At 71.2% G+C, this 57,671-nt stretch carries 47 protein-coding genes, 1 tRNA gene and 1 pseudogene (1 of these 49 running past the window's edge); 23 read left to right on the forward strand and 26 right to left on the reverse strand.

Annotation, left to right across the window (positions count from 1 at the left end; all coding sequences use genetic code 11):
* The first annotated feature begins 120 nt into the window (after positions 1-120).
* Positions 121-636, forward strand: a complete 516-nt coding sequence (locus tag I8N67_RS22775; protein ID WP_200305031.1) for a hypothetical protein — start codon at positions 121-123, stop codon at positions 634-636.
* Between the two features lie 798 nt (positions 637-1,434).
* On the opposite strand, the gene I8N67_RS22780 is transcribed toward I8N67_RS22775, so the two are convergent.
* The 3 genes from I8N67_RS22780 to I8N67_RS22790 form a co-directional block, all read right to left on the reverse strand.
* On the reverse strand, positions 1,435-1,752 hold the full coding sequence (locus I8N67_RS22780; RefSeq protein WP_200305032.1) for a chaplin: 318 nt from the start codon (positions 1,750-1,752) through the stop codon (positions 1,435-1,437).
* 282 nt (positions 1,753-2,034) lie between these two features.
* Positions 2,035-3,000, reverse strand: a complete 966-nt coding sequence (locus I8N67_RS22785) for a D-2-hydroxyacid dehydrogenase family protein (RefSeq protein ID WP_200305033.1) — start codon at positions 2,998-3,000, stop codon at positions 2,035-2,037.
* 522 nt (positions 3,001-3,522) lie between these two features.
* Positions 3,523-3,595 (reverse strand) — tRNA-Arg (locus I8N67_RS22790).
* A gap of 310 nt (positions 3,596-3,905) precedes the next feature.
* On the opposite strand from I8N67_RS22790, the gene I8N67_RS22795 reads away from it, so the two are divergent.
* The 7 genes from I8N67_RS22795 (at position 3,906) to I8N67_RS22825 (ending at position 13,218) form a co-directional block, all read left to right on the forward strand.
* The gene (locus tag I8N67_RS22795; RefSeq protein WP_200305034.1) at positions 3,906-5,525 is read left to right on the forward strand and encodes a dynamin family protein; all 1,620 of its coding nucleotides are present in this window, start codon (positions 3,906-3,908) and stop codon (positions 5,523-5,525) included.
* Between the two features lie 5 nt (positions 5,526-5,530).
* Positions 5,531-7,738 carry a YfjP family GTPase gene (locus I8N67_RS22800; RefSeq protein WP_200305035.1) on the forward strand — a complete coding sequence of 736 codons (2,208 nt, stop codon included), beginning with the start codon at positions 5,531-5,533 and terminating at the stop codon, positions 7,736-7,738.
* 317 nt (positions 7,739-8,055) lie between these two features.
* Positions 8,056-8,541 (forward strand): single-stranded DNA-binding protein, encoded by a 486-nt coding sequence (locus I8N67_RS22805; protein WP_200305036.1) that lies wholly within the window; start codon positions 8,056-8,058, stop codon positions 8,539-8,541.
* 264 nt (positions 8,542-8,805) lie between these two features.
* Complete coding sequence (locus tag I8N67_RS22810; RefSeq protein ID WP_307835324.1) at positions 8,806-10,221, forward strand: TQXA domain-containing protein; 1,416 nt, start codon at positions 8,806-8,808, stop codon at positions 10,219-10,221.
* A 235-nt stretch (positions 10,222-10,456) separates the two neighbouring features.
* Positions 10,457-12,121, forward strand: a complete 1,665-nt coding sequence (ettA, locus tag I8N67_RS22815) for an energy-dependent translational throttle protein EttA (RefSeq protein WP_200305038.1) — start codon at positions 10,457-10,459, stop codon at positions 12,119-12,121.
* A gap of 6 nt (positions 12,122-12,127) precedes the next feature.
* Positions 12,128-12,538: an acyl-CoA thioesterase gene (locus I8N67_RS22820; RefSeq protein ID WP_200305039.1), complete on the forward strand. Its 411-nt coding sequence runs from the start codon at positions 12,128-12,130 to the stop codon at positions 12,536-12,538.
* Positions 12,535-13,218 (forward strand): DUF8010 domain-containing protein, encoded by a 684-nt coding sequence (locus I8N67_RS22825; RefSeq protein ID WP_200305040.1) that lies wholly within the window; start codon positions 12,535-12,537, stop codon positions 13,216-13,218. The genes I8N67_RS22820 and I8N67_RS22825 overlap by 4 nt, the downstream gene beginning before the upstream one ends.
* Before the next feature lie 21 nt (positions 13,219-13,239).
* Here the strand turns inward: I8N67_RS22825 and I8N67_RS22830 are convergent, their stop codons facing one another.
* The gene (locus I8N67_RS22830) at positions 13,240-13,653 is read right to left on the reverse strand and encodes a globin (RefSeq protein ID WP_200305041.1); all 414 of its coding nucleotides are present in this window, start codon (positions 13,651-13,653) and stop codon (positions 13,240-13,242) included.
* 134 nt (positions 13,654-13,787) lie between these two features.
* On the opposite strand from I8N67_RS22830, the gene I8N67_RS22835 reads away from it, so the two are divergent.
* Entirely contained in the window at positions 13,788-14,771 is a 984-nt protein-coding gene (locus I8N67_RS22835; protein ID WP_200305042.1) for a methyltransferase domain-containing protein, read from the forward strand.
* 76 nt (positions 14,772-14,847) lie between these two features.
* Here I8N67_RS22835 and I8N67_RS22840 read toward each other — a convergent pair whose 3' ends face one another.
* The 11 genes from I8N67_RS22840 to I8N67_RS22890 form a co-directional block, all read right to left on the reverse strand.
* Positions 14,848-16,545 carry an FHA domain-containing protein gene (locus I8N67_RS22840; protein WP_200305043.1) on the reverse strand — a complete coding sequence of 566 codons (1,698 nt, stop codon included), beginning with the start codon at positions 16,543-16,545 and terminating at the stop codon, positions 14,848-14,850.
* A gap of 165 nt (positions 16,546-16,710) precedes the next feature.
* A complete protein-coding gene (locus I8N67_RS22845) occupies positions 16,711-18,057 on the reverse strand; it encodes a vWA domain-containing protein (RefSeq protein WP_200305044.1) in 1,347 nt (448 codons plus the stop codon).
* Positions 18,058-18,199: 142 nt separating this feature from the next.
* The gene (locus tag I8N67_RS22850; RefSeq protein WP_200305045.1) at positions 18,200-19,516 is read right to left on the reverse strand and encodes a PP2C family protein-serine/threonine phosphatase; all 1,317 of its coding nucleotides are present in this window, start codon (positions 19,514-19,516) and stop codon (positions 18,200-18,202) included.
* Positions 19,517-19,519: 3 nt separating this feature from the next.
* The gene (locus I8N67_RS22855) at positions 19,520-22,180 is read right to left on the reverse strand and encodes a serine/threonine-protein kinase (protein WP_200305046.1); all 2,661 of its coding nucleotides are present in this window, start codon (positions 22,178-22,180) and stop codon (positions 19,520-19,522) included.
* Positions 22,177-23,502, reverse strand: coding sequence for a hypothetical protein (locus tag I8N67_RS22860; RefSeq protein ID WP_200305047.1), 1,326 nt, complete (start codon positions 23,500-23,502; stop codon positions 22,177-22,179). Before I8N67_RS22860 ends, I8N67_RS22855 begins: the two co-directional genes overlap by 4 nt.
* Before the next feature lie 53 nt (positions 23,503-23,555).
* Complete coding sequence (locus I8N67_RS22865) at positions 23,556-24,590, reverse strand: glutamate ABC transporter substrate-binding protein (protein WP_234046128.1); 1,035 nt, start codon at positions 24,588-24,590, stop codon at positions 23,556-23,558.
* Between the two features lie 35 nt (positions 24,591-24,625).
* Entirely contained in the window at positions 24,626-26,110 is a 1,485-nt protein-coding gene (locus I8N67_RS22870) for a CHASE3 domain-containing protein (RefSeq protein ID WP_200305049.1), read from the reverse strand.
* A 277-nt stretch (positions 26,111-26,387) separates the two neighbouring features.
* Positions 26,388-27,380: an N-acetylglucosamine kinase gene (locus I8N67_RS22875; RefSeq protein WP_307835325.1), complete on the reverse strand. Its 993-nt coding sequence runs from the start codon at positions 27,378-27,380 to the stop codon at positions 26,388-26,390.
* The gene (locus I8N67_RS22880) at positions 27,377-28,642 is read right to left on the reverse strand and encodes a 6-phospho-beta-glucosidase (protein ID WP_200305050.1); all 1,266 of its coding nucleotides are present in this window, start codon (positions 28,640-28,642) and stop codon (positions 27,377-27,379) included. Before I8N67_RS22880 ends, I8N67_RS22875 begins: the two co-directional genes overlap by 4 nt.
* Positions 28,643-28,649: 7 nt before the next feature.
* Positions 28,650-29,471, reverse strand: a complete 822-nt coding sequence (locus I8N67_RS22885; protein WP_372443782.1) for a carbohydrate ABC transporter permease — start codon at positions 29,469-29,471, stop codon at positions 28,650-28,652.
* 59 nt (positions 29,472-29,530) lie between these two features.
* On the reverse strand, positions 29,531-29,677 hold the full coding sequence (locus I8N67_RS22890; protein WP_200305051.1) for an Arc family DNA-binding protein: 147 nt from the start codon (positions 29,675-29,677) through the stop codon (positions 29,531-29,533).
* A 28-nt stretch (positions 29,678-29,705) separates the two neighbouring features.
* Between I8N67_RS22890 and I8N67_RS22895 the strand changes: the two genes are divergently transcribed.
* Positions 29,706-31,007 carry an RNA-guided endonuclease InsQ/TnpB family protein gene (locus I8N67_RS22895; protein WP_200305052.1) on the forward strand — a complete coding sequence of 434 codons (1,302 nt, stop codon included), beginning with the start codon at positions 29,706-29,708 and terminating at the stop codon, positions 31,005-31,007.
* Between the two features lie 39 nt (positions 31,008-31,046).
* On the opposite strand, the pseudogene I8N67_RS22900 reads toward I8N67_RS22895, so the two are convergent.
* The 3 genes and pseudogenes from I8N67_RS22900 to I8N67_RS22910 form a co-directional block, all read right to left on the reverse strand.
* Positions 31,047-31,546, reverse strand: a pseudogene (locus I8N67_RS22900) (helix-turn-helix transcriptional regulator); the annotation flags it as partial.
* A gap of 189 nt (positions 31,547-31,735) precedes the next feature.
* The gene (locus tag I8N67_RS22905; protein ID WP_200305053.1) at positions 31,736-32,572 is read right to left on the reverse strand and encodes a hypothetical protein; all 837 of its coding nucleotides are present in this window, start codon (positions 32,570-32,572) and stop codon (positions 31,736-31,738) included.
* Between the two features lie 266 nt (positions 32,573-32,838).
* A complete protein-coding gene (locus I8N67_RS22910) occupies positions 32,839-33,375 on the reverse strand; it encodes an HNH endonuclease (protein ID WP_200305054.1) in 537 nt (178 codons plus the stop codon).
* A gap of 316 nt (positions 33,376-33,691) precedes the next feature.
* On the opposite strand from I8N67_RS22910, the gene I8N67_RS22915 reads away from it, so the two are divergent.
* Both I8N67_RS22915 and I8N67_RS22920 read left to right on the forward strand, forming a co-directional pair.
* Positions 33,692-34,789 (forward strand): mechanosensitive ion channel family protein, encoded by a 1,098-nt coding sequence (locus I8N67_RS22915; RefSeq protein WP_200305055.1) that lies wholly within the window; start codon positions 33,692-33,694, stop codon positions 34,787-34,789.
* A gap of 201 nt (positions 34,790-34,990) precedes the next feature.
* Complete coding sequence (locus I8N67_RS22920) at positions 34,991-35,605, forward strand: Uma2 family endonuclease (protein ID WP_200305056.1); 615 nt, start codon at positions 34,991-34,993, stop codon at positions 35,603-35,605.
* A gap of 55 nt (positions 35,606-35,660) precedes the next feature.
* Here the strand turns inward: I8N67_RS22920 and I8N67_RS22925 are convergent, their stop codons facing one another.
* From I8N67_RS22925 to I8N67_RS22935, 3 genes are read right to left on the reverse strand one after another with little or no spacing between them, the layout of a single operon-like run.
* Positions 35,661-37,013: an ABC transporter permease gene (locus I8N67_RS22925; protein WP_234046129.1), complete on the reverse strand. Its 1,353-nt coding sequence runs from the start codon at positions 37,011-37,013 to the stop codon at positions 35,661-35,663.
* Positions 37,014-37,018: 5 nt separating this feature from the next.
* The gene (locus I8N67_RS22930) at positions 37,019-37,741 is read right to left on the reverse strand and encodes an ABC transporter ATP-binding protein (protein WP_200305058.1); all 723 of its coding nucleotides are present in this window, start codon (positions 37,739-37,741) and stop codon (positions 37,019-37,021) included.
* The gene (locus I8N67_RS22935; protein ID WP_200305059.1) at positions 37,738-38,271 is read right to left on the reverse strand and encodes a PadR family transcriptional regulator; all 534 of its coding nucleotides are present in this window, start codon (positions 38,269-38,271) and stop codon (positions 37,738-37,740) included. Before I8N67_RS22935 ends, I8N67_RS22930 begins: the two co-directional genes overlap by 4 nt.
* Positions 38,272-38,472: 201 nt before the next feature.
* On the opposite strand from I8N67_RS22935, the gene I8N67_RS22940 reads away from it, so the two are divergent.
* The 3 genes from I8N67_RS22940 to I8N67_RS22950 all read left to right on the forward strand — a co-directional run bounded on the left by I8N67_RS22940 (position 38,473) and on the right by I8N67_RS22950 (position 41,373).
* Entirely contained in the window at positions 38,473-38,709 is a 237-nt protein-coding gene (locus I8N67_RS22940) for a hypothetical protein (RefSeq protein WP_200305060.1), read from the forward strand.
* Positions 38,710-40,812, forward strand: coding sequence for a 4-alpha-glucanotransferase (gene malQ / locus I8N67_RS22945; protein WP_200305061.1), 2,103 nt, complete (start codon positions 38,710-38,712; stop codon positions 40,810-40,812). It begins immediately after the preceding gene.
* Between the two features lie 309 nt (positions 40,813-41,121).
* The gene (locus I8N67_RS22950) at positions 41,122-41,373 is read left to right on the forward strand and encodes a hypothetical protein (RefSeq protein WP_200305062.1); all 252 of its coding nucleotides are present in this window, start codon (positions 41,122-41,124) and stop codon (positions 41,371-41,373) included.
* A gap of 87 nt (positions 41,374-41,460) precedes the next feature.
* Here the strand turns inward: I8N67_RS22950 and I8N67_RS22955 are convergent, their stop codons facing one another.
* A complete protein-coding gene (locus I8N67_RS22955) occupies positions 41,461-42,051 on the reverse strand; it encodes a TetR/AcrR family transcriptional regulator (protein WP_200305063.1) in 591 nt (196 codons plus the stop codon).
* Positions 42,052-42,159: 108 nt separating this feature from the next.
* Between I8N67_RS22955 and I8N67_RS22960 the strand changes: the two genes are divergently transcribed.
* The gene (locus tag I8N67_RS22960) at positions 42,160-43,674 is read left to right on the forward strand and encodes an FAD-dependent monooxygenase (protein WP_200305064.1); all 1,515 of its coding nucleotides are present in this window, start codon (positions 42,160-42,162) and stop codon (positions 43,672-43,674) included.
* A gap of 7 nt (positions 43,675-43,681) precedes the next feature.
* Here the strand turns inward: I8N67_RS22960 and I8N67_RS22965 are convergent, their stop codons facing one another.
* Positions 43,682-44,182, reverse strand: a complete 501-nt coding sequence (locus I8N67_RS22965) for a MarR family winged helix-turn-helix transcriptional regulator (protein WP_200305065.1) — start codon at positions 44,180-44,182, stop codon at positions 43,682-43,684.
* Between the two features lie 173 nt (positions 44,183-44,355).
* On the opposite strand from I8N67_RS22965, the gene I8N67_RS22970 reads away from it, so the two are divergent.
* Positions 44,356-45,282 (forward strand): EamA family transporter, encoded by a 927-nt coding sequence (locus I8N67_RS22970; protein WP_200305066.1) that lies wholly within the window; start codon positions 44,356-44,358, stop codon positions 45,280-45,282.
* Between the two features lie 51 nt (positions 45,283-45,333).
* On the opposite strand, the gene pepN is transcribed toward I8N67_RS22970, so the two are convergent.
* Complete coding sequence (gene pepN, locus I8N67_RS22975) at positions 45,334-47,913, reverse strand: aminopeptidase N (RefSeq protein ID WP_200305067.1); 2,580 nt, start codon at positions 47,911-47,913, stop codon at positions 45,334-45,336.
* Between the two features lie 100 nt (positions 47,914-48,013).
* Between pepN and I8N67_RS22980 the strand changes: the two genes are divergently transcribed.
* The gene (locus tag I8N67_RS22980; RefSeq protein ID WP_200305068.1) at positions 48,014-48,244 is read left to right on the forward strand and encodes a ribbon-helix-helix domain-containing protein; all 231 of its coding nucleotides are present in this window, start codon (positions 48,014-48,016) and stop codon (positions 48,242-48,244) included.
* Positions 48,231-48,578: a type II toxin-antitoxin system PemK/MazF family toxin gene (locus I8N67_RS22985; protein ID WP_307835326.1), complete on the forward strand. Its 348-nt coding sequence runs from the start codon at positions 48,231-48,233 to the stop codon at positions 48,576-48,578. The genes I8N67_RS22980 and I8N67_RS22985 overlap by 14 nt, the downstream gene beginning before the upstream one ends.
* Positions 48,579-48,634: 56 nt before the next feature.
* Here the strand turns inward: I8N67_RS22985 and I8N67_RS22990 are convergent, their stop codons facing one another.
* The gene (locus I8N67_RS22990; protein WP_200305069.1) at positions 48,635-49,654 is read right to left on the reverse strand and encodes an aspartate-semialdehyde dehydrogenase; all 1,020 of its coding nucleotides are present in this window, start codon (positions 49,652-49,654) and stop codon (positions 48,635-48,637) included.
* A gap of 362 nt (positions 49,655-50,016) precedes the next feature.
* Between I8N67_RS22990 and I8N67_RS22995 the strand changes: the two genes are divergently transcribed.
* Entirely contained in the window at positions 50,017-50,592 is a 576-nt protein-coding gene (locus tag I8N67_RS22995; protein ID WP_372443783.1) for an RNA polymerase sigma factor, read from the forward strand.
* Position 50,593: 1 nt separating this feature from the next.
* The gene (locus I8N67_RS23000; RefSeq protein WP_200305070.1) at positions 50,594-51,598 is read left to right on the forward strand and encodes a hypothetical protein; all 1,005 of its coding nucleotides are present in this window, start codon (positions 50,594-50,596) and stop codon (positions 51,596-51,598) included.
* Positions 51,599-51,718: 120 nt separating this feature from the next.
* Here I8N67_RS23000 and I8N67_RS23005 read toward each other — a convergent pair whose 3' ends face one another.
* Positions 51,719-55,042 (reverse strand): S8 family serine peptidase, encoded by a 3,324-nt coding sequence (locus tag I8N67_RS23005; protein WP_200305071.1) that lies wholly within the window; start codon positions 55,040-55,042, stop codon positions 51,719-51,721.
* Positions 55,043-55,349: 307 nt separating this feature from the next.
* On the opposite strand from I8N67_RS23005, the gene I8N67_RS23010 reads away from it, so the two are divergent.
* Both I8N67_RS23010 and I8N67_RS23015 read left to right on the forward strand, forming a co-directional pair.
* A complete protein-coding gene (locus tag I8N67_RS23010) occupies positions 55,350-55,811 on the forward strand; it encodes an NUDIX hydrolase (protein ID WP_200305072.1) in 462 nt (153 codons plus the stop codon).
* Positions 55,812-56,363: 552 nt separating this feature from the next.
* Positions 56,364-57,671, forward strand: partial view of a TIGR03767 family metallophosphoesterase gene (locus I8N67_RS23015; RefSeq protein ID WP_200305073.1) — the 5' portion only. 486 nt of this gene lie beyond the right edge of the window; only the first 1,308 of its 1,794 coding nucleotides appear in the window; the start codon lies at positions 56,364-56,366; its stop codon lies beyond the right edge, outside the window.

Genomic DNA, 57,671 nt, shown 5'->3' on the forward strand with positions numbered 1-57,671 from the left:
ATGGGTCGGTCGGGGGAATCTCGCCTCGATTGCGACTGACATTGAATCCGACCTCGTTATCCCGTACGGACATTGAGCTTTGGAATCCGACTCCCGATCCTTGAAAGGGACTGTGTCGAAATGAAGTCGACCCCACGAGGAACCCTTGTCATCGCCGTCACGGGCGTGGTGGCCGCGTTGGGTGCCGGTGCCGCGACCCCCGCTGTCGCGGCCGAGTCGGTTCCCATCCTTGTGCCCCTGGACGGTGTCGAGAAGTCACACAACGTGAAACTGCCCGAGATCGGCGGGGAAGTGCCGCTGCCCAAGCAGGGGCGGCCGGACATGCCCCGGTACGTCGAGGGCCGGCTGATCCCGGAGAACACCCTGCCGCAGGTGCCGCTGGAGACCCCCCTGCCCGGCCTGTCGGCCGAGACCCCGGTGCCACGGGTCGTCGGCAAGGGTTCCGAGCGCGCCGCGGTCGACGCGCCCGCGGCCGACCTGAAGACGCTGACGCCCGGACTGTCCTTGGATGCCCCGCTGACCGCGCCCAAGCCCGAGGCCTCCGAACTCGGGACGCTCAAGAGTCCCCAGGCCGCCCTGCGTACACCGCTGCTGCGCACAGCACCGACCGCCGACGTGGGCCTCGGTCAGGCGTAGAGATACGCAACGGGAGGGGCCCCGGCGCCAGGGGGCACCCTCCCCTGGCCGGGACGGGGCAGCCGGGCAGTTCGGGGACCTGAGGGTTCGATGGGCTCGGGAAGGCCGGGAAGTCCGGCTGATCCCGGGCCTTCGGCGCGCCCTGGGGCGCCGCACGGGCTCGTGCGGCCGGTGGCTTCCTTACGCAGGCGGCGGTATGTCGTACGCGGGCTGCTCGCTTCGGCCGTCGCCGCCTCGCGGGCCAGGCGGCCGGCGCTCCCCGAGGAAGTCGCGTTCGACGACATGTACCTCGGCCACCGGTTGCGCCGTGCCGTCGCCCGACGCGAACTTGGCGGTCGAGAGCCTGCGATGGCGACGGCGATGGCACGTCGGTCTGGATGGGCGGCCGCTGCGCCTGATGCGGCTCGCGCGGACAGCACGCATCTGAGCGGTCGGCCAACACTGCTCGTGTCCCACCGCGCTCGACGCGATACGCGCGGCCACAGATGAACTGGGGCACGACCCAGCAGCCGCGGCCTCGGGGCGACCGTGAGGGAGAGCTACTCGATCCGGAGCAGTCATGCGGACGGGCGAGACGGGCGGGGTGCGGACCACCGGGTGATGACCGGGCCCTTCGCGGGGCGGGTGGCGGCATGCCACGAGGAGGTGCCGCCATCGAGTCTGACGCCGGGGCAGATGGACGACGTCGGCGAGATCTGCCGTTACGTGTGAGTCGGTGCGAGTACGGCTGAGCCCCCGGCGGTCGACACCGTCGGAGGCTCAGCCGTGTGCTGCCTGCTTGTCGGCGCCGACCCGAGGTCAGCGGCCGTGGTGCTTCTTGTGGCCCTTGCCGTCGTCCTTCTTGTCGTCCTTCTTGTCGTCCTTGTGCTCGTCGTGGTCGTCGTTGACGCACGTGTTACCGAAGGCAGGGTTCAGCAAGCCGATGATGTTCACGGTGTTCCCGCAGATGTTGATCGGCACGTGAATGGGGACCTGGACGACGTTGCCCGACAGGACGCCGGGCGAACCGATGGCCGCGCCGCGGGCATCCGAGTCCGCCGAGGCCAGCCCGGCCCCGCTGAGGACCAGGGCGGACGTACCCAGAGTGACGGTGGCCACCTTCACCATGCGAGACATCACGTTCTCCTTCAATTCGATGAACACGGCCGCACTTACGCGACCGGACGCCCCTTCAACGCGCCCGCGCACCATGGGTCACGGTGTTCATCCTGGAATCACCCTTTTTGAACAGGGAGTTCCGTTGTGTTGGCTTCTCATGCACCCGGACGCCTCGCGCGGCGGCCGGATTGTCCCCGAAGGACACCGCCATGGCGGTGTCCACGCCGAACGCACCGCGCCCTGGCAGAGGGGAGCGAGTGGGTGAGGTTGCGGGGTCGCGAGGCTGTGGCGCTGCGGGCTTCAGCTGAGGAGCCGTACCGGGGAACCCGCAAGGTAGGCCTGGATGTCCTCGACCGCCTGGCCGTAGTACGTGGCGTAGTTGGCGTGTGAGACGTAGCCGAGGTGAGGGGTGGCGAGGAGGCGGGGGGCCTTACGCATCGGGTGGTCGGCGGGGAGGGGCTCGATGTCGAAGACGTCGACGCCGGCTCCGGCGATACGGCCTTCGTGCAGGGCGGCGAGCAGCGCGTCCTGGTCGACGATGGCGGCGCGGGAGGTGTTGACCAGGTAGGCGGTCGGCTTGAGGAGGGCGAGTTCGGGAGTGCCGAGCAGCCCTCGGGTGCGGTCGCTCAAGGCCAGGTGGACGGAGACGAAGTCGCTGCCCGCGAGCAGGTCCTCCTTGGACGCGGCCAGATGGACGCCCACCTCGTCGGCGTACTCCTTGGTGAGGTTCTGGCTCCATGCCGTCACACGCATGCCGAAGGCGAGGCCCACGCGGGCCACCCGGCTGCCGATCTTGCCGAGACCGAGCAGCCCGAGCCGGGCGCCGTGCAGGTCGGCGCCGACCGTGCTCTGCCAGGGGCCGCCCTCGCGCAGGCCGTTGTTCTCGGTGACCAGGCCCCGGGCGAGGCCGAGCAGCAGGGCCCAGGTCAGCTCGACCGGTGGGGTGGAGGAGCTGGCCGTACCGCAGACCGTCACGCCGTGTGTCTCGGCGGCCGCGTAGTCGATCATCGAGTTGCGCATGCCGGAGGCGATCAGGAGCTTCAGACGGGGCAGGCGGGCGAGGAGCGAGCCGGGGAAGGGGACACGTTCGCGCAGGGTGACGACGATGTCGTACTCCGCGAGCGCCGCCGCGACGGCCTCCTCATCCGCGAAGTGCTCGGCGAAGCTCACGACATCGACGTCGTCCGCGACCGGGGACCAGTCGGTGACCTCGGTCGCGACGGACTGGTAGTCGTCGAGTACGGCGCAGCGAAGTCGCGGTCGCATGGCGAATGCCTTCCGGTCAAGCCCGTCGGGTGCCTGCCGGCCAGGACCCTCGGGGGTGCGTGGTTCGGGAGCGGGATACGCGAGTCTGGGGGGACTCTACCCAGGGTTGATCTCTGTGACCTGGGTGGCGGGAAGGCATGACGAGGGGGCGGCGCAGCGGACCCGCCCCACGGGCGACGGCGGATTCAGCAGCGCCGCCTTCCGCGGCGAAGCCGGTCGTCGGTCGGCGGGGCCAACCGGTCGAGGGTGGCGTCGCGGAGGATCCGTCCGCCCCGTGATCCGGCACGCCTGGCCGATTTCCGTCCCGGGTGACCGGCACCCTGATGGGCGACTTGCGTAGCTATTAGTCAGGTGCGGTGTCTGTCGGGTGGTGGGCCGGCGGCTGTGCCCGGAGGCGTTCCAGGGCGTCGGTCGTGGGGGCGGGCCGGAGGTTGACCACGAGCCGCGCGCGATGGCTCCGCAGTCGGCGAGGCCACGCTCTGACCAGCAAAAAGCCCTCCCGGAGGGAGGGTGGGGAGTAGGCGCCCCCGGCAGGACTCGAACCTGCGGCCAAGCGCTTAGAAGGCGCCTGCTCTATCCACTGAGCTACGGGGGCCGGATGTGGTGGCCTCGGTCTTGGTGCCCGGGTGTGGGCTGATCCGTGACGTTGCCGGGGACAAGGATAGGGCTCCCGAGTCCTTGTCCCTGTTGCTTCGCCTCCGTGGCTCAATGTGGAGGTTCGGTGAAGCGATCCTGATAATCGCAGGCAGGTGCGAATCGTGCACCTCTTTTGGCGTCTCGCGCCCCGGGTGTTGTGCACTCGTTATGCCTGCGCCCCTCTCGTCCCCTCCGTCCCATGTGCCCTGTCGGCGCGCAGGCGTACTTATATGCTTCAGAAAGTCCACAAAATTGGGCATTCTTCGCATGTGGTGACCTTGGACGTACGGCCTCAGCTGCTCGACGCGCTCTCCGCCCTGCGCGACCGTGTCGCCGCCGCGCGCTTTCCGCTGCCCCTGGCAGGGACCCCGCGCGCGCGTGCCAACCGCGACGAACTGCTCGCGCAACTCGACGACTACTTGGTGCCCCGGTTGCGGCAACCCGAAGCGCCGTTGCTCGCCGTTGTCGGGGGGTCGACCGGAGCCGGCAAGTCCACTCTCGTCAACTCCCTGGTGGGGCGGAGGGTCAGTGAGGCCGGCGTGCTGCGGCCCACGACCCGTACACCCGTATTGGTGTGTCATCCCGAGGACCATCATTGGTTCAGCGGCATGCGCGTGCTGCCCAACCTCACCCGCGCGTGGGTGCCCCAGCGGGAGCCCGGTCAGGATCCCGGCGACGAACCATTCTCCCCGGGCCGCGACGGCGAGCGCGTGCTGCGCATCGAGACCGCCGAGAGCCTTCCCCCCGGTCTCGCCCTCCTCGACGCCCCCGACATCGATTCCCTCGTCGCCGACAACCGCGTACTCGCCGCCGAACTCGTCTGTGCCGCCGACATCTGGGTGATGGTCACGACGGCCGCCCGCTACGCCGACGCCGTGCCCTGGCACCTGCTGCGCACCGCCAAGGACCACCGGGTGACCCTCGTCACCGTGCTTGACCGGGTGCCCCACCAGGTGGTTTCCGAGGTCTCCCGGCAGTACGGCGCCCTGCTGACCAAGGCCGGGCTCGGCGACGTACCCCGGTTCACCGTGCCCGAACTGCCTGAGTCCGCCTGGGGCGGCGGGCTGCTGCCGACCACCGCCGTCGCGCCGCTGCGGGCCTGGCTCACCGAGCAGGTGACCGACCCCGGTGCCCGGCACCAGGCCATGGCCCGCACCGCACACGGCATCCTGGACTCGCTGAGGTCCCGGATGCCCGAGCTGGCCGGCGCGGCGGCCCAGCAGTACTCCGCCGCCCTCCGCCTCACCACGGCCGTCGACACGGCGTACGACAGCGAGCACGCGCGCGTGAAGGGTCGTCTGCAGTCCGGTGCCGTGCTTGCCGGCGACGCCCTCAAACGATGGCGCAGTTATCCCCTCGACTGCACCGCCGGTGAACTGCTCGACGCCCTCGTCGAAAGCCTCGGCACACTGCTGTTGTGCGCCGTCACCGCCGCCGACGAGCGGATCGGCGAGGCCTGGCGCCGCGAACCGGCCGCCGTGGCCGCCGGGCTGACCGAACGCGACGCCACGCGCGAGAGCGTCGAACACCGGATCGGGATGACCGTACGACGCTGGCGCCGCGTTCTTGAGGAGTACGCCGAGGAAGAGGTGCGCGACCTCGACCGGAGCGTCGCGCCGGACGCCGAGGTCGTCGCCGCCCTGGTCGCCACGGCCCTGCTGGGCGGTCGCCGGGCCCGGTCCGCCGGGGAGGGCCTCGCCGAGCGCATCGGGGCGCACGGCGCGCTACGGCTGCGCGACCGCGGCGGGCGGCTGCTCACCGAGTACCTCGACCGCGCCCTCGACATCGAACGCGATCGCCGCCTCGCCCCCCTCGACGCACTCGACGTCCACCCCGAACCACAGGCCGAACTCATCGCCGCCCTGTCCGTACTGCAGAAGGAGAGGTGACCGCCGTGACTGCCGTCACTGACCACGCGGACCAGACCGGAGACGGCGTCCCCGAGAAGGGCGACGAAGGCATGAAGAGCGAAGAGGAGAAGGGAGGAGAGACGAAGGTCGAGGAGAAGACGGCAGAGGAGAAGAAGGCCGAGACGACAGCCGAGACGAAGGTCGAGACGAAGGCCGAGGAGAAGACGGGCGACGAGAAGACGGGCGACGAGAAGACGGGCGACGAGAAGACGGGCGACGAGAAGGCGGGCTCCGGCAAGGATGAAGCGGCAGCCGATGAGCGTGTGAGTCGCGAGAAGCAGGAGAAGCCGAAGAAGCCGAAGAAGCAGGAGAAGCAGGAGAAGCCTGAGCGGCGGGAGAGGCAGGAGCGGCGGGAGAGGTCAGAGAAGCGCGGCAAGGAGGAAAGCCACGTCCATCGCGTGCCTCTCAAGAACGTGCCCTCTGCCCCGCCTCCCAGCGCCTCTTCCGGCGACGCGACCGGCCGTACCGAATCCGGCGATGGCGGTGATGCCGGTGATCCCTGGGGCGACGGGCTGATCGCCCGGCGGGTGTCCGAGACGAGTGGGGTCGAGCGGGTGCCGGTCGTGGAGACGAGGGCTCCGGCGCCGCAGACGGCCACCCCGCTCGCGTACGACGGGGCCCTGCGGTCGCGGCTCGACGCGTTGCGGGAGCTGGTCGGACTGTCCCGTACGCGGCTGGACAGCAGGACGCTGGCGGAGGCGGGGCGGGTCCTGGACGAGGCGGCGGCGCGGCGCAGGCTCTCGGGGCAGCACACGGTCGTCGCCATCGCGGGCGCCACCGGCAGCGGCAAGTCGGCGCTGTTCAACGCGCTCGCGGGGGTCGCGATCTCGGAGACGGGGGTGCGCAGGCCCACCACGGCCGCGCCCATCGCGTGCAGTTGGAGCGACGGCGCGGCGAGCCTCATCGACCGGCTCGGCATTCCGGGACGGCTGCGCCGGCGGCCGCTGCAGAGCCCGGAGGCGGAGGCGCAGCTGCGGGGGCTCGTCCTGGTGGACCTGCCCGACCACGACTCGGCGGCGGTGCAGCACCGGGAGCAGGTCGACCGGATCCTGGCGCTGGTGGACGCGGTCATCTGGGTCGTCGACCCGGAGAAGTACGCCGATGCCGTCCTCCACGAGCGCTATCTGCGGCCCCTCGCGGGCCACGCGGAGGTCATGTTCGTCGTCCTCAACCAGGTGGACCGGCTGCCCGGGGAGGCCGCCCACCAGGTGCTCGACGATCTGCGGCGGCTGCTCGACGAGGACGGGATCGCGTTGGGGGAGTACGGCGAACCGGGCGCCACCGTCCTCGCGCTGTCCGCGCTCACCGGCGACGGGGTGGGGGAACTGCGCGAGTCTCTGGGGCAGTTCGTGGCCGAGCGGGGCGCGCCGGCCCGCCGGGTCAGGGCCGATCTGGACGCCGCCGCGGCGCGGCTGTGGCCGGTGTACGCCAATCAGCGGCGCGCGGGGCTCAGCGAGCGGTCCCGGGACGAGTTCGCCGCGCGGCTCGCGGACGCCGTCGGCGCCACCGCGGCGGGCGAGGCCGCCGAGCGCGCCTGGCTGCGCAACGCCAACCGCGCGTGCGGAACGCCCTGGCTACGGCTGTGGCGGTGGTACCAGGACCGTAGCGAGCCCCCGACGGGGCGGCTGGCCCTGACGACGCCCGTGGACGAGGAGGCCACCGCGCGACAGCGGGTCGAACAGGCCGTACGCAACCTGTCCGACCGTGCCGCGACGGGGCTGCCCGCGCCCTGGGCCCAGGCGGTGCGCGAGGCGGCCGTACGGGGGGCGCAGGGGCTGCCCGAGGCGTTGGACGAGCTGGCGGCGCGGGCCGGGGCGCCTGTGGGGCGGCCGCCGCGGCCGGGCTGGTGGCCGGTCGCGGTGCTTGTGCAGGCGTCCATGACCCTCCTTCAAGTGATCGGCGGACTCTGGCTGTTGGGGCAGATCTCCGGCTTCATGGCGCCGAACATCGGGGTACCGGTGCTGTTGATGGTGATCGGCATCGTCGGTGGTCCGGCCGTCGAGTGGAGCTGCAGACTGGCGGCACGCGGCCCGGCACGGCGCTACGGCTACGAAGCGGAGCGGCGGCTGCGGGAGGCGGCCGCCGGGTGCGGCCGTGCCCGGGTGCTCGACCCGGTCGCGGCCGAGTTGCTGCGGTACCGGGAGGTGCGGGAGCAGTACGGGCGGGTGCTGGGGGCGGCGCCGGTGGGTTGAGGGGCGGCGGTGGTGGATTGAGGCGCGGCGCTGTGGGGTGAGGCGCGGTTCTTGGATGAACAGTTCACCCCGTCGGGTGACGGAGTTGTCCACAACCGGCGGGTAGTACACAGCGCTCAGCGGGCTCGGCCCGACGGCGGCAGTCTGAACACGCGGCGATCACAGCACATCGGTCCACACCGCACCACATCGCATGGTGTGGCGCGGCGGGGCTTGGTGCGATCACCGCGACGGACGCAGCAGCCGTACGGGACGGGCCCGTACGCGTGTCCGGTCGGCACCGGGGTCGGTGCCGGCGTGAAGGAGGGGTTCGCGAGATGAACGAGACGATCGTGTGTGTGGTGGGGAACGTGGCGACCCAGCCGGTCTGCCGGGAGTTGTCGACGGGGTCGTCGGCCCGGTTCCGGCTGGCGGTGACCTCGCGGTACTGGGACCGGGAGAAGAACGAGTGGACCGACGGCCACACCAACTTCTTCACGGTGTGGGCGAGGCGCACCCTCGCCGCGAACGTGGCGTCGTCCGTGTCGGTGGGCGATCCGGTCGTGGTGCAGGGACGGTTGAAGGTACGCACCGAACAACGGGACGGGCAGAGCTGGGTTTCGGCGGACGTCGACGCGGTGGCGATCGGCCACGACCTGTCGCGGGGCACGGCCGCGTTCCGGCGGACGCCCAGGGGAGAGACTGCGGTGCCGGCCCAGCCCCGGTCCCGGCAGCCGGAGCCGAACTGGGAGACACCCCCGCCAGGCAACCCGCTCGACGTCGGCGCGTCCGAACTCGGCCTGGAGACAGCTGGTGTGACGTGACATCAGGTCGCAGGCCGAACTGCGGCTTATCGGCGAATGCGTTGCGATCGGTCCTCGTGCACATCTCATCGATTTGTCGATAAGTGCTGTTCGCGAGCTGTGCAGGCGATAACGATTCCGATTCGGATCGCTTGTCCGACGATACGACTGGGAAGAGTGGTGCGCCGCATCCCTAGGATGCCCGGCATAGCCCACGGGGCTTCTGATTCTGCTGGTGGGACCACAACCCCCCACGTCAACGGGTCCTGCTCGAAGGGAAATTCTGTGGTTTCTTCGTTCTCGGCGTCGTTCGCCACGTGGTCCGCGCGCAGGCGATGGCAGGCCCGCCTCGCGGCCGTGTCCCTCGCGTCCGGACTCGTCGTCGCGGGTGCGATCGTCGCCGCGGGCCCGGCCACCGCCGACGAGGCGGTGCGGAGCTCGGGCGGAGCGACCGCGACCATAGGCGGCCTGAAGACGTACGGGACGGCCGTGCTCCGGACCGACGGTCAGGAACAGCAGCTCCCGGCAGGCCTGTTCGAGATGTTCGTCGACGGCGGCGGCACCCTGCAGACCTACTGCGTCGACGTCCAGAACCCGACGCAGAAGGACGCCAAGTACCAGGAGACCCCCTGGAGCGGCACCTCGCTCAACGCCAACAAGGACGCCGGCAAGATCCGCTGGATCCTGCGGAACTCCTACCCGCAGGTGAACGACCTCGCGGCACTCGCTGCCAAGGCCGGTGCCAAGGGCCTCACCGAGGAGGACGCGGCGGCCGGCACGCAGGTGGCGATCTGGCGCTACTCGGACGGGGCCGAGGTGACGGCCCTGGACCCGCAGGCCGAGAAGCTCGCCGACTACCTGGAGAAGAGCGCACGGAACCTCGCGGAACCCGCCGCCTCGCTGACACTCGATCCGCCGGCGCTCTCCGGGCGGGCGGGTGAGCGGCTCGGCCCGGTCACCGTGCACACCAATGCGGACGGTGTGACCGTGACCCCGCCCTCGGAGACGGACGGGGCGAAGGTCGTCGACGCGGACGGCGAGGCCGTCACCTCGGCAGGCGACGGCACCGAGCTGTACTTCGAGGTGCCCGAGGACACCGCGGACGGCTCGGCCGAGCTGACCGTGCAGGCCTCGACCACCGTGCCGGTCGGCCGCGCTTTCGCCTCCCAGACCCGCAGCCAGACCCAGATCCTCGCGGGCTCCAGCGAGTCCACGGTCTCCGCGACGGCCACCGCGCACTGGGGCGAGAAGGGCGCGATACCCGCACTGTCCGCTGAGAAGAACTGCGCCGAGGGCGGCCTCGACATCACGGCCGCCAACGAGGGCGACGAGGCCTTTGTCTTCGACCTGATGGGGATCACCTACACCATCGAGGCGGGCGAGACCCGGACGGTGACGATCCCGCTGCAGGAGGACCAGGCGTACGACTTCACGATCAAGGGGCCGAACGGCTTCGCGAAGCAGTTCCGGGGCGTCTTCGACTGCCGGACGGAGACCGAGGCCGGTGCGGGCGGTGACTCCGTCCAGACGCTGAGTGAGCCGAGCCCGGCGACTGTGGGCGGGAACACGGTCTCCGACTCCGGCACCGACCTCGCCGAGACCGGCAGCTCCGGTGCGACCCCGGTGATCGGGGGCGTCGCGATCTCCCTGCTCGTGATCGGCGGCGCGGTGATGATCGTCCTGCGCAAGCGGGAGCAGTAGGCAGCCGTGGGAGCGGTGAGCAACAGGCCGACGGGCAGAGATCCTTGGCAACTCAACAGTGAGTGACCGCGCGGTGACACGTGCGTGTGACGCGGCCCCGGTACGCCCCCCCCAGGCGCCGGGGCCGTGTCGCTCGTCCGGGGGGTTCACCATCCGGTTTCCGTCAAAGGCTGGCCGTGCGGCAAGATGGGTGGTACTGCCCACTGCCAGATCTCAAACTGCCGGACGGTTTCTCTTGGCTGAGTACATCTACACGATGCGCAAGACGCGCAAGGCGCACGGCGACAAGGTGATCCTTGACGACGTCACGCTGAGCTTCCTGCCCGGCGCGAAGATCGGTGTGGTCGGCCCGAACGGTGCCGGTAAGTCCACCGTTCTCAAGATCATGGCGGGCCTTGAGCAGCCCTCCAACGGTGACGCGTTCCTGTCGCCCGGCTACACCGTCGGCATGCTGCTGCAGGAACCGCCGCTGGACGAGTCCAAGACGGTTCTTCAGAACGTGCAGGACGGCGCCGCCGAGATCATGGGCAAGCTCAGGCGCTTCAACGAGGTCGCGGAGCTCATGGCGACCGACTACTCCGACGCGCTCCTCGACGAGATGGGCAAGCTCCAGGAGGACCTGGACCACGCGAACGCGTGGGACCTGGACACCCAGCTGGAGCAGGCCATGGACGCCCTGGGCTGCCCGCCCGGCGACTGGTCCGTCACCAACCTGTCCGGTGGTGAGCGCCGCCGCGTCGCGCTGTGCAAGCTGCTGCTCGAAGCCCCCGACCTGCTGCTCCTCGACGAGCCCACCAACCACCTGGACGCCGAGTCCGTCCAGTGGCTGGAGCAGCACCTCGCGAAGTACCCCGGCACCGTCGTCGCCGTCACCCACGACCGGTACTTCCTCGACAACGTCGCGGGCTGGATCCTGGAGCTCGACCGCGGCCGCGCCATCGGCTACGAGGGCAACTACTCCACGTACCTGGAGAGCAAGCAGTCCCGCCTCAAGGTCGAGGGCCAGAAGGATGCCAAGCGCGCCAAGCGGCTCAAGGAAGAGCTGGAGTGGGTCCGCTCCAACGCCAAGGGCCGCCAGGCCAAGTCCAAGGCCCGCCTCGCCCGCTACGAGGAGATGGCGGCCGAGGCCGACAAGATGCGGAAGCTGGACTTCGAGGAGATCCAGATCCCGCCGGGCCCGCGCCTGGGCAGCGTGGTCGTCGAGGTCAACAACCTCAGCAAGGCCTTCGGCGAGAAGGTCCTGATCGACGACCTCTCCTTCACGCTGCCGCGCAACGGCATCGTGGGCATCATCGGCCCGAACGGCGCCGGCAAGACCACCCTGTTCAAGATGATCCAGGGGCTGGAGACGGCGGACTCCGGTTCGATCAAGGTCGGCGACACGGTCAAGATCTCCTACGTCGACCAGAGCCGCGAGAACATCGACCCCAAGAAGACGCTGTGGGCCGTCGTCTCCGACGAGCTTGACTACATCAACGTCGGCCAGGTCGAGATGCCCTCCCGCGCGTACGTCTCCGCGTTCGGCTTCAAGGGCCCGGACCAGCAGAAGCCGGCCGGGGTGCTCTCCGGCGGTGAGCGCAACCGTCTGAACCTGGCGCTGACCCTGAAGCTGGGCGGCAACCTGCTGCTCCTCGACGAGCCGACCAACGACCTCGACGTCGAGACCCTGTCGTCGCTGGAGAACGCGCTGCTGGAGTTCCCGGGCTGCGCCGTGGTCGTCTCCCACGACCGCTGGTTCCTGGACCGAGTGGCGACACACATCCTCGCGTACGAGGGTGAGTCCAAGTGGTTCTGGTTCGAGGGCAACTTCGAGTCGTACGAGAAGAACAAGATCGAGCGACTGGGTGCGGACGCCGCCCGTCCGCACCGCGCCACCTACAAGAAGCTGACCCGGGGCTGATCGATCTTGCGGCATATCTACCGCTGCCCACTGCGCTGGGCGGACATGGACGCGTACGGCCACGTCAACAACGTGGTCTTCCTCCGCTACCTGGAGGAAGCCCGTATCGACTTCCTGTTCCGCCCGGAGAAGGACTTCAAGCAGGGGTCCGTGGTGGCACGCCATGAGATCGACTACAAGCGGCAGTTGGTGCACCGGCATCAGCCGGTGGACATCGAGCTGTGGGTCACGGAAATAAGAGCGGCGTCGTTCACGATCACCTACGAGGTGAAGGACCCGGACCAGGTCTACGTCCGGGCCTCGACGGTGATAGTGCCGTTCGACTTCGCGACCCAGCGGCCCCGCCGGATCACCTCCGACGAACGCGAGTTCCTGGAGGAGTACCGGGACGACACGGCGGAGGCCGTCGCCGCATGACGGTGCTCCACCTCGCCGACGAGGGGGAGGCGGCGGATCTCGCGGCCTTCCTCTCCCGGCTGCTCCGCTACGACCGTGGGGCCGCGGTGCGCCTCCAGGCAGCCGGCACCGCACTGGCCGTCTTCGGCCGGCCGCCCTCCTTCGAGGTCCTCGCGATCCGCGCGGTACGGCTCGCCAAGCCGTACGAGAACGGGCTCGACGTCACGTTCGACATGACGGTGTCGGCCGGTGAACTCCTGGAGTCCATTGACGAGCCGGCCGGCACGGCCGTCGTTCCGGAGGCCGTGACCGGGCCGCCGTGGGCCGGAGTGCTTCCTCCGCGCGGTGGCTGGCGGCCGGAGGCGGGGCTGCCCGCGCCGGACGCGTTGCGGGCGATGGTCTCCGCGGCGGTGCGGGAATTCCGGTCCCGCACCGAGGAGTTGACGCCCGAGCGGCGTACCCGGGCCGAACTCGACCGGGTCGGGCGGGAGATCTGGTCCCGGCCGATCGGCGACACCGCCCTGCCGGTACGGGCCGTGCACGCGGCACAGTCGCTGGGCTTCCTGCGGCCACCGGGCGGCCCCGCGGCGGGAGAGCCGGTCCTGTTCTCGTCGGGCGCGTGGCTCAGGCTGCGCACGCCGTACGGGTCGATCGCCGTACGCAGGGCGGGGCTCGGGGCGTTCGACGTCAGCGTTCGCTGAGTCCGGCCGGCCGCGCGCCGGTCAGCTCGGGGAGTTCACCATCGAGGCCGCCGCGTAGGTGAGGTAGTTCCACAGCGTGTGCTCGTGTTCCTCGGAGAGGTTCAGTTCGTCGACGGCGACGCGCATGTGCTTCAGCCAGGCGTCGTGGGCGGCGCGGTCGACGGCGAAAGGGGCGTGGCGCATCCGGAGGCGGGGGTGGCCGCGGTTCTCGCTGTACGTGGTGGGGCCGCCCCAGTACTGGATCAGGAACAGCGCGAAGCGGTCCTCGGCCGGGCCGAGGTCCTCCTCGGGGTACATGGGCCGCAGGATCGGGTCCTCGGCGACACCCTCGTAGAAACGGCGCACGAGCCGCCGGAAGGTCTCCTCGCCACCGACCTGCTCGTAGAAGGTCTGCTCCTGAAGCGTGCCGCGCCGAATCTCTTTCACGTCTCCCATGGTCTCAGACGGGGAGACGGAGGACTCAAGGCTTAGGACCACCGAAAATCCGGGCTCAAGGTGCGGACCGGTCGATTCCGGACCGGGCCGTCGTGGTGCTCGCGTCTGGCGGCGTCGCGCAGCACAGTGGAGGTATGGGCACGCACGCTGTCGACCACGACCTGGAACGCCTCGCCGCCGAGGCCCGCGCGGCGCTGGTGCGCGAGATCGAGGCGAGCGGGGCGTGGGACGCCGATCCCGTGTGGCGGAAGGCGTTCGAGACGGTTCCGCGGCACCTCTTCGTCCCTTACTACTACGTCGGCGTCATGGGTGGCTTCGAACGGCTGTGGGGTGAGGAACGTGACCCCCGGAGGCGGGAACGCTGGGTGCGGGGCGCGTACGCCGACGCCCCGCTCGCCACCCGGATGCGCGACGGGGAGCTGATCTCCTCCAGCAGCCAGCCCTCGCTGATGGCGAAGATGCTGGCCGAACTGGAGGTGGAGGACGGCGACCGGGTGCTGGAGATCGGCGCCGGGCCCGGTTACAACGCCGCCCTGCTCTGCTACCGGCTGGGCGACGACCGGGTCACCACCGTCGACCTGGACGCCGACATCACCGAGGCCGCGCGCCGCCATCTGGACGCCGCCGGGTACCACCCGACCGTCGTCACCGGGGACGGAGCGCGCGGGGTGCCCGAGCGGGCGCCGTACGAGCGGATCATCGCGACCTGCACCCTGCACTCGATCCCGCAGGCCTGGCTCGCGCAGTGCGCCCCCGGCGGCCGCATCCTGACGCCGCTGGCCACGGGGCTGGTGCGGCTGCGGGTCGACGACGCCGAGCACGCCGAGGGGCGCTTCCTGCACACGTCCGCGTACTTCGTGCCGCTGCGCGGGGGCGGCGAGCCGGAGGCGGTGCACCCGCATCTGGGCGGGCTGCCGCGCAACGCCAGGGAGCACGAGCTCTTCCGGTTCCTGCTGGCCCTGACGGCGGGCAGTCTCGACCCGCACGAGGCGCTCGCCCTCTGGCAGCGCGAGGACATGCCGTCCCGGGAGCGCTACGGCATCACCGTCCGCGGCGACCACGCCTGGGCCTGGCTGGACGACCCGGAGGGGCCCTATGCCTGGCCCCTGCCGACCTGAGCGCACTGACCGGGCCCACAGGTCAGGGCCGACCGAACCGGCCGGCCGGCCCTGATCCTTTCGTTCGTCCGGCGGGTCAGCCCCGGCGGATCGTGATCGTCGTCCAGGCGCCCACGTGTACCCGGTCCCCGTCCTGAAGGGGGATCGGCACGAAGGGCTGGATGGGCTCCTCGGAGCCGTTGACCGTGGTTCCGTTGGTGGAGTTCTGGTCGACGACCGCCCAGCTGCCGTCCGGCTGCTGCACCAGCACCGCGTGCTGGTGGGAGACGCCCGGATCCTCCGGCGGCACCGAGAGATCGATGTCGGGGACGTCGCCGGTGGAGTGGCGGCGGCGGCCGATGGTGATCTGGTTGCCGGTGAGGGCGCGCTGCTGCTCGGGGGAGTACGCGGGCAGGTTCAGGCCGGCGGCCTCGGGGCCCGAGCGGTGCATCATCGCCATGAAGTAGTCGCGGTCGGGGCCGATGGTCGCGCTCCAGGACATCGGCGCCTGCGGGTACGAGGGGCCGGGCGGGGCCTGGGTCGTGCCGGGCTGCGGATAGCCGTAGCCGCCGCCGGGGCGAGACCCCGGACCGCCGGGACCGGAAGGCCCACCGGGACCACCGGAGCCGCCGGGACCGGACGACGGCGGGGAGATCACCCAGTCGTCGTCACCACCGAAGGACGGGCCGCCGGACTGCGGACCGCCGGGTCCACCACGACCACCCGGTCCACCGAAACCACCGGGTCCACCCGGTCCACCGGGACCGCCAGGACCTCCGTGCTGCGGTCGCCCGGTCTCCTGCGGGAAGGCGGGCGGCGCCGACTGCTGGAACGCCTGCGGCGCGCCGCCGGGACCCTGACCACCGCCATGACCTTGACCATTGCCGGGTCCCTGACCACCGGGACGACCCGGTCCGCCGGGCCCACCGGGGCCGCCAGGTTCGCCGAACACATCCGGTCCGCCGAACGCACCCGGCCCACCGAATCCACCGGGGCCGCCCGGCGTAGGGCCGGGCGGCGGAACCGGACGTGAGGGATCGCCGCCGAAGCCCGAGGGGCCGGGGCGCGAAGGATCGCCACCGAACGCGGACGAGCCGGGCTGACCGGGCCCGGGCTGACCGGGCTGGCCCGAAGGCCCGCCACCGAACCCGGAAGGACCACCCGGCCCCGACGGGCCACCCGGATGACCGGGACCACCGGGACCACCCCGTCCCGACGGATCCCCGCCGAACGGCGGCGGCCCGGGCGGGCCCGGCGGAATCGGTTCGGCGGGACGGTTCATCTGCGAGGGGCGTGAGCCCTGGTAGTCGTACCCGTCACCGTCACCGCCGCCGCCGCCGAACGACGGCGGCGGCTGCTGGAAGCGGAGTGCCGGGTTCCCGCCCGGACCGGAACCGCCGCCGGGACCAGGGCCTTGACCGGGTCCCTGGCCGGGTCCGGGGCCAGGACCGCCCGGTCCCGCGCCGGGCGACGGCGCCGCGGGTCGCGGCGCGGCAGGCATGTACGTCGTAGCCGTGTTGGTCAGGAAGTTCCACCGGCACTCCTCGCAGAAGGGCGCGCCGCCCTCGCGGGGCGTGCGGCACTGCGGGCAGAGTTCCGGTGCGGCGAGGTGCGGGCGTCCGCCGGGGCCGCCCGCGCCCGGAGGCGGGGGAGGCGAGCCGGGCGGCGGGTATCCGTAACCGGCGCCCGGAGGCGGCGGTGGTGGCGGCGGGGGTACGGCACCGGCCATACGGTGACCGCAGACCTCGCACCAGTCGTCGGAACCCGACTGGTGTCCGTTCGGGCAGGTCGGCATGTCGGCGCTTCCCCCTCTCCTTTCCGGCCTCTCGGCCGGGTCCGGTGACCCACTGAGGGCCGTGGCGGCCGCTTCGGGCCGGTACAGCCGTTTCTGCCCGGATTCCCCAGGGGAAATGCCGGGCTCGCCAGTGGTTCTGTTTCTGGCTCGCTCTGCTTGCTTCGCTTACTTCTTTACACGAACAGTCTTTGTCGACCGAGTCTCGAGAGTCATCTCGTCGGCCTCCGTGACCTTCGCCTTCAGTCGCACAGTACCTGTCGCCGCGTCGACGACGTCCACCACCTTCGCAAGCAGTTTCGCAGTATCCGCGTTCCCCGACGCGCTGGCGAGCTGAACGGCCCGTCCCAGCTTGGCCGTTGCTCCGTCCATATCGCCCGCTTTACGGGCATCAAGGCCCTGTTGGATGACTTGCGCCAGTTCGGCCTGACCTGTGTAGTGCGCGACCTGGGGGTTGATCGAGGTGGAGGCGACCATGTCGTCGGTCCAGACGGCCTTCACCAGACCCTGGGCGCCGAGGTTCTGCGCGGATCCGTCGGGCTGCGGGATGACCAGGGACACGCGGGCGGCCAGCATCTCCTGGCCGAGGGCCGCGGACGGGACCTCGACGCAGACGTGGTAGTCACGGGACTCGTCTCCCCAGGAGCCGGTCGGGTAGTCCCCGGCGCGCGGTCCGGACTCGGTGCGACGGGCCGTCAACTCCTCGACAGTGGGCGCCACTTGCTTCACGAACTTGATCTGCGTGCCGACCGGTGTCCACAGCCGCAGCGCGACGTCCGCGACCTCCTTGCCCATGGCCGACTCCATCATCTGTGTGAAGTCGGCGGCGAGGGCGGCCGGGTCCGCGACGATGTCGGCGGTGCCGAGCAGCGCGGAGGCGATCTGGGTGACCTCCTTGACCTCCCAGTCGGTGCCCACTCCACGCGCGTCACACGTGAACCGTCCGGCACAGGCGTCCAGCGCGGCCTTCAGATCCTCCGGCGACTCGTGTTCGTTGCGGCCGTCGGTGAGCAGGATGCCGTGGCGTATGGCGACGTCGGCCGAGGCGAGCAGCCGGTCGGCGAGCTTCAGCCAGGTGCCGATCGCGGTGCCGCCGCCCGCGCTGAGCTTGCGCAGCGCCTGCCTGGCCTGGTCCCGGGTGGCGGAGTCGGCGACCGCGAGCCGGCCGCCGCCGGGGTAGACCTCGCGGGCCACATGGGTGCCGTCGATCACCGCGAAGTGGACGCCGTCCCGCAGGGTGTCGATCGCGGCGGCCGTGGCGTCGCGGGCGTTGCGCATCTTGGTCGGCGGGTAGTCCATCGACCCCGAGCAGTCGACCATGATCGCCACGGCGGCGGACGGGCCCTGGCCAGGCGAGTAGAGATGCGGCGCGGCGACCGCGCTGCCGATGGTGCCGCCGCCGGTCGCGCTGACCGTCACGATGGCGTTGACCTCGCGGCCGCCTTCGGGCAGGTACTCGTTCTGGTACACCTCGACCGAGAACTGCGGCACGTTCGACTTCGAGAAATTGGCCATGCCTACTCTGATCCCCCTAGCGGCCCCACAGCACGTGGGGTGATGACTGTGCGTGCCTGTGCCCGGACCGGTCCCCTCCGGTCCGTCGGCCGTTCCCGTCCGGCCGCCGAGGTGCCCGCGGGCATCCCGCCCGCGAGCATCCTCAGGCCGATCCTGCCCCCTGAGGAGGGGCCGGGAACGGCAGGACGGCCACTGTTACGTTGTCGTGGCCACCGCCGTCGAGGGCTCGGCCGACCAGAACCTGGGCGCAGTGCAGTGGTCGCAGGGCCGCGTCCAGGGGCACGGCCTCGGCCATGTCCTCCGCCGCCTCCGCGTAGTTCCACAGTCCGTCGGTGCACACCACCACTACACCCGGCCGGTCCGGTTTGAAGGAAGCGGTGTGCGGCTCCAGTTCGTACGCGTCCGCGCCGAGCCAGCCGGTGATCGCGTGGGCGCGCTGGTCGGCGTACGCCTCCGCCTCGCTCATCAGTCCCGCGGACACCATCTGTGCCGCCCACGAGTCGTCCTCGGTGAGCCGGGCCGGAGGGGCGCTGCGGTCCACCGGGACCCAGTAGGCGCGGCTGTCGCCGACCCAGCCGACGACGAGCAGGCTGGGAGTGACGACGGAGCCGACGATGGTGCACGCCGGCGCGTTCTGGTGCGGGGCGTGCTCCGCGGCCGTCTCCGGCTCCTCCGCCAGGGCGTTGACCGCGGTGGAGGCGGCGACGATCGCGTCGTGCATCGCCTGCTGCGGGTGGGTGCCGCGCGGCAGGGATTCCAGCAGCGTCTCGCCCGCGGCGCGGGCGGCGGCCAGCGAGGCGTCGTCGGGCCGGGTCGCGGAGGACACGCCGTCGCAGACGATCGCGACGACCGCCGGGGAGCCGTCGGGCAGCGCGGTCGAGGAGATGGCGAACGCGTCCTCGTTGCGGTGGTGGCGCAGGCCCCGGTCGCTGACCGCGGCGACCGCGCCCAACTCCAGCTCCATGTGGTCGCGTTCGCGTGGCTGGGCGTGTCCGCAGTTCTCGCAGTAGCCGTCGCGGTCGACCCGGCCCGCGCGGCAGGCCACGCACACCTTCGTGCCGGCCGGCGGTGTGGCCGGCTCGGCGGTGCGCGGATCCGGCGGCAGGGGCGCGGCCAGCGGGTACTCGTCGGGCTCGGGGTGCCGGTCGAACCGTACGCCCCGCCCTGGACCCGGCAGATCGCCGCCGCCCGAGTCGGTGCCAGGGATGTCGGCGGGCCGCACCAGCGGCGCGGGGGTGTCCGTGCTCGGTTCGGAGGCGACGGGCCAGTCCACGGGCGTGGCTTCGTCCGGCGCGTCACCTGCCGTCCCGTTCATGGTGATGGTCGGCTGGTCCGCCGGCGGTGCGGGCACCGCCGACAGGTCATGGCCGCACGCACCGCAGAAGCGGTCGTCCGAGGCGAGGGGCCACTCGCAGATCGGGCACTTCGTCAGCGCGGTCGGCTGGGGCATCTGCGACATGAACTACACCCACGTCCGGGGGCGGTAACGGTTGGCTCGTTCCACCAGGTCGATCCTCTCCTCGCCGCCTTGCGCGAGCCGGGCCAGTGTGCGGTACGACCGCTCCAGTCCGAAGCGGAGGCCGCGCTCGTCCAGCGCGCTGCCGAGCAGCACCCGACCGCCGGCCGGGGGCGCGGCACCCTGGCCCCCGGAGAGTACCCAGTCCAGGGCGCAGCCAAGGACCTCTGTGGACAACTGCTCACGGCGCACCGCGTCCAGACCGTATCCGTCGAGCGCCTCGACCTGGCCCGCGGCGGCGGTCAGATCGTCCAGGAACGACGCGTCCTGGGACGGCACGGCCATGGCCGCCGCCGTCCCGGACCCGAGCGCCGCGTCGGTACGGTGTCTGAGCCGCGCCCGTACGGCGGCGACCCGGGCGGCGGTGTAGTGGATGGACGCCTCCGGTACGGACTCCAGGGTGCCTACGGCGTTCTGCCGGTCCCCGGCGGTCAGCCGCACCCGGGCGAGCCCGAACGCGGCGCTGACGAAGCTGGGGTCGGTCGTCCACACCAGGCGGTAGTACTCGGCCGCGTTGTCCAGTTGCCCCAGCACCTCGGCGCACAGGCCGAGGGCCAGCTTGGGGGCCGGTTCGCCCGGGAAGGCGTCGTAGATCGCGTCGAAGGACAGCGCGGCGTTCTCGTGGTCGCCGGTGGCGAGCGCGGTCACGCCCCGGTACCAGACCACCCGCCAGTCGTCGGGGTGGTCCCGCTCCAGGGCGTCCAGCGTGGTCATCGCGATGGTGAACTCGCCCATTTCGAGGCGGGCCCGCAGCTCCCGCAGCCGCAGCTCCAGCGAGCCGCTGGGCGCCGCGTGCAGCGCCGTGATCAGCTCGGCGGGCGCGGAGGCGATGAGGCCCGCCAGGAACCCGGCGTTCGGGTCCCCAGGGTCCACGCGCGGGACGGGCAGCGCGAGCGCGGCGGCGGCGGTGTCCAGCCGCTTGGTGAGCCGGGCGGCGGAAGGCACGGCCTCCGCGCCGCCGGCCGACGGGGCGGGCGTACCGGGAAGCGAACCGGAAGACGTACCGGAGGACGAACCGGAAGGCGAGCCGCCGTTCTTGGCGGACGCCTTCTCGCGCCGCGTCCCCAGCAGGGACGTCGGCACCACCCGCGTCCCCAGCCGGGACACCTCCCCGGCCGGCTCCGCGAACAACTCCGTGTCCGTGACCTTCACTTCCGGCCCGAAGATCGTGGACAGGGCGGGCCGCGCCCGGCCCGTCTGCAGCGAGACGACCTCCCGCAGCACACCCGTCAACTGCTCCGACATCTCCTGCGCGGAGCCGAACCGGCGGGCCGGGTCGGGGTCGGTGGCGCGTACCAGCAGGCGGTAGAAGGACTCGTACTGGCGGAAGACCTCGATGTTGTCGGGGTCGGGCAGGGAGTCCACGAAGACGTTCGTGTAGCCCTGGAAGTCGAAGGTCAGGACCCCGAGGGTACGGGCGACCGTGTACAGGTCGGAGGCGACCGACGGGCCGGCGTCGGCGACTTCGGGGGCCTGGTAGCCGACCGTGCCGTAGATGGCCGACTCGTCGTCGTCCATCCTGCGCACCGCGCCCATGTCGATCAGCTTGAGCTGGTCCTCGGTCTGGATCGCGTTGTCGACCTTGAAGTCGCAGTACAGCAGGTTGCGGCTGTGCAGATGGCCGAGGGCCTCCAGCGCCTCGATGCCGTACGCGCAGGCCTGCTCGACCGGCAGCGGATCGCGGCGGCCGTCCGTCGTGCGGCGGTCGTTGGCGATCTCCTTGAGGGACTTGCCGCCGACGTACTCCATGACGATGTACCCGTCGAGGGAGCCGGTGCGCTGGTCGAGGTGCTCGACGAAGTTGTAGATGCGGACGATGTTGGAGTGCTCGATCTCGGCGAGGAAGCGGCGCTCGGAGATCGCGGCGGCCATCGCGTCCTGGTCGCCGGTGTCGAGGAGGCCCTTCAGCACCACCCACCGGTCCGAGACGGCCCGGTCTATGGCCAGGTAGATCCAGCCGAGGCCGCCGTGCGCGAGACAGCCCACGACCTCGTACTGGCCGCGCACGATGTCGCCCGAGTGCAGCTTCGGCACGAACGAGTACGGGTGGCCGCACTTGGTGCAGAAGCCCTCCGTGCGCCCCGGCCGTTCACCGCGCGCCCGGCCGACCGGCGCACCGCAGTCGGAGCGGGAGCAAAACCGCTTCCGCTCGGGCACCTCGGCGGTCTCCAGGACCATCGAACGCGGGTCCGGGCGCGGTACGTCCGGGACCTGGACGAGGCCGACGCCGAGCCGGGCCCGCCCCGAAGTACCGGAGGTCTTGCCGGAGCTGCGCACCGACACCGAGCGGCCCGTCGACTTGCCCGACAGGGCGCGGGAGAGCCGGCCGGAGACCGAGCGCCGGGACTGCGAGGAGCGCGTCGACGACCGGGAGGAGCGCGAGCTGCCGCTGGAACCGGAGCCGCGCGAGCCCCTGTTGCCGGTGATACCGGTGGGCGGGGAGGTGACCATGCCGCTCGCCGAGACGACCGGCGCCAGACCGCACATGTCGCAGTACAGCTCGCCGCCGCCCACGTCCTCGTACGATCCCGAGCAACCGGGCCGCTGACACGACTGCTGCCCGCCCTCTTCGCCCGCCTCGTTCACTTCCTCTTCCGTCTGACTCACGATTCCTCCTCCCTCCGGTCCTGAGGCTCACGCCGGGCCGGCACCGACTGGCCCAGCAGCTCGACGGCCGCGTGCTGGTAGCGCAGCACCGCCTGCTCGGCGACGCGCAGGTCGCAGGGGGCGCTCCACAGCATGCGGCGCGCCGCGTCGTACCGCTCGACGAGCAGCGAGTCCTCCGCGAAGCCGTGCCGGGCGACCTTCGCCTTGTACGCGTCGAGCCGGCCGCGCAGCTCCGCGCGGATCGCCAGCGGCGCGGTGACCGCCGTCAACGACTCGCGGGCGCGCAGCAGTTCGTCGTCGGCCTTCTGCTCCAGGGACTCCAGGAGCGGGGAGAGCCGGTGCCACTGCGCGTGTCTGCGGTAGTCCGCCGCCATCGCCAGCTGTTCCTGCAGCACGGTCGGCGGACCGCCCACCACGGGCACCTCGGTCGCGGCGATCTTCGCCAGCACCTCACCGCGCGCGCTGCGCGCCTCGGCGAGCGTACGGTCCGCGCGGCTGAGCACGTCCCGCAGCTTCACCAGCCGCGACTCCGCGTCCTGCCGGACCGTCAACACGGCGTCGATCTCCCGCCGCACGTCCTCCAGCGCGCGCGCCTCGCGGTCGTACGTCGAGGTGTCCGGGCGGCCCCCGCCGGGCGCGGAACTGCCCGGTGCGCGGACCCAGAAGGCCAGCGGGTCGGAGATGACCTGCTCGCGGAGCCGGGTCAGGGTATGGGTGATCCGCTCCAGGTCGTCGCCGGCCGGGTGCTCACCGGGGCGTACGCCGACGGAGTGCGCGAGCTGGCGGACGCGCTGGAGCTCGGCGGCGAGCAGATCGATGCGGGCGGGCAGCGCGGACCACACGGCGTCGGCGGCGACGACCATGTCGAGCGAGGACGCGTACAGGTCGTTCATCCGGTCCACGAGCGTGACCAGCGAGAACTGTTCACTGAGGCGGCTCGCACCCTGCAACGTCGGCGCGTTGGCCATCGCCGTGGCCGAGCCGGCGACCGTGACGGCCTCGCCGCGCAGCAGCTCCGTCAGCTCCACCAGGTCCTCACGGCTGGACCAGCGGCGCCGCGAACGGATCTCGCGGGCGGAGCGCAGCGCGTCCGCGTACGCGTCGAAGTACGCCCACAGCAGCGTGATCGACGCGTCCGCCGACGTCCAGCGCTCCTTGGTGACGCCGGTCAGCGCGGCGCCTTCGAGCAGCCTGCGGCCCGCGTGGTCCTGGAGGGCGAGCAGCGAGGTCTCGATGGCCTCGTGCTCCGCGCCGAGCCGCGCGAGCGCACGGTCCACCTCGTCCCGGTCCATCACCGGCCCGGTGGATCCCGCGACGCCCATCGATCACCTCTCGCTGCTGTCGGTGTGGGTCATTGGAGTTCGGTCGGTCGCCTTCAGTCGCTGTACTTCTGGGGGGTCGGCGGCCGGGAGTTCGTCGAGCTCTTGCCGAGGGTCGGCGAGAGCCACTTGTCGTACGAGGTCTGCCAGCCGTCCTTGAGGTAGTCCACCAGCACCTGATTGACCTGGCGTACCAGATCGTCCGCCTCCAGATTCATCGCCACGCCGTAGTACTCGGTGGTGAACGGCTCACCCGTCAGCTCGACCGTCGGGTCCTGTGCCGCCTGGCTCGCGGCGAGCGCGCCGTCGGTGATCACGGCATCGGCCTCGCCGAGCTGGAGCCGTACCAGACAGTCGAGTTGGTTGGGGACCTTGACTATGTCGGCGGGGGTGACGAACGCCTTGCCCGCGTCCTCATCGTCCTCGAGGCGGCCCAAGGCGGTGGAACCCGAGGCCACACAGACCTTCTTGCCGGTCAGCGTCTTGTCGTAGCCCTTGACCGTCGAGGACTTGGGCGCCAGGACCTGCTGTCCGGTCTCGAAGTACGGCTGGGAGAAGGCGACCTGCTCCATACGGTCGCAGCTGATCGTCATGGTGCGGACCACCATGTCGACCTTCCCGTCCTGGAGGGCGGGAATGCGCTGGATCGTGGGAACCGCCTTGAAGCGCACCTTCTTCGGGTCACCGAGGATCTTCTCCGCGATGCGGTGCGCTATGTCGATGTCGAAGCCCTCCAGCTCGGCCTTCTCGTCCGTGTTGTTCGGGTCGCGGTAGCCCCACCGGTAGCTGTTCTGGTCGACGCCGATGGTGATGAAGTCGTTCTTCCTGATCCGCTCGATCGCGTCGCCGGTCGCGCTGCCGGAAGGGCTGAGGCTCTGGTCCTGGGGGGCGCCCTCGGTCTCGCAGGCGTCCGTCCGCGCCTGGGTGCCCCGGGCGACGCCCTGGCCGCCGGTGCCCGTGGAGCCCTCGCCGCGTGTCCCGCTCACCGGCAGCACCAGGGCGAAGATCACGGTCAGCGCGCAGAGGACCGCCATCGCGCCGACGCCGCCCCAGCCCCTGAGACCGGCTCGCAGGCGTCGCACCGCACTCATCGCTCCGCCTTCCACCGTGTCCCCTTCCGCCGCCGTCACCGGTACTCCGAAAGCCTGCGCCCGATGCCCAGCACCGCGCCGGCCGCGCCCAGCACCGCCAGTACGGCGGCGCCCACCGGGAGCCCGGTCATCGCGTCACGGCCGCCCTGGGCCGCCTGCGTGAACTCCCTCTTCTCGTGCTGGAGAGCGATGTCCAGGTTGTCGTCGACATTTTTGAAGCAGTCGCCCGTCGGCTTGTCGCCCGCTTCGCATTCGGACGTCGACCTGCCGCCGATCACCTGACTGAGCGCGCACTGATAGTCGCCCAACTCGTCGGCGGCGCGGGCGCTCTCGTGCCGGTCCAGCCACTCCTCCATGTTGGCGACGGCGGCCTTCACGGGCTTCGCGCCGCTGTCGTCGTCGGCGAGACTCTGGGCGGCTGCCAACTGCTTCGTGAGGTCGTTCATGTCGGCGTCGAAGCTGTGGTCGAACGTGTCCACGTCCTTCTCGTCGCCGTCGATCACGACCTTCTCCGTCTGCGCGCCCCGGCTGATCAGCGTCAGGTTCTCGTTGCCGCGGGCTTTGAGGGAGGCGATGCGGGCGTCGTTCAGCACGGTGAGGGACCGTACGCCGTTGTCGTAGGAGTCGTTGAGTCCCGAGCGGGCGAGGGTGTGGCCGGCGACCAGCCACAGCAGGACGATCGTGGAGGCGGCCGTCGCCGCGACCAGGCCGTGGTTCAACACCCGGTTCGTCCGGCGGTAGTTGCGGTGCTGGGCCCAGACGAGGCCGCCGAGGGCGAGGACGCCGAGAGCGATCGCGGCCCACGGGTACGACGTGGCGTCCGCGTAGTCGTCGCGCAGCCGCTCGTTCTCGTTGTCGTAGATCTCCTTGGCCTTGAGGAGCATGTCCTGCTGCATCTTGTCGTTCGCGTAACGCAGGTAGGCGCCGCCCAGGGGGTAGCCCAGCCGGTTGTTGACGCGGGCCCGCTCGACCAGGCCCTTGTACTCCGGCAGCAGTTCGTTCAGCTCGCGGACGCGCTGCCCGGACTCGGAGTCGGGGTCGGAGGCCGAGGCGGCGGTGGCCAGGTTCTCGGCGGCCTCCTCGATCTCCTGCTCGTACTTCGCACGCGACTCCGGGGTCTCCTGGCCGCCCGCGAGGAAGCCGCTGGAGGCGGCCGTGTTGGCGTCGGCGAGGGAGCTGTAGATGTTGGCCGCCGCGGAGCTGAGGGGCTGGCTGCCGTGCAGCACGTCGTCGGCGGCGCTCGCGCGGTCGTTCATCTGCCAGGCGGTGACGGAGCCGAACGCGACGACCAGGAGGGCGAGGACGGCGCCGATGATGCGCAGCCGCCCCGGCTCGGTCGTCGCGGCGGCGCGCAGCTGGTCGACGCCCTCCGCGAACGCCGTCCGGCGGGGCGGGCCGCCGTCCGGGGCCGGGGGCGCGACGGGTGACCGGGACGCGTGCGTGGCCTGCGGTGGCACGGCCGGTACCGGGCCCGCGGGTGGTGCCGACGGCGGCGCGCTGCCCTTCGGCGTGTATGTCACCTGACCTCCCCCTGGTCATCCGTCCATCGCTTCCGCCCCGTCATGCGGGCGGAGGTGCACGGCCGCAAGTATCGCCGCCGGGACTGACAACGCACAGGCCTTGACTCGATCTTGTGCCCCGATCGTGTCCGTACGTCGTGTGGTTGTCGAATTCCGGCGCGGCAGAAGGCTTCCCGCACCACCCCCTTCCCATGAATACGCGCTCAGGTTCGGTTCGGTTCCCTGGGGTTCGAACGCGTTCGAGGGGGAGTTTCCAGAGGTGGCGCGGGCCGTCGGGTCACCCTCCTTCGTAATGCGCCCGCACGCGCGCGTGCACCGCGCCCAGGGCGCCCACGTGGTCGAGGCCGAGCAGTGCCGCGCCCAGCACCGGGGCGGCCGTGACCACTTGGGGGACGGCCTTGGGCGCCGCGGCCGCCAGCGCCTCGCGCACGCGCGCGTCGAGAAGGGGATGGCGGGCGGCGAGGACACCGCCGCCGAGGAGGACGGGCGTCTCCTCACCGAGGAGGTCCAGGCGGGTCAGGGCGACGGCCGCCATGGCCACCACCTCCTCGGCCATACGGTCGACCAGCGCGCGGGCCACCGGGTCGCCCGCGGTCGCCGTGGCGAAGAGGACCGGGGTGAGTTCGTGGCGCCGGGCGTTCGGGATGTGCTCCAGATGCAGGGCCTCGATCAGGGCGTCCATGGAGTCCAGGCCGAAGTGCGCGGGCAGCGCGCGGGCCAGGTCGGTCGGGCCGCCCCGCCCGTCCTCGGCGCGTGCCGCGTGCCACATCGCCTCCTCCGCGAGGCCCCAACCGCCGCCCCAGTCGCCGGAGATGCGCCCGAGCGCCGGGAAGCGCGCGGTGCGACCGTCGGGGCGCATGCCGACGCAGTTGACGCCGGCGCCGCAGACCACGGCCACGCCCCTCGGCTCGGCCACACCCGCCCGCAGGATCGCGAAGGTGTCGTTGCGGACCTCCACGGTCGTGCCCCACGCGCGCGCGTGCAGCGCGGTCGCCAGCCGCTCCTCCTCGACGGGGAAGTCGGCGTTGGCCAGGCACGCCGAGACGTGGTCGACCGAGCCGATCCCGGCCTCGGCGAAAGCCTGCCGTACGACGGCCGCGAGGTCGTCCACGGCCTTCGCCACGCCCACCGCCGGCGGGCGGAAACCGCCACCGCGTGCCGCGCCCACCACCTGTCCGTCCGGCGCGATCACGGCGACGTCGGTCTTGCTGTTGCCCGCGTCGACGGCGAGCACGCTTGCGCGCCCGCCGTCGCGCACGGTATCGCTCACGCCCACGCGAGGTGCTCCCGGTTGTGTGCGATCAGCCGGTCGGTGAGGGCCTCGGCGTACTCGTACTGCCCGATCAGGGGATGGGCGAGGAGTGCCTTGAACACCCGGTCCCGGCCGCCGCGCAGGGCCGCGTCGAGGGCCAGGTCCTCGTACGCGGTCACGTTCGCCATCAGGCCCGCGTACAGCGGGTCCACGGCCGGCACCGGCAGCGGGGTCGCACCCTGCCTGCTCACGGCGGCCTGCACCTCGATCACCGCGTCGGCGGGGAGGAAGGGCAGGGTGCCCTGGTTGAGGGTGTTCACCACCTGGTAGGCACTGCCCCCGTCCCCCAGCAGCGACGCGGCCAGGTCGACGGCCGCCTCCGAGTAGAAGGCCCCGCCCCTCCTGGCCAGCAGCGCGGGTTTCTCGTCGAGCGCCGGGTCGGCGTACATGTCCAGCAACTGCCGCTCCATCGCGGCGACCTCGGCCGCCCTCGACGGCTTCGTACTTAGCTCTCGTACGACCTCGTCGTGGGCGTAGTAGTAGCGCAGGTAGTAGGAGGGGACCACGCCGAGGCGGTCCAGGACGGGGCGGGGCAGGCGCAGGTCGGCGGCGATGGTGTCGCCGTGGTCGGCCAGCAGCTTCGGCAGGACGTCCGCGCCGGACGGGCCGCCGAGGCGGACACCGGTCTCCCAGGTGAGGTGGTTGAGGCCGACATGGTCCAGGTGCACCTCGGCCGGCATCACCCCGAGACGCGCGGCGAACTTGCGTTGCAGTCCGATCGCCACGTTGCACAGTCCGACCGCTTTGTGGCCGGCCTTGAGCAGGGCGCGGGTCACGATCCCCACCGGGTTGGTGAAGTCGATGATCCAGGCGTCCGGGTTCGTACGGCGGACCCGCTCGGCGATGTCCAGGACGACCGGGACCGTGCGCAGCGCCTTGGCCAGGCCGCCCGCGCCGGTCGTCTCCTGCCCGACGCAGCCGCACTCCAGCGGCCACGTCTCGTCCTGCTCGCGGGCGGCCTGGCCGCCGACGCGGAGCTGCAGGAGGACGGCGTCGGCGCCCTCGACGCCCCGGTCCAGGTCACTCGTGGTGACGATCCGGCCGGGGTGCCCCTGACGGGCGAAGATACGGCGGGCCAGGCCGCCGACCAGCTCCAGTCGGCCGGCGGCCGGATCGACGAGCACCAGCTCCTCGACCGGCAGGGTGTCCCTGAGCCTGGCGAATCCGTCGACGAGTTCGGGGGTGTAGGTCGATCCTCCGCCGACCACGGTGAGTTTCATACCAGTATCAACCCTTAACTCCGGTCAGGGTGACGCCTTCGATGAACGCCTTCTGAGCGAAGAAGAACACGAGGATCACGGGGGCCATGACCAGCACGGTCGCGGCCATGGTCAGGTTCCAGTCGGTGTGGTGCGCGCCCTTGAAGGACTCCAGGCCGTAACTGAGCGTCCAGGCGGCGGAGTTCTCCGAGGCGTAGATCTGCGGGCCGAAGTAGTCGTTCCAGGCGTAGAAGAACTGGAAGAGCGCGACGGCCGCGATGCCCGGCTTGGCCATCGGCAGGACGACCCGGAGCAGGGTGCGCAGCTCGCCGCAGCCGTCGACCCGGGCCGCGTCCAGGTACTCGTTCGGGATGGTCGTCAGGAACTGCCGGAGGAGGAAGATCGAGAACGCGTCGCCGAACGCCATCGGGATGATCAGCGGCCACAGCGTGCCCGACAGGTCGAGCTGCTTCGCCCAGAACAGGTACATCGGGATGACGACCACCTGAGGCGGCAGCATCATCATCGAGATGACCAGCATCAACGACAGATTGCGGCCCCGGAAGCGGAACTTGGCGAGCGCGTACGCCACCGGGATCGACGACACCACGGTCAGGACGGTGCCGAGGCCCGCGTAGATCAGGGTGTTCTTCCACCAGGTCAGGAAGCCCGGGGTGTCGAGGACCTGGCGGTAGTTGCTCCACTCCCAGGTGTCCGGGACCAGGTCACGGGTGAGCGCCTGCTGGCCGCTCATCAGCGAGGTCAGCAGTGCTCCTTCGGTACGTCGAGCAGCGCGGCCATGAAGGTGACCATCAGGTCGCCCACGCCCCACAGCGCGAGCGCGGTGCATATCAGGGCTGGGGCGAATGCCCGCTCCCGCGTAGCGGGGCAGAGGCGTCCGAATCGCCTTCAGGGCGATTCGGCGGGGCCGCCTGACTCGACGGCGCGTCGCACGAGGTGCAGCAACTCGGAGTTGACGGAGCGTTCTTCGGACGAGGCAAGGCTTTTGAGTTTGGCGTACAGGTCGTCAGGGATGCGGAAGTTGAAAATTGCCATGGGGTCACGGTAGCCCTAGCGTGGGGTCATGGCCAGATTCCGGATGTACCCAACGAGCGAGCAGGCAGAGCAGATGCTGCTGCACTGCGCGCACGCCCGGTACGTCTGGAACCTGGCTGTCGAGCAGCACACGCACTGGAAGCCGGGCCGCAGGTCCGCGCCCGGCTTCGCGGAGCAGTGCCGTCAGCTCACCGAAGCCCGGCGTGAGAACGAGTGGCTGGCAGCCGGGAACGCCGACGTGCAGCAGCAGGCCCTGAAGGACTTCGCCAAGGCCAAGAACGCCCGCTTCACCTCCGGCTTCGGTGAGCCGACCTGGCGCACGAAGTACGTGCATGAGGGCTTCCGCGTCATCGGCACCGACCGCGTACCCGAGTACGGGCCGGACGGCAGCCCGAAGCTGAATGCGAAGACCGGCAAGCAGGTCATGGGCCGCTCGGTGGTGGTGCAGAAGCTCAACCGGCGGTGGGCGCGGGTCAAGGTGCCCGGCTGCGGCTGGGTCCGCTTCCGTCCCAGCGCCAAAGGCAAGGGCGCGAAGCTCCCGGCTGCGAAGACGTTCCGCGTCACCTACCGCAACGGCCAGTGGCACGCGGCATTCGCGGTCATCCCCGAGGAGACTCCCGCACCCGGCACGGGCGAGGTCGTCGGCATCGACCGGGGCGTGACCATCACGGCAGCCCTGTCGGACGGGCGGAAGCTGAACTGCCCGCAGCTCACGGTCAAGGAGCGGGCACAGATCCGCAAGCATGAGCGGCGCGCAGCGCGGGCCTCGAAGGGCAGCGAACAGAAAACCGCCGAGTACGCGAAGGTCGCCAGGCTCAAGGCCCGTGAGGCGAACCGGCGCAAGGACTGGTGCGAGAAGACCTCGACGATGCTCGCCTCCAGCTTCGACCTGATCCGGTTCGAGAAGCTGAACATCCAGAACATGACCCGCTCCGCGAAGGGAACCGTGGAGCAGCCCGGCAAGAACGTTCGGCAGAAGTCCGGGCTGAACCGGAGCATCCTCGCCCAGGGCTGGGGCCTGCTGCGCCAACGCACCGAGCACAAGGCCCCCGGCCGGGTCGAGGACGTTCCCGCCCCCTACACGAGTCTGCGGTGCAGCGCCTGCGGCTGGATCGAGAAGAAGTCGCGCAAGAGCCAAGCCGACTTCGTCTGCGTATCCTGCGGGTTCACCTGCAACGCCGACGAGAACGCAGCAACCAACGTCGCGGCAGGACAGGGCGGGATCCCCCGCCCCCGGCGCTCAGCCGGTGCCGGAGGGGTGACAACGGCCACCGGCCGTTCGAACGCCCGTGAACCTCAACCCACCTGGGTTGGAATCCCCCTCTTTTAAGCGGGGGAGGATGTCAAAGCAGTACGAAGTCGTCGTGCGGGCGTGGCGCAGCCGCCTGGTGTTGGGGTCGAAGGCGCCGGGGTCCCGATGACCAGTCGGCGCACGTCGTGCCGGGTGAGGCCGGCGGCCTTGACCGCTCCGTCGAGGGCGGCGGTGACCTGCCGTGGTACGGGTTCGGCGGGGCGTCGTCCGGGGGTGGGGACGGCGTGCTCGCCCACCGTGCGGCCGGTGATGTCGGCGACGGCGGCGAGGACGCGTTCGGGGGTGACGTCGAGGCCGGCGGCGTAGGCGGCGGTCGGGTCGACCGCGTAGAGCTGGGCGTTGGGGCCGGGTCGGCCCTCGCCGGAGTCGCTCCCGCCGGTACCCGTGGCGATCACGAGTCCGGCGGCTTCGAGCCGGGCCAGGAGCTGGGAGGCCGTCGGCTTCGACAGCCCCGTCAGCTTGCCGAGCCGCGTCCGGGAGAGCGGCCCGTGTTCCAGCAGCAGATCGAGCGCGGCGCGGTCGTTCATGGCACGCAGTACGCGTGGGGTTCCCGCCATGTGTACGTCACCCGCCCAACTGTTAGGAAAGTTTCCTGTCGGATGCCAGGACGATAGGACTAGACCACAGAGGCGTCAATATCCGGCCAACAAAAACCGCCCCCTGGCAACGGAGTCGTTACCTGGGGGCGGTGCCCGCGATGCGGGAGGTGGCGCTATGTCACATCAGTGGAACCGGCGGGACCGGTGTCACTTCACGTCGACGTAGTCCGCCGCGGACGTCTTCGCCGCGGTGGTGGACGTACCGGCGAACTTGTAGCGGTAGGAGCCGTCCTTCGACGCCTTCACGGTGGTGGACAGGGCCCCGGCGGTGCCGGAGGTGACCGTCTTGACGTCCGTGTAGGCGGTGGCGCCCTTGGCCTTGAACTGGAGCGTCACCTTCTGGCCCTTGTAGCCGGTGTAGGCGCGCTTCGCCCAGTCGGCGCGGGTCAGCGTGCCCTTGACGGTGAGAGTCTTGCCCTTGACGGCCGGCTCCGGAGTGGCGTTGACGGTGACCTTGGCGAGGCGCTGCACCTTGGCCGTGCCGAGGCCGCCCCACATGTCGTAGCCGGACTCGAAGCTGATGTGGTCGTCGGAGGCGTCGTTGTCGACGGTCACGTGACCGTAGAAGGCGCCGGCCTTCCAGGTGGTGGCGTCCGCGGCGGCCCTCAGACTCTCCCGCGGGTTCACGGCGAGCGTCGTCGTGCACGACTCGGTCACCGTGGTGTCCGTCGTCGCGATCGGGGCGCACTTGGGCGTCTGGGAGAGGGCTTCCAGCCCGTTGGCGGGGTCCGCGAGCGAACCGCGGTACAGGACGATGCCCAGGAAGTTGTTCTCGTAGTTGATGACGAGGTCCGACGGGCGGGTGAAGCTGTACGTGACCGGAACGGTCACCGTGGCCTTGGTGCCGACCACGATCGGCTTGCCGCCGTTCACCGTGACGGCGCCGAAGGTCAGGTCCGGCGAGTCGGCCAGCGCGGCGGGCGCGGCCAGGCCGGTGAGAGCCAGGGCACCGGACACGACGGCGCCTATGGCGAGCTTGCGCATGTAACCCCCACATTCGCGGCGGGCCCCCGGGCGTTGCGCTCCAGAACAAGGGCCCACCGATGGGGGCGACACTAGGCGATCAGAATTGTGCGGGGAACGCGGGGTACCTGTGAAGACGGTAAAGGAAGTACCGGTGAAGACGGTAAAGAAAGCGCTGGTGACGCGGGCGCGCCAAGGCCGGACACCCCGCGGCCGCGGACTCGGCGGCGGCCCGGCCCCGTCCTCGGCCCGGGCGGGGGCGTCCGGCGATGCAAAAAACCGGATCGTCAGGCGGAAATGCCGTCGATCCGGGCGAGGGCGTCGTCCGCGCCATATGGCTGGAGGTAGGGCAGCCAGCGCGGGTCCCGATGGCCGGTGCCGATGATGCGCCAGGCCAGGCCGGTGGGCGGGGCGGGTTTGTGGCGGAGCCGCCAGCCGATCTCGACGAGATGGCGGTCGGCCTTGACGTGGTTGCAGCGGCGGCAGGAAGCCACCACGTTGTCCCAGACGTGCTTTCCCCCGCGACTGCGCGGAATGACGTGGTCGACGCTGGTTGCGACGCCACCGCAGTACATGCACCGGCCCCCGTCGCGGGCGAACAGCGCCCGGCGGGTGAGAGGAACGGGCCCCCGATAGGGGACCCGGACGAATCGCTTGAGCCGGACCACGCTGGGTGCGGGGAGTGTGACGGTCGCGCTGTGCAGATAGGCGCCGGATTCCTCCAGGGAGACAGCCTTGTTCTCCAGGACGAGGATGAGCGCGCGGCGGAGCGGTACGACACCGAGGGGCTCGTACGACGCGTTGAGGACCAGGACGTGCGGCACGGATGCCCTCCTTGTACGCCGGCGGCGCGTGGCTCGCGCCGTGGACGATCCGTAGTCAGTCTCCCCTCATGCCTGGTGGAAGCGCCACCATGTCCCGGTAACGGGCTGGGAGTGTTTTCGACCACACCCTCATTCATCCCCCGCCGCGTGCCCCCTTCACTCCCTGGTGAGCGCCCTGTCTCCCCCGAACATGGCGACGGCCTCCACACAATGCCCCGTTAGTGTGGTGGGTCTGCCCGTCCGGTGACCTTTCCGTGACCCGACGGATCTTGACCGCCGTACCGGAGGGCAGATATCGCACCTGGAGGTACCCGCCGTGTCGTCCGTTTCTTCCCTGTCCGTCCTGCTGGCCGCCGCCACGCCGTCGCCGTCTCCCTCGGAGACGTCGACGACACCGGCCGTGCCGTCGCTGGACGACGCGCAGGAGAGCGCGACCAACGCCGCCAGCTGGGTGGAGGAGAACTGGTCCACGTGGCTGGCCATCGGTCTCCGCGTCCTGCTGATCGTGGTCATAGCGGCGGTGCTGAGAGTGTTCGTCCGGCGGGCGATCACCAAGCTCATAGACCGGATGAACCGCTCGGTCCCCGGCGTCGAGGGCTCCACGCTCGGCGGTCTGCTCGTCAACGTCGAGCGCCGCCGCCAGCGCTCCCAGGCCATCGGCTCGGTGCTGCGCTCGGTGGCGTCCTTCCTCATCATGGGCACCGCCGCGCTCATGGTCCTCGCCACCTTCGAGATCAACCTCGCCCCGCTGCTGGCCTCGGCGGGTGTCGCGGGTGTGGCCATCGGTTTCGGCGCCCGCAACCTCGTGACGGACTTCCTCTCGGGTGTCTTCATGATCCTTGAGGACCAGTACGGCGTCGGCGACACCGTCGACGCGGGCGTCGCCTCCGGCGAGGTCATCGAGGTCGGCCTGCGCGTCACCAAGCTGCGCGGCGACAACGGAGAGATCTGGTACGTCCGCAACGGCGAGGTCAAGCGCATCGGCAACCTCTCCCAGGGCTGGGCCACGGCCGGCGTCGACGTCACCGTCCGTTACGGCGAGGACCTCGACAAGGTCCGCCGCACCCTCCTGGAGGTCGGCGAGGCGATGAGCAAGGAGGACCCCTGGAACGAGCTCCTCTGGGGCCCCATCGAGGTCCTCGGCCTCGACGACGTGCTCCTGGAGTCGATGGTCGTCCGCGTCACGGCCAAGACCATGCCCGGCAAGGCCCTCACCGTCGAACGCGAACTCCGCTGGCGCATCAAGAAGGCCTTCGACGCCGCCGACATCCGCATCGTCGGCGGAGCCCCGGCAGTCCCGGCCGACGACCCCGACGCCGACCCGACGGCCGGCATGGCGGCCCCGTCGGCGTACGCGTCCACGTCGTCGCCCCAGTCGGAGCGGGCGACGCCGATCGCGCCTGCGGCGAAGTAGGCGGCGGGGGAGGCGAGCGGCGCCGGGCGGTAGCCGGGCGCCGCGTTTTCCTCTCGGCCGGGCCGCCGTAACGGTTCGGCACGCTCGTTCGAGTGAACGTCTGTGGGATTCCGGATCACCGGTCGGACGGGTGGCCCATGCTCATGACGGGGCACCCGACACGGGCGTAGCCTGGCACCAGTGCGACGAGGAGGACCAGGGATGAGCGCCGAACCGATCGTGGAGACGGTGATGACGCAGGTGGACCCCATTGACCTGTTGATCGTGTTCGAAGAGGCGTCACCGATGCCGATTCGGCCCGAGTATGTCGAGGGGACGGTCATCGTGCCGCCGCAGCCGGACTTCAACCACAGCGACGGCGCCTTCCGCCTGGCTTTTCAGCTCCGCACCAGCGGCTTCGCCCTGGCCGCCATGCAGCTGGGCTTCCGCGCCGCCCACAAGGACAGCACGACGATGTCCCTGCTCGTCCCCGACTTCTACGTCCTGCGCCGTGAGCCGAGTGAACTCGACATCTCTTACCGCAAGGCTCACAAGGGGTGGTACCCCATCGACATGATCGACCTGGTCGGCGAGGTCACCTCCACCAACCACGAGACGGACACCGGCCCGAAGCTACGCACCTATGCGGCGACAGGTATCCCCGTCTACGTCCTGATCAACCGCCACGCCAACACGGCCCACTGCTACACCGACCCGGTCCTGCCCGGCGAGGACCCCACCGAGGCCTACTACAGCGGCGAAGTGAAGATCGACCTCGGCGATCCGCTCCCGCTCCCCGCGCCCTACCCCGCCCTGGACACGGCCCCCTTCCGCTGACAACGGCGCCCCGGAAGGACCCCCGTACCTCCGGGACGCCGAGCTCTCGGAATCGCTACGTGTAGCGCAGCTCTCTCGGGTGTATCGACCTGCGCAGCAGCGGCAGGGATGTGGCCGCCGCCAGCAGGCAGGCCCCGTAGACCGCGAGGGGGACCAGGAGCGCCCCGTACGGGATGACCGTGAAATCGCTGACAGCCATGGCGTACCAGAAGGCGATCGCCGTTCCGCCGGTGCCGGCCACCAGCATCGAGGGTGCCAGCGGCAGGGCCGTCTCCAGGAGCAGGGCACGGCCCAGAACCCCGTACGGCACCCCGGCGGCGATCTGCGCGGCGAGCCCCCGGCGGCGGGTGGCGAGCGACTCGGCGGCTCCGACGGCCAGCCCGAAGAGGGTGATGGCGAAGCCGACAAGGATCGCGGCGGCGACCAGGTCCACACCGGTCGTGTAGAAGGCCGCGTCCTCGGCGAGATGCTTCGTGCCGTTCACCTCCGCGAGCAGCGCCTGTCGAACACCGATGAAACCGGTGCCGACGACGGTCCCCAGGAGGACGGCCGCGTGCGTGCGGGCCGAAGCCCACGGGTCGTCGCGCAGCCGCTCGGCGGCGATCAGCACCGCCGGATTCTCGGTACGGGCGGCGAGCAGCCGACCGGTGAGCTTCGAGACCGCGCCCGACAGCAGTATCGCGCCCGCGCCCAATGCGAGCAGCGCGCCGCAGAGAATCAGCGGAGCCCGGCCGGACTTGTAGTCGGGCATGTCCCTGTTGGTGTTGGCGACGGCCAGGAGCGCCGTGAGCACCAGCAACGCCACCGCTCCCAGGAGCACCCACCCGGGCCCCCGGCCCGTGCTCGGCGTCACCCGGCGCACCCAGCCCAGCGGCGAGGCCACCACCCGGCGCAGCGCCAGCACGCTCGCGGTCGCGCCCAGCACCGGCACGCCCAGCGCCACCAGGGCGATCCCGACCCAGGCCAGGGCCGGAGGGCTCTGCCACCGGCTCAGCAGGAACAACACGAAGAAGACTGTGGCCACCATCGAACCGACCAGACACGCCACCCCCGTCTCCAGAGCGGCGATCCGGCGCACCTGACCCGCCGACGCGCCGGCGAGCCGCAGCCCGGCGAGCCGCCGGTCGCGGTGCACGGCGCCCACGCGGGTGCACTGGCCGAGGAACCCGAGCACCGGGATCAGCAGGAGCAGCAGGGCGGCGATCACCCCGGAGCGCTCACCGGGGTGATCCAGCAGCCCGCTGGCCATGTCCACGTGATATTGGCCCTCCAACGAGGCCAGCGCGGCCGCGGCCGTCCCGAACCCGGTCGCCAGCGCCGCCCCTACCCCCGTCAGCGTCACCCGCCACCATTCGCGCCGGTCCGAGCCCTGTGTCAGCAGGACCGCGAGTCGGAGATCGTTCGCCATCGTGCTCACTGGGACACCCCCAGCGACCCCATGGCCGCGTCGGCCGCGGAGACCACGACGCCGTCCTTCAGGGTGACCTCGCGGTCCGCGTACGCCGCGGTCAGCGCGTCGTGCGTGATCAGCAGCACCGCCGTGCCGGACTCCCGGGCCGTGTGCACCAGTGCCGCCATCACCTGCTCGCTCGCCAGCGAGTCCAGCGCGCCTGTCGGCTCGTCCGCGAACACCACCTTCGGTCCGGTCACCAGCGCCCGCGCCAGCGACACCCGCTGCGCCTGGCCGCCGCTCATCTCACCGGGCCGCTGCTCCTCCTGGCCCCGTACGCCGAACCGCTCCAGCCACTCACCGGCCCGCTCCCGCGCCTCCTTCCGGGCGGTGCCGGTCAGCAGCAGCGGCAGCGCGACATTGTCGACGGCCGTCAGCTCCGGTATCAGCTGCCCGAACTGGAAGACGATCCCGAAGTCCGTCCGGCGCAACTCGCTGAGCTGCTTCTCGGGCAGCTGGTCGAGCCGGTTCCCCGCGTACGCCACCGAGCCCTCGTCCGGCCGGACGATCCCCGCCAGGCAGTGCAGCAACGTGGACTTGCCACTGCCGCTGGCCCCGGTGACGGCCAGGATCTCGCCCGAGCCCAGCTCCACCGAGGCGCCGCGCAGCGCCCGCGTCCTGCCGTGCTCCTTGACGAGGCCACGGGCCGCGAGCAGCGGCACGGTGCTGGGATTGTGGTCACTCATGCTGCGTCGACCTCCGCGGTCAGATTGGTCAGCCGGGCCGCGGTGGTGTTCATCCAGCGCAGGTCGGCGTCGAGGTGGTTGAGGGCGAAGTCCGCCGAGAGCACGGTCGCGAGATCGGCGGCCGGCGAGGTCTTCACGGCCGTCAGCTCCCGCATCCGCGCCATGTGCGCGGTGCGCTGCGCCAGCAGATAGGCCGCCGGATCACCGCCGGCGAGGATCGAGACGACGAGCTTGGCGAAGATCTCGTTCGTCACGAACGGCGCGGGCGGCGCGATCTCCCCGGCCCATGTGGCCAGCTCGCGCGCCCCGTCGTCCGTCGAGCGGTACATCGTCCGCTCCGGACCGCTGTCCGCCTCGGTGCCGTCGATCTCGGCGAGTCCGTCGCGGACCAGCCGTTGCAGGGTCGTGTAGACCTGCCCATAGGCCAGCGGGCGGGCCTGCGGGAAGCGTTCGTCGTGCCGTCGCTTGAGGTCGTAGCCATGGCTCGGCCCACCGGCGAGCAGCCCCAACAGAATGTGGCGGGTGCTCATGGAGACCAGTATGCACTGAGTATATGTACTGAGTGAATAGCTGGTCGGGGGGAGACGGTGAAAGGTTCTGGTGAAGCCGTCCCGCCGGGAGTGAACAAAACCACGATGTCCCCCCGCCCACGTCTGCGGCGGCGCCCACGGGGTAGGGCTGGAGTACCCCGGACCCGCACCCCACCGCCGTACGACGACAAGGAGGCCCCCGTGGCCGCACCGGCACACCTTCCGACCCCGGCCCGCTCCAAACGCGTGGCGGAGCCCTTCGCCCTCCACGAACCCCATGTCTGTGTCTTCAGCGCCGAGGGCCCCTGCGCGGACGTCCCGCTCACCAGCGAGCCCCCGCTCCCCGACGCCGCACCCCTCACCAGCGAGCCGCCCCTCACCGACGCGGCCCCTCTCACCAGCGAACCCACGTCCCACGGCGCCGCATCGGGGGTCTAGATGCCACCACTCCCAACCGATTCCGGCGGGCCGCCGCCGGAAACACCCCTGACCCGGCTGGCCGCGCTGCACGGCGTCGCCACCTCCTACCGCCCCTCCCCGGACCGTACGGTCGCGGCCTCGGACGGCGCGGTCGTCGCGGCCCTCGCCGCGCTGGACGTCGACGCGAGCACACCCGAGGCCGTACTGGCCGCCCTCGCCGCACGCGAACGGCAGGTGGGCGAGCGCCTGTTGCCGCCGACGGTGGTCTGCTGGGCCGGTGCCGAACCCCCCGCCGCGCTGACCGCCCTCCCGGACGGCACCCGGCTGCGCATCGAGACCGAGCAGGGCGAACTCCGTTCCGGCGTCGAGAAGTTGCCCCCGGGCGTGCACACGCTGCGCGCCACCGCCCCCGACGGCCGCACCGCCGAGGCCCACCTCGTCGTCGCCCCGCCCCGGCTGCCCGCGCCGCCAGGCCGCACGTACGGCCTCCTGGTCCAGCTCTACTCCCTCCTCTCCCACCGTGGTTGGGGCATGGGCGACCTCAGCGACCTCGCCGAACTCACCGCCTGGGCCGGCCGCGCCCTCGGTGCCGGATTCGTCCAGGTCAACCCGTTGCACGCGGCCGTACCCGGCGCCCCCACCGACCCCTCCCCGTACCGCCCCTCCTCCCGCCGCTACCCCGACCCCGTCCATCTGCGTGTCGAGGACGTCCCGGAATACCCGTACGCCCTCGCGTCCGCCGAGGCCCGCGACCGCCTCGGCGCACTGCTGGAACGGGCCGCGCGGCTGCGGGAGGCCGTCCTGTCCAAGGGAGAGCTGATCGACCGGGACGCGGTGTGGGAGGCCAAGCGGGAGGCGCTGGAGCTGGTGCGTGCCGTGCCGCTCGGGCCCGGACGGCGGGCCGCGTACTGCGACTTCCTCGCCGAGGAGGGCGAGGCGCTGGAGGACCACGCCACCTGGTGCGCGCTCGCGGAGGTGTACGGCTCCGACTGGCAGCGGTGGCCGGCCGGCCTGCGCGACCCACGCTCCCCCGAAACCGCCCGCGCACGCGGCGAGTTGATGGACCGCGTCGACCTCCACGCCCGGCTCGCCTGGCTCACCGACGCCCAGCTCGGCACCGCGCAACGCTCCGCACGCGACGCCGACATGCCGATCGGCCTGGTCCACGACCTCGCGGTCGGCGTCCATCCCGGCGGCGCCGACGCCTGGGCCCAGCAGGAGTACTTCGCGGCCGGCATGTCCATCGGCGCACCCCCCGACGCCTTCAACTCCCGGGGCCAGGACTGGGGCCTGCCCCCCTGGCGCCCCGACCGCCTCGCCGAGTCCGGCTACGCCCCGTACCGCCGCCTCCTGCGCGCACTCCTGCGGCACGCGGGCGCCCTCCGCATCGACCACGTCATGGGCCTCTTCCGCCTGTGGTGGGTCCCGCAGGGCCAGGCACCGACGGAGGGTACGTACGTCCGCTACGACGCCGACGCCATGCTCGCGATCCTCGTCCTGGAGGCCTCACGGGCCGGCGCCCTGGTCATCGGCGAGGACCTGGGGACCGTCGAGCCCGGCGTACGCGAGGTCCTGGACGCGCGCGGTGTGCTGGGCACCTCCGTGCTGTGGTTCGAACGTGACTGGGAGGGCACGGGCCGCCCCCTCCCGCCCGAGCGGTGGCGCGCGAACTGCCTCGCCACCGCCACCACCCACGACCTCCCGCCCACCGCCTCCCGGCTGACCTGCGACCACGTCGACCTCCGCCACGGCCTGGGCCTGCTCGCCCGGTCCCTGGACGAGGAGCGCGCCGAGGCCGCCGCCGACACGGGGGAGTGGCTGGCCCTGCTGTCCCGCCTCGGCCTCCTCGACGGCGCGAGCGGCGGGCGCTCCGCGTCCTCCGAGGAGGCCGAGATCCAGGGCCTCCACCGGTTCCTGCTGCGCACCCCGGCCCGCATGGTCGGCCTCTGGCTCCCCGACACCGTCGGCGACCGCCGCCCCCAGAATCTCCCCGGCACGTGGGACCAGTACCCGAACTGGCGCCTCCCCATCGCCGACGCGGACGGCCGCCCGGTGACGTTGGAGGAGCTGGCGGCGTCGCCTCGGCTGCGTGCGTTGGTGGATGTGCTGAGGGGTGCGTGAGGGTTTGGGCGGGTGGGGTGCGTTCTCGGGTGCGGGTCGGTGGGGGCTGGTCGCGCAGTTCCCCGCGCCCCTGGAAGTGGGGGTGCCGGCGTGTTTTGGGGTGCGGGTGGTGTGTGGTTGCTCGCGCAGTTCCTCGCGCCCCTGAGGGTGTGGGGCTCGCCCGGGGTTTTCACGGGGCGCGGGGAACTGCGCGAGCGACCCACCACTACCCGCAGTCGACGCTCGACCCAAGCCCCAACGGCGCCTCCCCGGCTCCCGGAAGCGCACCCCGGACGCGCGTACCTTCCCGCCGTTGGATACCTTGACCCCGTGGACAAGAAGAACGCTCTGCGCGCCGGTGCACTGGCCGCCGGTACGACGCTGATGATGCTGCTCATGTCGTCCCCCGCGCTCGCGCTGACCCCCGACGACGGCGACGACCCGGGCCCGGGCCTGAGCGTGATCGAGACGCTCGGCCTCTACGTGGCGGCGCCGCTCGCGCTGTTCGCGGTGATCGCCGGCCTGGTCATGGTCCTGGACGGGTCCACGGACCGGCAGCCGAAGGCCAAGGCGAAGGCCTGACCTCCACCGTTCCGGCACTTTGACCGAGGGCACCCTCCGCCCGTATGCGCGGAGGGTGCCCTCGGTGTGTTCCGGGGCCCCTCGGTCCTAGGGATACGGCGTCGGATACGGCGCCGTGAGATACCGCTGCACCGTCGGCCCCAGCCACTCCACAATCTCCTCACGGCTGAGCGCGACCACGGGCCGGAACCGCAGGATGTAGCGAGTGAGCGCCAGCCCCAGCACCTGTGAGGAGCAGAGCGCCGCCCGGGTCGCGGCCTGCTCGGGGTCCGGGCACATGTGCCGGGCGAGCGGCAGCAACTGGTCCCGGAAGACCCCCTGCATCCGCTCGGCGCCCGCCTCGCTGGTGGCACCGACCCGGAGCATCGCGCTGAGCATCTCGTTCGACTCCCAGAGGTCGAGGAAGTGGCTCACCAGCACCCGGCCCACGTCCTGCGGATCGAACGCGGCGGGGTCGGGCAGCCGCAGGTCGACGTCGAGCGCCGCCGCGTAGAGCCCCTCCTTCGAGCCGTAGTACCGCATGACCATCGACGGGTCGATCCGCGCGTCCTTGGCGATCGCCCGGATGGTGGCCCGGTCGTATCCGTCGGCCGCGAACCGCTCGCGCGCGGCTCGGAGGATCGCGTGCCGGGTGGCGTCGGAGCGGCGGGGGGCTGTGGCGGCTTCCGTATCGGTCATGCCAACAAACGTAGGCCAACAGCTGTTGACAGTCCAGAGACGGGTCTCTACGTTGACAACAGGCGTTGGCCAACAACCGTTGACCAACAACTGTGGCAGGAGGCCGCCATGAACGGCAAGAACGGCAACACCAGCGAGGTCATCGTCGTAGGCGCCGGCCCCACCGGCCTGCTGCTGGCCGGTGATCTCGCCGCCGCCGGCGTCCCGGTCACCCTCGTCGAGAAGCGCCGCCACCAGATCAGCAACCTGTCCCGCGCCTTCGTCGTGCACGCCCGGACCCTGGAGCAGCTCGACGCCCGTGGCCTCGCCGACGAGATGGAGGCCAAGGGGCAGACCCTCGACCGGATCAACCTCTTCGGCCGTCTCTCCGTACGCCTCGACACCCTCCCCTCCCGCTTCAATCATCTGCTCGTGATCCCGCAGTACGAGGTGGAGAAGGTCCTGGAGCGGCGCGCGGTGGAGGCCGGGGTGCGGTTCCGGTACGAGACGGAGGTGACGGCGATCGAACAGGGCTCAGGCGCGGGCGCGGACGTGGGCGCGGACGTGGTCACCGTGGTGGCGCGAGTCGCGGACGGCGGGACCGAGCGGCTGACCGCCGGGTACGTCGTCGGCACGGACGGCCACCGCAGCGCGGTCCGTACGGCGATCGGGCTGCCGTTCCCCGGCAAGTCGGTCATCCGTTCCGTGATCCTCGCGGACGTACGGCTCGACGAGGAGCCGGCGCAGGTGCTGACCGCGAACGCGGTCGGTGACGCCTTCGCCTTCATCGCGCCCCTCGGCGACGGCTACTACCGGGTCATCGGCTGGCACCGGGACCACGACGTGGCCGACGGCGAACCGCTCGACCTCGACGAGGTCAGGAAGATCACCCGGCTCGCGCTCGGCCGCGACTACGGCATGCGCGACGCCCGCTGGATGTCCCGCTTCCACAGCGACGAGCGCCAGGCACCCGCGTACCGGGTGGGCCGGGTCTTCCTGGCCGGCGACGCCGCCCACGTCCACACCCCGGCCGGCGGCCAGGGCATGAACACCGGCATGCAGGACGCCGCGAACCTGAGCTGGAAGCTCGCCGCCGTCCTGGGCGGCCACGCGGACCCCGCACTCCTCGACACCTACGAGTCCGAGCGCCACCCCGTCGGCAAGGCAGTGCTCCGCAGCAGTGGCGGCATCGTCCGACTCGCCATGGCCAAGTCGCCCTGGATGCTGGCGTTCCGGTCCGCTCTCACCACCCTCCTCGACCACGTCGGCCCCGCCCGCACCCGCATGACCGGCCAGGTCACCGGCATCGGCTACGCCTACCCGGCCCCCCGGGGCGCCCACCGCCTGACCGGCACCCGGGTCCCCGACGTCTCCGTCACCGGCGGCCGCCTCCACGAGTCCCTGCGCGGCGGCCGCTTCGTCCTCGTCACCCCGTGCGGCGAGCCCGCACCCGTCACCGCCGAGGCCCACAAGGACCGCCTCGCCACCGAGAACTGGACGAGTGACCGCCGTGCGACGGTCCTCGTGCGGCCCGACGGGTACGTGGCCTGGGCGGGGGAGGACGCGGACGCGGCGGTGGTCGAGGCGGCGCTGAAGGTGTGGCTGGGCGCCGCTTCTCAGCCGGCCGCCCGGACGGCTCGCTGAGCGACGCTCACGCCCCTGTCCCCACCACCAACGTTCTGAGCAGGTCGGCCAGTTGGCCGGCCTGTTCCTCGTTCAGGTGGGAAAGGGCCTCGGTCTGGACGGCCAGTCCCGCGCCGACCGCCTCGTCGATCAGGCGCAGGCCCTCGTCGGTGAGGGTGACCTGGAGGGCGCGGCGGTCGTGCGGGTCGGGGGAGCGGCGGAGCAGACCCGCGCGTTCGAGTTTGTCGAGGCGGCCGGTCATGCCGCCGGTGGTGAGCATCAGGGTCGCGGAGAGCTCGCGCGGCGAGAGCGTGTGCGGCTCGCCGGCCCGCCGCAGGGTCGCGAGCACGTCGAACTCGCCGCGCGAGATCCCGAACCGCCCGTATGCCTTCTCCGTCCGGTCGCCGAGCGCCCGCGCGAGCCGGTAGACGCGCCCGAAGACCTCCACCGGGGTGGTGTCGAGGTCGGGCCGCACCACCGCCCACTGGTCGATGATCGCGTCGACGGGGTCCTTGGGGGAGTTGGTCATGGATCGAGTATCGGCCGTGGGCCGGTCGGTCGCAAGAAAGCGGCTTGACGGCAAGTTGCTTAGCGCTAAGCTACTTGCTGCCGACCTAATCTCGACCGTGCCGCCACGACGACCGCGAAACCCCGACCGCATCCCGACCCCGACACCCGCCGCCGCCGCGAAGGGCGCACCCCATGACGACCCCCAACCGCCTCCCCCTCATAGCTCTCACCGCCCTGGCCCCCATCTCCTGGGGCACCACCTACGCCGTCACCACGGAGTTCCTGCCGGCCGACCGCCCCCTGTTCACGGGCCTGGTCCGCGCGCTCCCGGCGGGCCTGGTGCTCCTGGCGATGTCGCGCACACTGCCGCGCGGGATCTGGTGGGGGAAGGCCGCGGTGCTGGGCGCGCTGAACATCGGCGCCTTCTTCCCGCTCCTCTTCCTCTCCGCGTACCGGCTGCCGGGCGGGATGGCGGCGGTGGTCGGCTCGGTCGGGCCGCTGTTCGTCGCGGGGCTGGCGACCGTACTGCTGGGGGAGCGGCCGACCGTAAGGACACTGCTCACCGGGATCGCGGCGGCCCTCGGCGTCAGCCTGGTCGTACTGAAGGCGGCTGGCGCGCTGGACCCGGTCGGCCTGCTCGCGGCGCTCGCCTCCACCGCCTCCATGTCCACCGGCACGGTCCTCACCAAGCGCTGGGGGCGCCCCGACGGCGTCGGCCCCCTGGCCCTCACCGCCTGGCAGCTGACCGCCGGCGGCCTCCTGATCGCCCCGATCGCCTTCCTCGTCGAGGGAGCGCCACCCGCCCTGGACGGCCGGGCGATCGGCGGCTACCTCTACCTCGCCCTCGCCAACACCGCCGTCTCCTACTGGCTCTGGTTCCGGGGCATCGGCCGCCTGGCCGCCACCCAGGTCACCTTCCTCGGCCCCCTCTCCCCGCTGACCGCCGCGGTGGTCGGCTGGGCGGCCCTCGGCCAGTCGCTCACCCCGCTCCAGCTGACGGGCATGGCCGTGGCGTTCGGAGCGACGGTCTTCGGCCAGCTCCAGCCCCGCCGGGCGCCTTCTCCGCCGCAGCCGCAGCCTTCGACCGCACCCCCGACGTCCACCCGCGTGCGCGCATGAAAAGGGGGGCGCCCGGTGAACCCACCGGGCGCCCCCTCCTCGTACGGCGAACTACTCGGCGGCGGCCGCCGCGTCCGCGGCCTGGGCCTTGAGGGCCCGCTCCACACCCGAGCGGGACTCCGAGACCAGGCGCCGCAGGGCGGCGTTGGGCTCGGCGGCGGTCAGCCAGGAGTCCGTCTTGTGCAGGGTCTCGGCCGAGACCTGGACCGTCGGGTAGAGGCCGATCGCGATCTGCTGGGCGATCTCGTGGGAGCGGGACTCCCAGATGTCCTTGACCACCTCGAAGTACTTGTCGGTGTACGAGGCGAGGAGGTCGCGCTGGTCGGTCTGGACGAAGCCGCCGATGACCGCCTCCTGCACGGCGTTGGGGAGCTTGTCGGACTCGATGACCTGGGACCACGCCTCGGCCTTGGCCTCGGCGGTCGGGCGGGCCGCGCGGGCGGTGGCCGCGTGGCGTTCGCCGGCCGCCGTCCTGTCGCGCTCGTACTCGCCGGCGATCTCCGCCTCGTCGTAGCGGCCGACCGCCGCGAGGCGCTGGACGAGGGACCAGCGCAGCTCGGTGTCGACGGCCAGGCCCTCGATCGTCTGCGTCCCCTCCAACAGGGCCTCCAGGAGGTCCAGTTGCTCGGGGGTGCGGGCGGTCGCGGCGAAGGCGCGGGCCCAGGCCAGCTGGTGGTCGGAGGCCGGAGCCGCGGCACGCAGGTGGGCGAGGGTGGCGTCGGTCCAGCGGGTGAGCAGCGCCTCGCGGGCCGCCGGGTCCGCGTACAGGTCGATCGCCAGCTTCACCTGGCGCTGCAGCGACTGCACGAGGCCGATGTCCGACTCCTTGCCGATGCCGGAGAGCACCAGCGAGAGGTAGTCGCGGGTCGCCAGCTCCGCGTCCCTCGTCATGTCCCAGGCCGAGGCCCAGCACAGGGCGCGCGGGAGGGACGACTCGAAGTCGCCGAGGTGCTCGGTGACGAACGCGAGCGACTGCTCGTCCAGGCGGACCTTCGCGTACGACAGGTCGTCGTCGTTGAGGAGGACGACCGCCGGGCGGCGCTTGCCCACCAGCTGCGGTACGGCGGTCAGTTCGCCGTCCACGTCCAGCTCGACGCGCTCGTCGCGGACCAGCTTGCCGCTGTCGTCGTCGAGTTCGTAGAGACCGACGGCGATGCGGTGGGGGCGGAGTGTGGGCTCGCCCTTCGCGCCCGTGGGGAGGGCCGGGGCCTCCTGGCGGATCGCGAAGGACGTGACGACACCGTTGGCGTCCGTCTCGATCTCCGGGCGGAGGATGTTGATGCCCGCTGTCTCCAGCCACGCCTTCGACCAGGCCTTCAGATCGCGGCCCGAGGTCTCCTCCAGGGCGCCCAGCAGGTCGGACAGGCGCGTGTTGCCGTACGCGTGCGCCTTGAAGTACGCCTGTACGCCCCGGAAGAACTCGTCCATGCCGACGTACGCGACGAGCTGCTTGAGCACGGACGCGCCCTTGGCGTACGTGATGCCGTCGAAGTTGACGAGCACGTCGTCGAGGTCGCGGATCTCCGCCATGATCGGGTGCGTGGACGGCAGTTGGTCCTGCCGGTACGCCCAGGTCTTCATGGAGTTGGCGAACGTCGTCCACGAGTGCGGCCAGCGCGACTCGGGGTGGGCCGCCTGGCAGGCGATCGAGGTGTACGTGGCGAACGACTCGTTCAGCCAGAGGTCGTTCCACCACTCCATCGTCACCAGGTCGCCGAACCACATGTGGGCCAGCTCGTGGAGGATCGTCTCGGCGCGGACCTCGTACGCGGCGTCCGTCACCTTCGAGCGGAAGACGTACTGGTCGCGGATGGTGACCGCGCCCGCGTTCTCCATGGCGCCCGCGTTGAACTCCGGCACGAACAGCTGGTCGTACTTCTTGAACGGGTACGCGTAGTCGAACTTCTCCTGGAACCAGTCGAAGCCCTGCCGCGTGACCTCGAAGATCGCGTCGGAGTCCAGGAACTCGGCGAGGGAGGGACGGCAGTAGATGCCGAGCGGCACGCTCTGCCCGTCCTTCTCGTGCACGCTGTGCACCGAGTGGTACGGGCCGACGATCAGGGCCGTGATGTACGTGGAGATACGGGGCGTCGGCTCGAAGACCCAGACGTCGTCCTTGGGCTCCGGCGTCGGCGAGTTGGAGATGACGGTCCAGCCGGTCGGCGCCTTCACGGTGAACTGGAAGGTGGCCTTCAGGTCCGGCTGCTCGAAGCTCGCGAAGACGCGGCGGGCGTCCGGGACCTCGAACTGGGTGTACAGGTAAGCCTGGTCGTCGACCGGGTCGACGAACCGGTGCAGGCCCTCACCCGTGTTGGTGTACGCGGCGTCGGCCACGACCCGCAGGATGTTGCGGCCCGCCAGCAGGCCGGGGAGCGCGATCCGGGAGTCGTGGAAGACCTCCGCCGGGTCGAGCGGGTCGCCGTTGAGCGTCACCTCGTGGACGGCCGGAGCCACCAGGTCGATGAAGGACTCCGTGCCACCGTCGGCGACATCGAAGCGCACCGTGGTCACGGACCGGTAGGTGCCGCCCTCCTGCGCGCCGGAGAGGTCGAGATCGATCTCGTACGAGTCAACACTCAGCAGCGCCGCCCGCTGCTGAGCCTCATCGCGAGTCAGGTTTGTGCCAGGCACGCGGTCATCTCCTCGGTATGTGTGGGTTGCGCCATCCTTCCATGGGGTGAGGGTGTGCGGGTAGGTAGCATTGAGAGCTGCTTCTGGTAGCATTTTGAGTATGAAGATCAGTGTGAGTCTGCCGCAGGAGGACGTCGCCTTCGTCGATGAGTACGCCGCTCGAAAGGCGGCCGATTCCAGATCCGCCGTGATACACGCCGCGATTCAGATGCTGCGCGAGTCCGCGCTGGAGGAGGAGTATCTCGCGGCATGGGACGAGTGGTACGCGAGCGGGGACGCGGAACTTTGGGACCGCACGGCGGGGGACGGCCTCTCTGATGAATCGCGGTGACATCTACCTGGTCGACCTGGAGTCGGTCGTCGGCAGCGAGGCGAACAAAAAGCGGCCGGCGGTTCTCGTGACGAACAACGCTGCCAACCGCATGGCTGGCCGAGCGGGGCGCGGCGTTCTGGCCGTGGTGCCGGTGACCTCCAACGTCTCCCGTGTGTGGCCGTTCCAGGTCCTCCTGCATGCCGCGGACTGCGGCCTGCGGACGGACTCCAAGGCGCAATGCGAGCAGATTCGGGCGCTCGACCTCTCGCGGTTCGGCCATCGGATCGGCGTCGTACCGCCGCACGTGCTCAAGGAGATCGACCGGGCCCTGCGGCAGCAACTGGCCCTCTGACCACGCAAAGGGGCGCCCCCCGGCATCAGTGGGCGCCCCGTCCGCGTACCGCCCGCCTACTTCTCGCTCAGCTCCGCCGCCACCAGCTCCGCGATCTGCACCGCGTTCAGCGCGGCGCCCTTGCGGAGGTTGTCGTTGGAGACGAAGAGGGCGAGGCCGTTGTCCACGGTCTCGTCGACGCGGAGACGGCCGACGAAGGAGGGGTCCTGGCCGGCGGCCTGGAGGGGGGTCGGGATGTCGGAGAGGGCCACGCCGGGCGCGCCGCCCAGCAGCTCCGTCGCGCGCTCCACGGAGATCGGACGCGCGAACCGGGCGTTGACCTGGAGGGAGTGGCCGGAGAAGACCGGGACGCGGACGCAGGTGCCGGAGACCTTCAGGTCGGGGATCTCCAGGATCTTGCGGGACTCGTGGCGGAGCTTCTGCTCCTCGTCCGTCTCGTTCAGACCGTCGTCGACGATCGAGCCGGCGAGGGGGATCACGTTGAAGGCGATGGGGCGCTTGTAGACACCCGGCTCGGGGAAGTCGACCGCCGAGCCGTCGTGCGCCAGCTTGTCCGCGTCCGCCGCGACCTTCTGGACCTGGCCGTGCAGCTCCGCGACGCCCGCGACGCCGGAGCCGGACACCGCCTGGTAGGTGGCGACGACCAGCGCTTCGAGGCCCGCCTCCGTGTGCAGCGGACGCAGGACCGGCATCGCGGCCATCGTCGTGCAGTTCGGGTTGGCGATGATGCCCTTGGGGCGGTCGGCGATCGCGTGCGGGTTCACCTCCGAGACGACCAGCGGCACCTCGGGGTCGCGGCGCCACGCGGAGGAGTTGTCGATCACGACCGCGCCCTGCGACGCCACCTTCTCGGCCAGCGCCCGGGAGGTCGTGCCGCCCGCGGAGAACAGGACGATGTCGAGGCCGGAGTAGTCGGCCGTAGCCGCGTCCTCGACCGTCACACCGTCGACGACCGAACCGGCCGAGCGGGCGGACGCGAACAGGCGCAGCTCGGTGGCCGGGAAGTCACGCTCCTTGAGGATCTTGCGCATGACCGTGCCGACCTGACCGGTGGCTCCGACGATTCCGACCCTCACGGTGACTCCTTTTACGTGGCTTGTCTGTGTCTGCGGCATGACCGAGGCGTTTCCATCATGCGGGCAGCCCCGGTCCACCTGTCCAATCCTTTGACCAGGACGCGCGAAGCGTGGGACACGACACCCCCCGCCACCAGAACCGCTTCTTTGGCCGTCACCCCGGCTGAGCTGGAGAAATTCGCCCTACGGCGGCCCCGTACCGCAAGCTGTGCTGCCTCGCCCCTGCCCACCGCCCCCGATCGCACGCGAAGGTGTGACGTACGCCTCTGCGGCATACGGGAGACCGGGACGAGTGCTGGAAAAGGCCGAACGTTTCGGCGCGACCCGGCGTCGTAGGGGAAACGCGGGAGGGGAGGGTGGCTGTGCTGCGCAGAAAGACGCGCCACGTCCAGGATGTTCGAGATATCCAGGATGTGCGGGATATCCACGGCGTCCAGGGCGCCGAAGAGGCGCACGATCCGCTGGACGCGGCCCAGGAGCGGCGGGTCCGGGCGGTGCTCGCGCTCGGCGGTGTGCCGCAGTCGGACCTGCTGGACGGGGTACAGCAGGTACGGCTGCGGCTGCTGGAGCGGGCCGCGAGCGGCCGGGAGGCACCGCGTGACGTGTCCGCGTGGGCCGCGGTGGTCGCCTCCAACCTGGCCATGGACTGGCACCGCGCCAAGCGCCGCCAGGAGCGCATAGGCGAGCGCCTGGCGTCACTGCGCCAGCCGGCGCACGCCTCCGGCGAGGACTCCAGCGTGCTCTCGCTAGCCGTCGCCCGCGGCCTGGACGAGCTGCCCGACCCGCTGCGGCAGGTCCTCGTCCTGCGTTTCTACGCCGACCTGCCGGTACGCGGGATCGCCGAGGAACTCGGCATCCCCGAGGGCACGGTCAAGAGCAGGCTCCACTCGGCGGTCCGCGCCCTGCGCACCCGCCTGCACGAGGACGAGGTGGTGTGACGTGGCCGCCCGGGACAACAGCCGACGCGACGCCGAGTACGACGACATCGCGCATGGGGACGCCGCGCACGACGACATCGCGCACGAGGACATCGCCTACGACGATCTCGCTTACGACGACATCGCCCAGGAAGGTGTCGCCTACGACGGCCTGGACGCGCTGATGGCCGCGCTCATCGACGAACCGCTGCCCGAAGAAGCCCTGACGGACGCCGAGTTCATGGCCGCCCGGCGCGCGGCGGCCGCCGATGTCGTCCTGCTGCGGGAACAGCTGGGGCTGATCGGCGAGGCCCTGACGGCGCCGGGGGAGGAAGCAGAGGCGGGGGCGCCGCCGGGGCGACTCGCGGCCGCGCGGCCGGGGGACGCGGCCGGTGCCGAGACGGGCCCCGGGCACACGTCCGGGTCCGCGTCCGGGCCCGAGACGGCCCCCCTCGCACCGGTGAGGCCCCTGCCGACGCGGCCGGACCGCACCCGGCGTGCCCTGAGGGGCGCTTTCGGTACCCTCGCCGCCGCCGTGGCCGCCTCCGTGGTCCTCGGCGCGGGCTGGGTCGTCGTACAGGCCGGGCGTGGGATGGGCGACAGCGCGTCCAGCGCCAAGTCGGATGCCGACAGCGGCGCCGACGAGAGCAACGGCCGGACGGGCGATCTGGACGGGGAGAGCGGCTCCGACAGCAAGCTCAGCCGTATGGGGTACCTGGCCTGCGCCCGCCTCGTCGTCGAGGGCACCGTCGTCGGCCTCGAACCCGTGTCGGGTGGCGAGGAGGAGCGGGTCACGGTCGACGTGGACCGCTACTACAAGCCCGCAAAGGGCGCCGACGAAATCGTCTTCCCCATGGACAAGAACGTCTCCCCGCGTCTGAAGGAGGGCGACCACGTCCTCATCGGCATCTCGCCGAACTCCGCCGAGCCGGACCTCTGGGCCGTGGGCGAGCGGCGGATCGCCGGCGAGCGGGAGTGGATCGAGGACGGCCTTGCGGAGGTGGAGGGCGTGCCCTGCGGCGAGTGACGGCGTCCGCCGCGGCCCGGTGGCCGCATGAGACGCCGAAGGGGCGGGTGTCCCCCCGGACACCCGCCCCTCCCTCAACCCATGCACCGACTCACTCGCCACCGGTCGGGTGGCGGAGTGTTACGGCGTGACCTTCTCGATCCGCACGCTGCCCACGCCCGCGACGGTCCCGCGCGCGTTGACCAGCTGGACCCGGCCGAAGAACTCCCGGCCGGCCGGAGCCTCGGCCGAGGCGACGACCTCACCGGCGACGGTCGTCGAGGCGCCGGTGGCGAGCTTGACGGCGGTGTCCGCGACCTTCACCTCGCCGAGGGCGGAGGAGAAGAACACATCGCGGTAGTCGTACGCGGTCGACCCGGCCGGGATCGAGTAGCCGACGACCTCGACGGTGTACGTACCGGCGGCCGGCGACGGGACGGAGACGGACTCCTCGGAGTCGCCGTCCGCGTCGTAGGCGACCTCGGTGCCCGCGGCGTCGTAGACGTACAGGTCGAGGTCGGCGGCGGTGTCCGCCGTGTTGCCGATGACGACGTCCAGCGACTCGGCGCCCGCGGGCACCTCGACGGTGAAGGACTGGGTGGCGCCGGTGGCGATGGTCGGCCGGTCGGTCTTGGCCGAGCCGAGCGGGCCGCCCGCGAGCCTGCCGTCGACGGCGGCGAGGTTGTTGGTCACCTTCCAGGAGGCGGCGGTCGGGGTGGCGACCTTGGCCTCGGGCACGGTGACGACCTCCGGGTCGAAGTCCGCCCCGTACACGGCGAAGTCCAGCTTGAAGGTGTTGTCGAGCACCGGCGACGTCCGGCGCGACTCGACCTCGATCTCCCAGACGCCGGGCTGCGGATCGGCGTACGAACGCACGTCCGGCTTGCAGCCGCTGCCGCCGAGGTAGTTGCTGTAGCAGTACGGGGAGCCGGTGTCCTCGACCGCGACGCCGTACGGGTGGTTCGCGATGAACCGGGTCTGACTCTTGTCCTTCAGCCCGCTGATCGCCACCTCAAGGGACTTCGCGCCCTCGGGGACGGTGATGAAGTACGACTTGAAGGAGTTGCGCTGGACCGTGCCGGACGCCGAGTGGGTGTACTTCAGCGGCGCGGAGACGACCACCGTGTTGAGGATCTGCTTGTCGGTCCCCACGGTCTTCGGGTCGTCGACCTCCAGGATCGCGCTGCTGATGCCGGAGTTCTCCGGCTTGGCGGCGATCTTCACGGTGACCGGCTTGTCCAGCGGCAGGGAGACCACGTCGTCGCCGACGATCCGGAACGTGTTGTCCCGGTTGTTCTCCAGGTGCAGCTCGTGGCGGATCGCCTTGTCGGCGCCGGACGTACGGGTGATGGTGACGTCGTACGTCTTCTTCTGGCCGGCCTTGAGGCCGCCCTCGCGGTCGTAGATCCCGGTACCGAAGCCCGGGGTCTTGAGCGCGTAGTCGATCGCCGTGTCGACCGGGGCCTTGACCGCGTAGTCGTGGGCCGTCGCGCCCGCCTTGACCGACTTCCACGCGTCGACGATGTTGATGAGGCCCGCGCCCTCGGCGTACGCCTGGACACCGTCGATGTGGTCGGCGGTCGAGGTCAGCGCGGTGCGCAGCTTCGCGGGCGTCAGGTCGACGCCCTTCTGCTTCGCGGCGCTGAGCAGCAGCGCGGAGGCGCCGGCGGCCTGCGGGGAGGCCATCGAGGTGCCGTTGAGCATCTGGTAGCCGGCCGGGAGCTGGTAGCCCGCCTCGGGGACCGGGGAGCCCGGCAGCCAGGTCTGCGTGGTGTTGATGGCGGCACCGGGCGCGACCAGGGTCGGGGTGAAGCCGCCGTCCTCACGCGGGCCGCGCGAGGAGAAGTTGAACAGCGCGTACGGCTTGGTCACCTGTGAACCGTAGTTGGCGGCCCAGGTCTCCTTGGAGATGGCGGCGCCGACCGAGATCACCTTGTCGGCGAGGCCGGGGTCGCCGATGGTGTTGGCACCCGGGCCCTCGTTGCCGCCCGCGATGACCAGCTGGACGCCGTAGGTGTCGATGAGGCGCGTGTACAGCTCGGCGCGCGCGTTGTTGCCGTCGTTCAGCGCCGGGAGGCCGCCGATGGACATGTTGACGATGTCGACGCCGCGGTTGGCGACGAGGTCGATCATGCCCTCGGTGAGCGCGACGTTGGTGCAGCTCGGGCCGAAGAGGCAGGCGCGCGAGGAGACGATTTTCGCGCCCGGGGCGGCGCCGTCCATGTCGCCGCCGAACAGGCCGTTCGCGGCGGTGATGCCGGCGACGTGGGTGCCGTGCTCGCTCGCGATGAGACCGATGTTGACGAAGTCGGCCGTCTTGCCGACCCAGTCGCCCCCGTAGGGGTCCATCGGGACGTCCTTGCGGTACTCCACGACGAACGGCTGCCGCTCGGCGACGTCGGTCGACGGGTCGTCGGTGCCGAAGTAGCCGATCTGGTAGCCGTCCTTGTACGGCTTCATCGGGCTGTCGTCGGTGAAGTCGAAGTTGCCGTTGACGTCGACGGTGACCGTGCCGGCCGCCGCGTCGTAGAGCACGCCCCACGCGTCGGTGGTGTCGCCGTCGCGGTTCACGTCGCCCGCGGCGTCGCCGCCGGCCGTGACGGACTCCCGGAAGAGGTTGACGGAGTACGAGCCCGAGGGCGCGGTCCAGGTGCGGCCGCCGTAGGTGAAGGCCGGGCCGGAGACCGAGGTCGTCATCGGGCGCCAGCTGCCGTCACCGTCCACGATCGGGTCGGTGGACGTCACCCAGTCGACGATCTTGCGCTCGCCGGTGCTGGTCTTCTGCAGCGCCGGGTGCGCGAGGTCCACGCCGGAGTCCAGCACGCCGATGGTGATGCCCCGGCCGTCCGCCTTCGGGTTCTGCTTGACGAAGTCGACGGCGCCCGTCTCGAAGGACGGGTTGTACGGGTTCTCGGCGGGGGTCTCCTTGCCCGGCGCCGGGTACGTCTTCGTCGCCGTGGCCTGCGACGCGGCGCCCTTCGCGGCCGCACCCGCGTCCGGCGCCGGGTCGTCGAGGGCGATCTCCTGGCGCAGGTCGATGCCGTGCACGGAGGAGAGCTTCGCGGCGGCCGAGATGGCCGAGTCGGCGCTCTTCGTGGGAACCGTGGCGCGGACGTAACCGAGCTTGTCGTAGGTACGGCCCACGGAGCCGCCCTTGACCGCGTCCAGCTGCTCGGCGACCTGTTCGGTCTTCCCGGGCGCGGTGGCGATCATCATCGTGACGTTCTTGTCGCCGTCGGCCTTGGCTTCGGCGAGCAGATCGGCGTCGGACGAACCGAGCTTGTCGTGCGCGGACTTGACGCCGCCGTCCGCCGGGACGGTGCTGGACGTGTCGTCCGCCGAGAAGGCCATGGGTACCGGCCCGGCCGCGGAGAGCGCGGCGACCAGTCCCGTGGCCACGGCTATGCGCGCCACACGTCTCGCACCCGGCCGGGGGCCGGGTTGGGGGGTGAGGGTCATCGACATCCCTTGTAGGTAAGGAATTCAGGGTGAAAGCGATCGTTGATGATCCGAGCGGCGGATTCGGATCGGTCCGGTCCGTTACGCGATCCCGGATGATCGCTCAGCCTTACCGAAGTAACGCATGTTTGGGGAGAGTTGGCGGGGGCGGGATTGCGTCATGGCGTAAACCCGCCACCCGTCATGGACGCACTGCGCCTCAACGGGGGCGAGATTCCCCGCATTGATCCCGGAATCACCCCTCCCTCCCCCCCCACACACACATCGCCGGTTCCCCTCCACGCCCCGCCCGCCCGTTGAGTAACGTCTGTGCATGCGCGAGCAGTTGAGGGTGGCGGCCTACGCCGTGTGTGTGCGGGACGGACAACTGCTGCTGGCCCGCTGGGTCTCCCGGGACGGCGAGAAGAAGTGGACGCTTCCCGGCGGCGGCATGGACCACGGCGAGGACCCGTACGACACGGTCATCCGCGAGGTCGCCGAGGAAACCGGCTACGACGTGGAGCCCACCGCCCTGCTGGGCATCGAATCCGCCAGACGCGACCACCCCCGCCGCCTCGGCATCCCCGTCGACTTCCAAGCCCTCCGCATCCTCTACGAGGCCCGCATCACCGGCGGCCACCTCCGCCACGAACTGAACGGCTCCACCGACATGGCCGCCTGGCACCCCCTGACCGACATCCCCACCCTGACCCGAGCCGACGTGATCGACACAGCCCTGACCCTCCACAACTCCCGCCCCCCAACCGGCCACATCCCACCCCCGACGACTCCTTGAAAGACACGCGCAACCACGCGAAACCCCCCGACGACCCGCAGCCTCCCCGCCTCCGGAAGCCCCCACGGGCGTACAGGCCGGCCGGGAAGGCACACCTGTCAACGCCGCCGGGCCCCCCATCAAGGGGCGCGGGGAACTGCGCGAGAACCCCCGACGACCCGCAGCTTCCCAACCCCCGGAATCCCCCACCGCGTACAGACCGACCGGAATACCTGACCTGTCAACGCCGCCGAGCTCTCCAGGGGCGCGGGGAACTGCGCGAGAACCCCCACGGACCCGCACCCACCAGCCCCCCCAAGCCGCGCTACCCCCGCAGATGAACACCGAGTGACCCCCTTCCCTCACCCCCACTCACATTCGAAAACCCCCAGTAAACGCCTCCGTACTCGAAGATCCACGTACGGTGATCGGCGCCACCCGTTGCCACCGCGTTAACGTCCAGGTCACCCCAGCTGCCAAGCATCAAGTACGAGCGGGAACCCCCCTCCGGCCCCCACCGCGGAGCGGCCCGCGACCCACTTCCGAAGCGTTCGCACTCGGGGAGACCGCGCCATGTCGCGCATACGCTCAGTCGCTGCCGCCGCCACCAACCCTGACCGCAGGGCCCTCCTCGCCGCCACCGGCGCGGTAGCCCTCTCCGCGGGCATCGGACTCGCCCTCCGCCCGGAAACGGACGCCCACGCCGCCGGCACCGCCGCCGCAGGCAACGCCGCGGCCACCGAAGTCCCCCTGTCGAACCTCGCGCACCTCTCGAACAGAGAGGCCCCCGCCGCCCCCCTCGCCCCGTACACGCGAGGCACCACCCTCGACTCCGCCGCCGCCCCCCGCGGCACCTCCGGCTACCGCCGCCTCGGCGACGGCCCCGCCTGGAAGCGCACCGTCCGCGGCGACCTCGCGACCCCCAAGTCCGGCCGCGAGACCCGCCGTACGGCCCTCGCGTCGTTCGTACAGTTCACCGACCTGCACGTCGTCGACGTCCAGCACCCCCTGCGCTACGAGTACCTGCGCGCCCAGACCGCCAGCGCCTGGCGCCCGCAGGAGGCGCTGTCCGTGGCCGGCGCGGTCTCACTCGTCGAGCGGGTCAACGCACTGCGCGGAGCCCCGGTGACCGGCTCCCCCCTCCACTTCGTCATGACGACCGGCGACAACACCGACAACAACTCCAAGACGGAACTGGACTGGTTCCTGAAGGTGATGAGCGGCGGCCGCGTCACCCCCAACTCCGGTGACCCGCGCCGCTACGAGGGCGTCCAGAACAGCGGCCTGGGGCTCTACTGGCAGCCGGACGCGCCCCTCCGCGACGCCGACAAGCAGCTCGGCTTCCCGCACCTGAACGGCTTCCTGGCCGCCGCCGTCCGCGAGGTCAACAGCCCTGGCCTGAACGTCCCCTGGTACTCCACGGTCGGCAACCACGACTCCCTCCCCGGCGGCTGCTACGCCCCCGGCGACTCCTTCTTCGCCGACTTCGCGGTCGGCGGAAAGAAGCTGATGACCCTGGACGAGCAGGTCGGAAGGGCCCTCTGGGACAACGTCAAGGGCGGCGGCGACCCCCGCGGCGCCGACTGGAAGGCCGTACTCAAGTCCCAGGCGAAGAAGATGCGTTCGGTCACCCCGGACGAGAACCGCGCCCCCTTCACCCCGCAGGAGTACCTCAAGGCCCACCTGGACCCGTCCCACACGGGCCCCGGCCCGGTCGGCCACGGCTACTCGCAGGCCAACCTCGACGCCCGCACCCAGTACTACGCCTTCCGCATCGCCGACGACGTCATCGGCATCAGCCTCGACTCCACCGACCCCGGCGGCCACTACGAGGGCTCACTCGGCACGGCCCAGCTCAAGTGGCTGGACCGTACGGTGAAG

It is taken from the genome of Streptomyces adelaidensis, assembly GCF_016598475.1.
GTDB classification, from domain to species: Bacteria; Actinomycetota; Actinomycetes; order Streptomycetales; family Streptomycetaceae; genus Streptomyces; species Streptomyces adelaidensis.

Bases quoted from the DNA above. Each gene is read 5' to 3' on its own strand.
- I8N67_RS22840 (WP_200305043.1), bottom strand. From the start codon at position 16,545: ATGCCGACCTGCCCGAACGGACACCAGTCGGGTTCCGACGACTGGTGC.
- I8N67_RS22780 (WP_200305032.1), bottom strand. From the start codon at position 1,752: ATGTCTCGCATGGTGAAGGTGGCCACCGTCACTCTGGGTACGTCCGCC.
- I8N67_RS23005 (WP_200305071.1), bottom strand. From the start codon at position 55,042: ATGTCGATGACCCTCACCCCCCAACCCGGCCCCCGGCCGGGTGCGAGA.
- I8N67_RS22845 (WP_200305044.1), bottom strand. From the start codon at position 18,057: ATGGCCAATTTCTCGAAGTCGAACGTGCCGCAGTTCTCGGTCGAGGTG.
- I8N67_RS23010 (WP_200305072.1), top strand. From the start codon at position 55,350: ATGCGCGAGCAGTTGAGGGTGGCGGCCTACGCCGTGTGTGTGCGGGAC.
- I8N67_RS22930 (WP_200305058.1), bottom strand. From the start codon at position 37,741: ATGAGTGACCACAATCCCAGCACCGTGCCGCTGCTCGCGGCCCGTGGC.
- I8N67_RS22955 (WP_200305063.1), bottom strand. From the start codon at position 42,051: ATGACCGATACGGAAGCCGCCACAGCCCCCCGCCGCTCCGACGCCACC.
- I8N67_RS22880 (WP_200305050.1), bottom strand. From the start codon at position 28,642: ATGAAACTCACCGTGGTCGGCGGAGGATCGACCTACACCCCCGAACTC.
- I8N67_RS22835 (WP_200305042.1), top strand. From the start codon at position 13,788: ATGGGCACGCACGCTGTCGACCACGACCTGGAACGCCTCGCCGCCGAG.
- I8N67_RS22920 (WP_200305056.1), top strand. From the start codon at position 34,991: ATGAGCGCCGAACCGATCGTGGAGACGGTGATGACGCAGGTGGACCCC.
- I8N67_RS22985 (WP_307835326.1), top strand. From the start codon at position 48,231: ATGAATCGCGGTGACATCTACCTGGTCGACCTGGAGTCGGTCGTCGGC.
- I8N67_RS22980 (WP_200305068.1), top strand. From the start codon at position 48,014: ATGAAGATCAGTGTGAGTCTGCCGCAGGAGGACGTCGCCTTCGTCGAT.
- I8N67_RS22850 (WP_200305045.1), bottom strand. From the start codon at position 19,516: ATGTCGCAGATGCCCCAGCCGACCGCGCTGACGAAGTGCCCGATCTGC.
- I8N67_RS22805 (WP_200305036.1), top strand. From the start codon at position 8,056: ATGAACGAGACGATCGTGTGTGTGGTGGGGAACGTGGCGACCCAGCCG.
- I8N67_RS22965 (WP_200305065.1), bottom strand. From the start codon at position 44,182: ATGACCAACTCCCCCAAGGACCCCGTCGACGCGATCATCGACCAGTGG.
- I8N67_RS22895 (WP_200305052.1), top strand. From the start codon at position 29,706: ATGGCCAGATTCCGGATGTACCCAACGAGCGAGCAGGCAGAGCAGATG.
- I8N67_RS22860 (WP_200305047.1), bottom strand. From the start codon at position 23,502: ATGGGCGTCGCGGGATCCACCGGGCCGGTGATGGACCGGGACGAGGTG.
- malQ (WP_200305061.1), top strand. From the start codon at position 38,710: ATGCCACCACTCCCAACCGATTCCGGCGGGCCGCCGCCGGAAACACCC.
- I8N67_RS22775 (WP_200305031.1), top strand. From the start codon at position 121: ATGAAGTCGACCCCACGAGGAACCCTTGTCATCGCCGTCACGGGCGTG.
- I8N67_RS22970 (WP_200305066.1), top strand. From the start codon at position 44,356: ATGACGACCCCCAACCGCCTCCCCCTCATAGCTCTCACCGCCCTGGCC.
- I8N67_RS22935 (WP_200305059.1), bottom strand. From the start codon at position 38,271: ATGAGCACCCGCCACATTCTGTTGGGGCTGCTCGCCGGTGGGCCGAGC.
- I8N67_RS22830 (WP_200305041.1), bottom strand. From the start codon at position 13,653: ATGGGAGACGTGAAAGAGATTCGGCGCGGCACGCTTCAGGAGCAGACC.
- I8N67_RS22925 (WP_234046129.1), bottom strand. From the start codon at position 37,013: ATGGCGAACGATCTCCGACTCGCGGTCCTGCTGACACAGGGCTCGGAC.
- I8N67_RS22885 (WP_372443782.1), bottom strand. From the start codon at position 29,471: ATGCACCGCGCTCGCGCTGTGGGGCGTGGGCGACCTGATGGTCACCTT.
- I8N67_RS22960 (WP_200305064.1), top strand. From the start codon at position 42,160: ATGAACGGCAAGAACGGCAACACCAGCGAGGTCATCGTCGTAGGCGCC.
- I8N67_RS22785 (WP_200305033.1), bottom strand. From the start codon at position 3,000: ATGCGACCGCGACTTCGCTGCGCCGTACTCGACGACTACCAGTCCGTC.
- I8N67_RS22905 (WP_200305053.1), bottom strand. From the start codon at position 32,572: ATGCGCAAGCTCGCCATAGGCGCCGTCGTGTCCGGTGCCCTGGCTCTC.
- I8N67_RS22865 (WP_234046128.1), bottom strand. From the start codon at position 24,590: ATGAGTGCGGTGCGACGCCTGCGAGCCGGTCTCAGGGGCTGGGGCGGC.
- I8N67_RS22890 (WP_200305051.1), bottom strand. From the start codon at position 29,677: ATGGCAATTTTCAACTTCCGCATCCCTGACGACCTGTACGCCAAACTC.
- I8N67_RS22825 (WP_200305040.1), top strand. From the start codon at position 12,535: ATGACGGTGCTCCACCTCGCCGACGAGGGGGAGGCGGCGGATCTCGCG.